Consider the following 56788-nt stretch of genomic DNA (forward strand, 5'->3'; position numbering starts at 1 on the left):
GGGCGGAATCGCTTCAGTGAACATCTGATGCGCTATGTGATGTTTGAACATATGTTGAATCACTTTGCCAAACAGGCAAATCAACGCCGAATGTTTAAGTTCGGTATACAAATGTGTACTGTTGAAGCATGGCCGAACGCGGAGCGCAGCCCAAGGTCCCACGCGGGCGTCGGTTATTCCTGCGAGCGGTGCGGCGATTGTTCAGCCCGCTGCAGCCGGACGACTACCTGGAAATGATCAACCCGCTGTGGACCACGAAGGAACTGCGCGGGAAGGTCGAAGGCATCGAGCAGCAGGGCTCGGAAGCGGCCAGCATCCTGATCCGGCCGGGATACGAGTGGCCGGGCCACAAGCCCGGTCAGTACGTGCGCCTCGGCGTCGTCATCGACGGCGTCTACCACTGGCGCGCGTACTCGTTGACCTCCGACCCGGAGCCCAAAGACGGGCTGATCAGCGTCACGCCTAAGCGGGTCGACGGCGGCGCGGTGTCGCCGTATCTGGTGCACACGATCCAGCCGGGCGATCTGGTGCGGCTGGGCGAGATCGAGGGCGTGTTCACGCTGCCCGAGCCGGTGCCGCCCAAGATGCTGTTCATCAGCGCGGGCAGCGGCATCACACCGATCATCAGCATGCTGCGCAGCCTCGACAGTCGGGACGAGATGGGCGACGTGCTGGTCATCCACTCGGCGCGCACGCGCGAGCAGGTGATGTTCCTCGAGGCCCTCGAAGAGCTCGCAGACCGCCACGACGGCATGCGACTGGACCTGCGACTCACGTCCGAACAGGGACGGCTCAAGCCCGAGGACCTCGACGAGGCCTGCCCGGACTGGCGCGAGCGCGAGGCGTTCTGTTCGGGGCCCGGCGACATGCTCGACGCCCTGATCGAGCACTGGGAAGAACACGGCGACCGCGAACGCCTGCACTTCGAGCGCTTCCAGCCCAAGATCGGCGGCGACGCCAACGCGGGGGAAGGCGGCACCGTCTGCTTCCTCGACAGCGACAAGGAAGTCGAATGCGACGGCGGCACGTCGATTCTCGAGGCGGGGGAGAAGGCCGGCCTGAACCTCGCCTTCGGCTGCCGGATCGGGATCTGCCACACCTGTGTCGGCACGCTGAAGTCGGGCAAGCTGCGCGACCTTCGCTCCGGCGACGTGATCGAGCCCACCGGGCAGGACGTGCGCATCTGCATCAACACCGCCGAAGGCGACGTGGAACTTCAACTTTGAGGCAGAGAAAACTTTTGAGGCAGAGAAAACTTTTGAGGCAAAGAGAACTTGGGATCGAAAGGAGTGGCTCGTGACGACTGCCGTCAAGCGGGGTGTGGAGAGCCCACTGGCCCGACTGGGGGAACAAGAGCTCGAAAAACTGGCGAAGGAATTCGACGCCATTCACGACGACGTGTTCGCCGACCTCGGCGACCGCGACCGGCGCTACATCAAGAACGTCATTGCGGCGCAGCGGCAGATCGTCGTCCTCGGCCGGGTCCTGCTGCTGGCGTCCCGCTCGAAGACGGCGTGGCTGCTGGGCACCGCCTGCCTGTCGATGGCCAAGATCCTGGAGAACATGGAGATCGGCCACAACGTCATGCACGGCCAATGGGATTGGATGAACGACCCCGACATCCACTCGTCGGTGTGGGACTGGGACACCGCGTCGACCGCGGAATCGTGGAAGCACTCGCACAACTACATCCACCACACCTTCACCAACATCCTCGGCAAGGACAAGGATCTCGGCTACGAGATCATGCGCATCGACCCCAACCAGAAGTGGGCGCCCCGATACCTGGGCCAGCCGATCTACAACTTCTTGCTCACGCTGCTGTTCGAGTGGGGGGTGGCGGTCCACGACATGGACATCGATGCCATCCGCAAGCGCGAGAAGCCGTGGTCGGAGGTCCGAAAAGACCTGCGGGGCATCGGGGTGAAGGCGCGCGCCCAGATCTACAAGGACTACCTGGGCTGGCCCGCGATCAGCGCCGGCGCATTCGGACTCACACAGCTGGCGCTGCGCGGCCGGCTCGAACAGCCCAAGCGGTCCCGGCTGGGTAACAGGCTGCGCCGGGTGTCCAACAAGGGCCGCGTCGGCGCTGCAGCTTCCTTCCTCGACAAGGTGGCGCCGGGTGTGGAGAGCACGTACCTGCGCACCCTCGCCGCCGACGCGGTGGCCAACGTCATCCGCAACATCTGGGCCCACGCCATCATCTTCTGCGGCCACTTCCCGGACCAGACCTACACGTTCACGGAGGAAGAGACCGAGAACGAGACCCGGGGCGGCTGGTACGTGCGCCAATTGCTCGGCGCCGCGAACATCGAGGGCAGCCCGCTGTTCCACATCATCAGCGGCAACCTCGGCTACCAGGTCGAGCATCACCTGTACCCGGACATGCCCAGCAGCCGGTACTCGGAGATCGCCCCGCAGGTCAAGGACATCTGCGACCGCTACGAGCTGCCCTACAACTCCGGTCCGTTCGGCAAGCAGTGGTTCATGGTGCACCGCAGCATCTTCCGCTTGGCGTTCCCGGGCGGGAAGCCGCGCCCCAAACCCGGCCCGTACCACAGCAACGTGCACCGGCCCGACCCCGAACGGCCCAGCGAGGGCACCCAATCGCGGGACCGCGTGCCGGCCGAGCATCCGGCCGCCGGGCCCGAGCATGATTCCGGCGGGGTCAACGTGCAGCCACCCCCGCGCGGCAAGGACTGAACCCGGCTCACCGCGCCCGAGCGAGGGCTCACCTTCGGCGTCAACCGCCACGGCTCGGCGCGGAACCGGTTTCTATGAATTTCCCCGGGGTTGGGGGCGGCGACATGCGCGTTCCCGGTACGGCTCAGTACAGTTGACGGCGTGACGAGTCCACGGATGCGCAAGACCGCCGCCTGGTGCGGTGGCGCGGCCGCGCTCGTTTCGCTGGTCGGCCTGCCGTTCGAGGGTGCGACGCCCGCGGCGAAGGCCGCGTCGTCGATCGTCGCGCCCGCGCCGGCCCCTCCCGGGGAACCGGGCGGAGCCCTGCCGGTACACCCCGCCGGTGGCGGTGGCTGCGTCATCGGCCTCAACTGCGGGTGCATCGCGAACATCACCTGTCCCAAGCCGCCTCGCCACCCGCCGGTCGCCGGGGCCAAGCAACCCGATCCCTCGCCCGCCCCGCACACTCCCTAGGTGCGCTTGCCTATCATCTGGTGATGAGCGCCGGCGGCCTGGACACCGTAGGCTCGCCGGCATTCTCCGATGAGGACGTCGCCCGCTTCTACGCCGAGGGTTGGTGGGCCACATCCACGCTGTCGGACGCGGTGCGCCGCAACGCCCGACGGGCACCGGACCGCACCGCCTACGCCGACTGCCCCGGGATGTCGCTGACGTGGTCCGAATTCGATTCGGCGACAGACGGTCTGGCGGCTCAGCTCGCCGGCGCGGGCGTGCTCCGCGGGGACCGGGTGGCGGTGTGGCACCGCGACTCCGCCGCCATCCACGTGTTGCTCGTCGCGATCGAACGGTGCGGCGCCGTCGCCGTCGGGCTGGGCGTCCGCGCCGGCACCCGGGAGGTCGCCGCGATATTGCGCAATGCGCGACCGAGATACCTGATCGCCGACGAACAACGCGGCGCCGCTGCGGCCGTGGCCGCGGCGGAGGTGGCCGACGACTCTCCGCCGATCACCCTGACCCTCGACCACGACGACAAGGGCCTGTCGCTCAACGTGGACACGGCGCCCAGGAAACCGGACCCCAAGGCCCGACTGGGACCGGACGACGTGTTCCTCATCAACTCGACTTCCGGCACGACCGGCCTGCCCAAGTGCGTCGTGCACACCCAGAACCGTTGGCATTACTTCCATCAGAAGGCGGTCGCCAACGGGATGCTGACCGCGGACGACGTCTTCCTGCCGGTGATCCCCACGCCGTTCGGCTTCGGGCTCTGGACGAGCCACACCACGCCGATCCACCTCGGCGCCGCCTCGGTGCTCGTCGAGAAGTTCACCGCGCGGGCGGCCTGCGCGGCCATCGCACTACACCGGGTCACCGTATTGTGTTGTGTGAGCACGCAATTGACCATGATCATGGCCGACCCGGCCTGTCGCGACTACGACCTCAGCTCGCTGCGTGTCGTCTTCACGGGAGGCGAGGCCCTGCCGTACCGGCCCGCCGCCGCCTTCGAGGACCTCACCGGCGCGCGCATCCTGCAGTTCTATGGCTCCAACGAGACCGGGATGCTGAGCGCCACCACGCTCGACGACCCGCGGGAACGACGCCTGCGCACCGGCGGCCGGCTCGTCCCCGAGATGGCGGTCCGGCTCTTCGACGGCGACCGGGACGTGACCGACAGCGGGCGGGGGCAGCCGGCCTGCCGCGGCCCGGCGACCAGCCTCGGATACCTCGGGGGCACCGACCACGACAAGCTGTTCACCCCGGACGGCTGGATGCGCATGGGCGACATCTGCGAGATCGACGGTGACGGATACCTCACCGTCACGGGCCGCACGTCGGACTTCATCCTGCGCGGGGGCAAGAACATCAGCGCGAACCAGGTCGAAGACGCCGTGCTGACGCACCCCGCGGTTGGGGTCGCGGCGGCGGTCGCCATGCCCGATCCGGTGTTCGGGGAGAAGGTGTGCCTCTACGCCGAGCTTGTCGAGGGCCACACGCTCGACCTCCCCGCGCTCGTCAGGGGACAAGATCGCCAAAGGGCGACTCAGGGAGGATATTCGAGCGAGGATGGAGGCTCATGAACGTTCCTGAGGCGCGACGAGGCGGCGTGGAGGCGTGGGCGCCCTCCATCATGCCGCCGATCGGCGTGGAGCTGTCCGAGGAGCAGGCCCTTGCCGTGGCGTTCCGCCACCTGGCCGCGATCGGGTTCTCGGAAAACATGGCCGGCCACATCACCTGGCAGCCCGAAGGGCAGACGGACATGTTCGTCAATCCGTGGGGTCTGTGGTGGCAGGAGATCACCGCGTCGGACATCTGCGTGGTCGACAGCGACGCCCGCGTGGTCCGCGGCCGCTGGGATGTCACCCCCGCCATCCACATTCACACGGAACTGCACCGGGTGCGCGACGACGCCAGGGTCGTGATCCACAACCATCCGTACTACGTCTGCGTGCTCGCGGCGCTGGGCCGGCTACCCGAGCTTGTCCACCAGACCGGCTCGCTGTTCCTCGACGACCTCTGCCTGGTCGAGGAATACGACGGCGAGATCGACGGCCCAGACCGGGCGGCCGAGCTGGCGGCGCGCATCGGGGGGGCGAACCTGACGATCCTCGCCAACCACGGCGTCGTCGCCACCGGCCGCACCCTCGCCCAGGCCGTCTACCGGGCGGCGTCGATCGAGCGGGTGTGCAAGCTCGCCTACGACGTCATGCTCACCGGCAAGGCACCCGTCGCCATGAACTGGTCGGACATGGCGGGCATGCAGCGCTCGCTCATCGAACGGGCCGCCGACGTGTACTGGGCGGGCGCCGCGCGGATGACCATCAAGGCCGACCCGGGAGTGCTCGCGTGAAATCGATCGACGAGCTGGCGGGCAACCTCGGCTTCACCACAGCCAAGACGGGGGAGCAGCGCTCGGTCACCTTCCTGCCCGATCCACCACGGGCGCGGCGGCTGTACACCGTGATCTCCGTCGACGATCACATCGTCGAGCCGCCGGACACCTTCAGCGGGCGCGTCCCGGCTAGATTCGCCGACCGCGCGCCCCGGGTCGTCGAGACCGAAACGGGCGGCCAGACATGGGTTTACGACGGTCAACGCCTGCCCAACGTCGGGTTCAACGCGGTGGTCGGGCGGCCGGTGGCGGAATACGGGTTCGAGCCGGTCCGCTTCGAAGAGATGCGCCGCGGCGCGTGGGACATCCATGCGCGCGTCGAGGACATGAATCTCAACGGGATCTACGCCTCGCTGAACTTTCCCTCCTTCCTGCCCGGCTTCGCGGGTCAGCGGCTGCAACAGGTCACCACCGACCGCGACCTGGCATTGGCCTGCGTGCGCGCCTGGAACGACTGGCACCTCGAGGCCTGGGCGGGCCCGTACCCCGACCGGATCATCCCCTGCCAACTGCCCTGGCTGCTCGATCCCGAACTCGGCGCCGCGATGATCCGCGAGAACGCCGACCGCGGTTTCCGTGCCGTGACCTTCAGCGAGAATCCGGCCATGCTCGGGCTGCCCAGCATCCACTCGGGACACTGGGATCCCATCATGGCCGCCTGCGCGGAGACGGGCACAGTCGTCAACCTGCACATCGGCTCGTCGGGATCGTCGCCGTCCACCACCGACGACGCGCCACCGGACGTCCAGGGCGTCCTCTTCTTCGCCTACGCGATTTCGGCCGCGGTCGACTGGCTGTACTCCGGTCTGCCCTCCAGGTTTCCGGACCTCAAGATCTGCCTGTCGGAGGGCGGGATCGGCTGGGTGGCGGGGCTGCTCGATCGCCTCGACCACATGCTGAGCTATCACGCGATGTACGGGACCTGGCAGTCCCTCGGCGAGACCCTCACTCCCGCAGAGGTTTTCGTTCGCAACTTCTGGTTCTGTGCCGTGGAGGACAAATCGTCGTTCGTGCAGCGGGACCGCATCGGTGTGGACAACATCATGCTCGAGGCCGACTACCCGCACTGCGACTCGACCTGGCCGCACACGCAGCAGACGATTCACGAGCAGATCGGCGACCTGCCCGACGACGTCGTACGCAAGGTCACCTGGGAGAACGCGTCGCGGCTGTATCGCCACCCGGTGCCGGTCGAGGTCCAACGGGACCCGGACGCGTTCTGAGCTGCTGGCGCACGTCTTGCGCGTGCGTTTGATAGGCCCCGGAACGTGGGTAGTCGCCTACGGGCGCTTGCCCGCCTCTGGGCGCACCGAACGCCACGGGTGGTTGAAGAATTGACAGAGCGAATGAACACGACAGTGCTGCTGGGCGGCCGCTACGAGTTGCGCGGCAAGCTCGGCAGGGGCGGCATGGCCGAGGTGTTCGACGGCTGGGACACCCGCCTGGACCGTCCCGTCGCCATCAAGCTCCTGCACCCGGCCCTGAGCGGCGAGCCCGACGTCAGGAACCGTTTCGACGCCGAGGCGCGCGCCTGCGCGTCGCTGAACCACCCGAGCATCGTCGCGGTCTACGACAGCGGCGAGGACAACGGCACCCCGTTCATCGTGATGGAACGGTTGCCGGGGGCCACGCTGGCCGACCAGATCGCCCGCGGTCCGCTGCCACAGGAGCGCGTTCACGCCATGCTCGACAGCGTCCTGGCCGCGCTCACCGCGGCCCACGGCGCCGCCATCCTGCATCGCGACATCAAACCGGGCAACATCCTGCTCGGCGCCGACGGCGAGTCCATGAAGGTCGCGGACTTCGGGATTGCGAAGACCGCCGGCGCCGCCCACACGCTCACCGGGCAGATCGTCGGCACGATCGCCTACCTGAGCCCGCAGCGGCTCGCCGGGGCGCCCGCGAGCGTCGCCGACGACCTCTACGCCGTCGGCGTCGTCGGGTATGAGGCCCTGGCCGGGCACCGCCCGTTCCCGCAGGACAACATGGCCGCCCTCGCCAGCGCGATCTTCCACGGCCGGCCGATCCCGCTCGGCCACCTGCGACCCGACGTCGACCCCGCCCTGGTGGGCGTGATCGAACGGGCGATGGCGCCCGACGCCGGACTCCGGTTCACCGGCGCGGGCGAGATGCTGGCCGCGTTGCGCGGCCGTGGGTTCGCGCACCCGGTAGGGCCGCCCGTCGCAGCGCCGCCGCGACTGGCCACCAAGTTCCTGCCCGAGCCCCTGCCCCCGCCGGCGCCCGCAACCCCGGGCGTGCGCCACCGGCACAAGGTGCTCGCGGTGCTGGCGGTCCTCGCGACGCTGATCCTGGTCCCGCTGGCCCTGGCGCTCGACGCTGCGACCTCGCACGCGCCGAGCGGACCTGGGACCACCAGCACCGCGGTCCCGACGCCGGTGACCAGCTCGGCGCCCATGCCCGCCGTGAGCACCTCCGATCAACCGCCTCCGCCGCAGCAACCACCCGCGGGCCCGGCGCCCCACGGGCCCGGCAAAGGCAAGGGCAAGGGCAGGGGTTAGGCACCCAACCGCCCCCGCGATCTGCGGGTGCTAGAACATGCTGCGCCGCAGGGATTTAACCCTCGCGCATTCGGCCCGATCGGGCCGCTGAGCACAATGCGCACAAGCCTGAAAAAGCGCGTTGCGTGGCTATCGGGCACAAGCGCGCCGGCGCCCATCATCCGCCCGTAGCTTTCTGTTCGACGAGGTGCCGAGACCCACCGGACAGGAGCCAGCCGTGTTCACCCAGCCGAACGCCACCACGGGAGCCATCGCCCACCGCCCGACGGGGCGTCCCTATGTCGAGCGCACCGTCGTCGCCGATGACGGTGCGCGGCTGGCGGTCCGCGACTACGGCTCGGCGGGTCCGCGCGACCACACGGTGGTCCTGCTGCACGGGCTCTGCCTGACGCAGTCGAGTTGGGCGCTGCAGGTGCGTCACCTGGTGCGCCGGTATGGGAGCGGCGTGCGGATCGTCACCTACGACCACCGCGGCCACGGCCGCTCCACCGGCGCGGCGATGCAGACCTACCGAATCGACCGCCTCGCAGCCGATCTCGCCGATGTGCTGACGACGTTGCGGGTGCGCGGGCCGCTGACGCTGGCGGGGCACTCGATGGGCGGCATGACGGCGCTGGCCTACCTCGGGCGCCCCGCCGCGGATCGCCCCGTGGAACCGCAGGGTCTGGTACTCGTCGCCACCGCGGCCGGCCGCCTCCCGGAGCGAGGCCTCGGCCGCCTGCTGGGAACCCCCGCCACGGGAATGGTTTTCGACCTCGTCAACAACCTGCCCCGCCGCCTGACGGAGCAGACCGTCAACGGCGTCGCGCGGCCGGTGTACCAAGGCATCGCCCGGTACTCCGGCGCGCAACGCGCCAGTGCCGCGGCGGTCACCCAGTCGGCCATCCACACCATTTCGCTGTCGACCGCCGCCGGCTTCCTGCCCAGCCTCAAGCAATACGACGAGTACCGGGCGCTCGCGTCGATCTCGGCCAACACCATCGTCATCAGCGGGGGAGCGGACAGGACCACGCCCGTCGACCACGCGCGCGACCTGGCCGCGGCGATCCCGGGTGCCACGCATCTGCACCGGCCCACCGCCGGGCACATGCTGCTGGAAGAGGACGCGGGCTGCGTCAGCGACGCCATCGACCGCGTCATGGCCGCGCGCCACGTGGCCACGGCGGCGAGCTGAGCCCCTCAGCGCCGCGTCAGGGAACCCAGCGCCGCCGTCAGTGCGGCGACGGTGTCGGCGTCCAGCGGTACCTCGGCTTCCACCGCGGCGATCGCTTCGACCGGCACACCCGCCGCGTTGGCCAGTTCCTCGGCGGTGAGTTCGGCGCGGTAACGGGCGGCGTACAGGCGCTGGCCGAGGGTGGCCCCGGGCGCGCGCGCCGCGCGCAGCATCAGGTCCTTGTAACTGCGCCGGACGGCGCTCAGCACCAGGGCGACCTCGGGCGCCCCCTTGGCGCTCCTAGCGGCTCCCGCGGCCACCCCCTCGAGCTTCCGGAGGTCGGCGAGGATGCCGGTGGCTCGCCGGCCGAACTCGGGGTCGGAGGCCTCGGGCAGCGATTCGATCGCGGTCGTGATCGTGGTCAGAGCCACCTCGACGGCCTCGGCGAGCAGCGGCGCGCGCACCGTGTTCGTCATCACCACGGTGTCCTCGTTGCCGGCGTCGGGTTGCTCGCGCCGCAGGCGGGCGATGGTTCCGTGCGGCCATTGCAGCGCGTCCTCGAGCCGCGCCAATGTGGCCTTGCGCGGCCACCGCCGGCCCTTCTCGAAGTCGATCAGGGCGCCCGCGTTGACGATTCCGCTGCGCGCCAGGTAGCGCTGTGTCAGCTTCAACTCCTCGCGGCGGGCCGCCACCGCCGCGCCCGCCCGCGCGATGCCGGCGTCGACGGTGTCGAGCGTGCGTTCGCTGTCGTCGTCGTCGGACGCGCCGGCCGCGGGTTCGGGACGTTCGGGTGCGCCGAACGCGAAAGCCACCGGGATGCCCTGCGGGTTCCCCAGATGGATCGTCGTCCCGTCCCGGATCGGGATCACGGACTGACGAACGCCGTCGAGGTAAATGCCGTTGCGGCTCTGATCGACGGCGACCCAGCCGTTCGGCGTGCAGTCCAGGCGCACGTGCGTGCGCGAGATGCGATCGTCCGCGACGCGCACCTGAGCGGGAAATTCCCGGCCGATGGTGATCGGCGCATCGCTGTCGCGCGCGGTGTAGGTCTGGGCGCCGACGCGAATGGTCAGCGACGGCTGCCGGTAGCCGCCCGTGCTTTCCATCGATCACGCTCCCACGTTGCTCGCCACGCTGCTACGCAACGCTAACATGCGCGGCGCCGGTTTCCGTGGCACCACGCTTCGCCTTCGCGCGCGGGCGGTTCCGCCATCCGACGCCGCTGAGCTGGTGCGACGCGGCATCGCCCGGCTTGGTCTCGCCGCGGGTGGCCACCCTGCGCCACGCCTTTGTACCCGCGTCTGGCGTAGCACCGCGGGACCGACGGGTACGGAATGTTATGTGTTTGCAAACTTCTTCCCCGTTTCGCTGCAGAATCCGGTGCGGCTCGATAGCGTCGATCCGCCAGCAAAATGCTGGCCGTCGCCCCGCGAAGGGCGGACCGAACGGGAGGTTGGTCGTGAGGAAGTTAATTGCCGCTGGGGCCCTTGCGTTTTGCGGGCTCATCACCACCGGGGTGGGCACGAGCTACGCCGACGAAGTTCAGGTCGAGGGCAACTATTCGACCGAGGCCGCGTGCAACGTCGACGGCCCGCACGTCGAGGTGGACCACCCCGGGCACTTCACTCACTACCAGTGCGTCCAGCACTCCGACGGGCTCTGGTACCTCTACCTCAGCAATTAGTCCTCGCGCCGAGCGGTCACAGGTCGGAGGCAAGCCGGCGCAGGATGTCGGCCGCCGGTTCTGCGGTCGCGTGCCGGTAGCCGGTACCCGCCCATAGGTGGACGTAGTCGGGCCTGCCCGCGGCCGCGGCCGCCTTGCGCAGCGGGCTGGTCAGGTAATGGATGGCGGGGTAGCCCAGCGGCGCCTGCGCCTCGTGGGCGTCGATGAAGGCGTTGCGCAGGCCGCGCGCCGGGCGGCCGGTGAAGGCGCGGGTGATGACCGTCTCGGTGTAGGCGGGATCGGTGAGGGCCGCCTGGTGGGTGGCCGACGCCCCGCTTTCGGTGGCGCGCAGCAGCACGGTTCCCACCGCGGCGGCCGCGGCGCCCGCCCGGATCACCTCCGCCACCGCCGCCGGGGTCGCCAGCCCGCCCGCGGCCAGGACGGGGAGCGGCACGGCCGCGACGATCCGTTGAACCAGTTCGGCGATGGGGACCGGGGTCAACGGCGCGCGGGGTGAAAGCGTGCCGGAGTGCCCGCCCGCGGTCGACGCCTGCACCGCGAGCATGTCGACGCCGGCGGCGTGGGCCCGCTCGGCCTCGTCGGGTGTCGTGACCGTTTGCACCACAACGGTTCCGGCCTTCTGCAGGGCGGTGATCACCTCGCGCGGCGGTATGCCGAAGGTGAACGACACCATCGGCACCGGGTCGTCGAGCAACAGCGTGATCTTCTCGTCGAACCGGTCCGTGTCGTCGATCGGCTCGGCGGGCAGCGTCAGCCCGAACTCGTCCGCGTCCCGCTGGACGATCGCGGCGTAGGCGCGGTAGGCGTCGCGGTCGACGGGCAGGGGATTGGGCGCGAAGACGTTGATCCCGAAGGGGATTCCCTCGGCGCGGACGGCCTTGATTTCGGCCTCGACGGCCTCGACGGCCTTGTAGCCGGCGGCGAGCATGCCGAGGGCGCCCGCCCGGGTGGCGGCCGAGACCATCGCGACGGTGGTGGGGCCGCCCGCCATCGGCGCCGCGACCAGAGGCATGGACATCCCGAACTGCTCCAGCATCGTCGCGCCCTTCCGCCCGCTGACATTTGGTGCTGCCCTCGACCATATCGGCGACGGGCCGGGCCGGATCAGTGAGATTCGCGATACCTCCGGCGTTCCCTGCCGGCACCGGACCTGACAGGATGCATCAGCGTGAAGCGGCCCAATTTTCTTGTGATCGTGGCGGACGACCTCGGGTTCTCGGACATCGGCGCGTTCGGCGGCGAGATCAACACCCCGAACCTGGACCGGGTGGCGTATTCCGGTATCCGGCTCACCGACTTCCATTCGGCCCCGGCCTGCTCGCCGACGCGCGCCATGCTGTTGACGGGGACCGACCACCACGTCGCCGGCATCGGCACGATGCTCGAGGTCGCGGCCCCGGGGTTCCGGGGCGCACCCGGCTACGAGGGGTATCTGAACGACCGGGTCGTCGCGCTGCCCGAGCTGTTGCGCGACGCCGGTTACCTGACGCTGATGTCGGGCAAGTGGCACCTGGGCCACACGATCGAAACCTCGCCCTGGGCAAGGGGATTCGAGCGCTCGTTCGCGCTCCTGCCGGCCGGCGCCAGCCATTACGGGGCCGAGGCGGGCGGCGGTTTCTCGCCCGTTCCGACCATGTACACCGAAGACGACCACTTCGTCACGATCGGCGGCGACTTCTATTCGTCGGACTCCTACACCGACACGCTCCTGCGCTACCTGCGTGAACGACCGGACGAGGACGACCGCCCGTTCTTCGCGTACCTGCCCTTCCAGGCGCCGCACTGGCCGCTGCAGGCGCCCCGGGAAACCATCGCCACCTACCGCGGCCGCTACGACGCCGGCCCGGACGCGTTGCGCGAGGAGCGGCTGGCGGCCCTCAAGCGGCTCGGCCTGTGCCCGGACGACGTCGAGCCGCACCCGGTGGTGGCCGACGGCGCGCCGGAGTGGGCCGACATGACGGCCGCCGAGCAGGCATGGTCCGCGCGCGCGATGGAGGTCTACGCCGCCATGGTCGACCGGATGGATCAGAACATCGGCCGGGTGCTCGACTACCTCACCGAAACCGGCGAGCTCGACAACACGGTCGTGATCTTCCTGTCGGACAACGGCGCCGAGGGCGCGATCGTCGAGGCGATGCCGTTGCGCGGCGCCGAGATCGCCGCGCGGATCGAAGAGCAATGCGACAACAGCCTGGACAATCTGGGCGGGCCGACCTCGTTCATCTGGTACGGCCCGCGCTGGGCGCAGGCCGCCACCGCGCCGTCGCGCCTGCACAAGGCGTTCACCACCGAAGGCGGCATCCGGGTGGTGGGTTTTGTGACATGGCCGGGCTTCGCGCGGCAGGGCGAGATCGGCACCGCCTTCACCACCGTCATGGACATCGCGCCGACCGTGCTCGAACTCGCCGGCGCACAGCATCCCGGCGCCGCCTACCGCGGCCGCGCCGTCGAGCCGATGCGTGGCCGCTCGCTGGTTGCCTACCTCTCCGGCGAGACCGAGGCCGTCCACGCCCCGGACTCCGGCACCGGATGGGAGCTGTTCGGGCGCAGGGCGATTCGCCAGGGTGACTGGAAAGCGCTCTACCTGCTCCCGCCCCACGGCCCGGGGACCTGGCAGCTCTACGACCTGTCGAGCGACCCGGGCGAGATCCACGACCTCGCGGCCGCGGAGCCCGACAAGCTGGCCGAACTGCTCGGGTTGTGGGAGAGCTACGTCAAGGAGAACGGCGTGCTCCTCGAACCCGTCTCGGTGTTCGACGCCACCTGATCACCGCGGTAGAGGTGCTAGCGTCGGGTCCGTGTCTGGCCAGCTGCGGATCGGCATCCTGGGCGCCGCCCGCATCGCCCCCCTCGCGGTCGTGCAACCGGCCGCCCACAACGACGAGGTCGTCGTCGCCGCGGTCGCCGCGCGCGATGTGTCGCGGGCGCGGGCCTTCGCCGCCAAGCACGGCGTCGAACGGGTGCACGACAGCTACGAGGCGCTGATCGCCGACCCCGACATCGACGCGGTGTACAACCCGCTGCCCAACGGCCTGCACGGCCGCTGGACCCGGGCCGCCGTCGCGGCGGGCAAGCACGTGCTGTGCGAGAAGCCCTTCACCGCCAACGCCGACGAAGCCCGCGACGTCGCGCAGTTCGTCGCCGAGTCGGATCGGGTCGTCATGGAGGCGTTCCACTACCGCTACCACCCGCTGACGCTGCGCGTCGAGGAGATCATCGCCTCGGGTGAGCTGGGCAGGCTGATGAGAGTCGAAGCGGCCATGTGCTTTCCGCTGCCGAAGTTCTCCGACATCCGCTACAACTTTGCCCTCGCCGGCGGCACGACCATGGACGCCGGCTGCTATGCGGTGCACATGGTCCGGACGTTCGGTGGCGCCACGCCCGAAGTGCTGTGGGCGCAGGCGAAGCTGCGCGACCGACAGATCGATCGGGCGATGACGGCCGAGGTCGTCTTCCCCGCCGGGCACACCGGCCGGATCCGGTGCTCGATGTGGTCGTCGCAGTTGCTGCGGATCAGCGCCCGGGTGGTGGGCGAACACGGTGAGGTTCGCGTCCTCAACCCGGTGCTTCCCTCGGCCGGCCACCGGCTGTCGGTGCACTCCGCCGACGGCCGCCGGGTGGAACGTTTCCCGCGGCGCACCACCTACGCCTATCAGCTCGACGCCTTCGCGGCGGCCGTGCTGCGCGCCGGGCCCGTCAAGACATCGCCCGGCGACGCGATCGAGAACATGACCGTCATCGACGCGATCTACCGCGCCGCCGGCCTTCCCCTCCGCAATCCGTCCTGACCGGCGCGCAAGTTTGGGATCGGGCGGCTCTGGGTAACCGTATTGACGAAAATCAAGGGGTCGCTTCGTCGGCCCTGAACGCACACCTGGGGGCACCGCCTCTGTTGAGCGGAGCCGAAAGGAGTCACAGCGAATGATGCTCAAGAAAATCGCAGGTAGCACCGTTGTCGCGGGCGCGCTGAGCGCCGCGGCCCTCGGACTGGGCGCCGGCATGGCGCAGGCGCATCCGGGCCCGTGGCCTCCCGTTCCGCCGGGCCCGCACGTCATCGACGACGGGCACTGGAACCCGCTGCCGCCCGGACAGGTCAAGCAGTTCTGCCCGTGGCAGTCGCCGCCCGGACACTGGATCGGCGGGCCGCACGGCGTGCCGTGCACCTAAGCTTTACGGCACTACGAACGTAGAGTAATCTGCGGGTCCGAGATCACGGACCCGTATGGACAGACGACGCAAGCCCAACCCCACGGAGCGCCGCCGCGACTTGTGTGACGCGGCTATCCGCCTCTTGGCGGACGACGGGGCCAAGGGCTTGAGTCATCTGAAGGTCGACCGCAGGGCGGGAGTGCCGGACGGGACGACGTCGTTCTATTTCCGCACCCGTTCGGCGCTCCTGCGCGCGGTGGCCGAACGGCTCGCCGAATTGGACCTTGCCGACCTGCAATCCGTGGCCGACAGCGCCCACGGGCGGTCGTCGCCGTCGCGGCTGTCGCAGGTGGTCATCCAGTCGGGCAGCGAGCCGCAGCTGTTTCGCACCAAGGCCCGTTACGAGCTGACCATGCAGGCCACCCGCGACCCGGCGCTGGCGGCGATTCTTCAGCAGGCCACCGACGGTTTCACCAAGCTGCACCGCGAGATCCTGGTGCAGCTGATGCCGCGCGGCGCGGAGCTCGAACCCGCCGTGGTGGATGACCTCAGCAACGTCACGCTGACGTTCATCAACGGCCTCCTGCTCCGCTTCGCCCACGGCGACCGCGTCGTCGATACTCCCGAGCAACTCGACGGAATCCTCACGGCCATGGCCACCGGCATCCTGAAAAATCCCGACCGGGGCCGCCTGACCCGCGAGAGCGGCTCCCGCCCGTCCCCGCGGCGCCGCTCGGCGGCCTCCGGCTGAGGACACATGCGCACCGGGTCTTGTCAGCGCCACCGCCGTATGGTTCTCTACAACAATAGAGTGAGCCGACGTCAACAGCCCCGGCCGCGTACGTGCCGAAGCGATGCAATTAAGTGGAGCGTAGAAATTGCCCGAGCCGAATTGCGCGCCGGCACAAGCGCACCGGGCCCACGGGCGCGTCGGTACCCGAATGCGACGGCCGTAGGAGGCATTTCGTGACGGCGAGCACCGACAGCCACATTCGATTCGACCCGTACGACGTCGACCTCATCGCCGACCCGTACCCCATGTTCAAGCGTCTGCGTGACGAGGCGCCGCTCTACTACAACGCCGAATACGACTTCTACGCGCTGAGCCGCTTCGCCGACGTGAACAAGGGGATCCTCGACAACGGCACTTACAGCTCCGCGCGGGGCGTGATCATGGAACTGATCAAGGCCAACCTCGAGATCCCTTCGGGCATGCTCATCTTCGAAGACCCGCCGATCCACGACGTGCACCGCAAGCTGCTGTCGCGCATGTTCACCCCCCGTAAGATCGCCGCGCTGGAGCCGATGATCCGCGACTTCTGCGCGCAATCGCTGGATCCATTGGTGGGTTCGGGGCGATTCGACTTCGTCACGGACCTGGGCGCGATCATGCCGATGAAGGTGATCAGCGCACTGCTCGGGATTCCGGAGGAAGATCAGGAGTACATCCGCGATCGCGGCAACGCCCAACTACGCACCGAGCCCGGCAAGCCGATGAGCGCCGCCGAGCACGGCTTGTCGGTGGGCGAACAGTTCGAGGCCTACATCGACTGGCGCGCCCAAAATCCCTCGGACGACATCATGACCGAATTGCTCAACGTCGAATTCGTCGACGAGACCGGGACGACACGGCGGCTGAGGCGCGAGGAGATCCTCGTGTACCTCAACGTGGTGGCCGGAGCGGGCAATGAGACCACCACGCGGCTGATCGGTTGGGCCGGCAAAGTTCTTGCGGAGCACCCCGACCAGCGTCGCGAACTCGTCGAGAACCCCGGCCTCATCCCGCAGGCAATCGAGGAGTTGCTCCGCTTCGAGCCGCCGGCGCCGCACATGGCACGCTATGTCACTCGTGACGTCAGCATCTATGACCAGACGGTGCCGGAGGGCAGCGTGATGCTGATGCTGATCGGCGCCGCTTGCCGCGACGAGCGGCAGTTCGGCCCCGACGCGGGCGAATTCAACATCCATCGCCCCTCGCGGCCGCACCTTACGTTCAGCGTGGGCGCCCACTTCTGCCTGGGTTCGGCGCTGGCCCGCCTGGAAGGCCGTGTCGCCCTTGAGGAAATCCTCAAGCGGTTCCCGGAGTGGGAGACCGACATGGCCAACGCCACCCTGAGCCCGACGTCGTCGGTGCGCGGCTGGGAAACTCTGCCCACCCTGGTGCCCAGATGACCGGCCGCGTGGCCGGCAAGGTCGCGTTCATCACCGGCGCCGCGCGCGGTCAGGGCCGCAGCCACGCCGTGCGGCTGGCCGAGGAGGGCGCCGACATCATCGCCGTCGACGTCTGCGGCCCGATCGAGCATCTCGCGTATCCCCACGCGACGCCGGAAGACCTGGCCGAGACGGCCGATCTGGTCAAGGCGTTGGACCGCCGCATCGTCACCGCTCAGGTCGATGTCCGCGACCACGAGGGGCTGAAGTCCGCGGTGGACGGCGGCGTCGAACAGTTGGGGCGGCTGGACATCGTCGTCGCGAATGCGGGTGTCGGCACCGACGGTCGCAAGCTGCACCGGATCAGCGAGGACGTCTGGCAGGACATGATCGACATCAACCTGACCGGCGTGTGGCACACGGTCAAAGCCGGCGTGCCGCACATTCTCTCCGGTGGCCGCGGCGGGTCGATCGTGCTCACCAGCTCGGTGGGCGGACGCAAGGCCTACCCGAACACCGGCCACTACATCGCGGCCAAGCACGGCGTCATCGGCGTCATGCGCGCCTTCGCCGTCGAACTGGGCCCGCACATGATCCGCGTCAATGCGGTGCTGCCCTCCCAGGTCAGCACGACGATGGTGATGAACGACCAGACGTACCGCCTGTTCCGGCCCGACCTGCCCAACCCGGGTCCGGACGACTTCGCACCCATCTCGCAGATGATGCACACGCTGCCGGTGCCGTGGGTGGAGCCCGTCGACATCAGCAACGCGGTCTTGTTCCTCGCCTCCGACGAATCCCGTTTCGTCACAGGCGTTTCGCTGCCCGTCGACGCGGGAGCATTGCTCAAGTGAGAGAAGTGGAGATAGCCCATGCCTGAGTTCGACTACGAGGAAATGAAAAATGAAGCCGAGCCGTTCATCAAGTTCGAGAAGGACAAGAAGAACCGCATCGCCTACATCACCTTCGACCGGCCCGACGCGCAGAACTCCGCCACGCTCGGAATGCGGCAGAACTACGCCGACCTGATCCACAAGTGCAACGTGGACGACGACGTCAAGGTCGTCGTGATCCGCGGGGAGGGTGAGGACTTCGGCAGCGGCGGTGACCTGCCCGAGCAGCGCGGCATGATCGAGAACCCCGGCATGCCGCTGCTGCACGAACTGGCGATCAACGACGACGACGTGACGTACCCGCCGGGCGGTTCGTACCGCTACCTGTCCACCGTCACGGACTTCTACGCCAAGGCCCGCGCCGGCTGCCGTCCGCTGCAGGAACTGCGGAAGGTCAGCATCATCGAGGCCAAGGGGTATTGCTACGGCTGGCACTTCTATCAGGCGGGCGACGCCGACCTGGTGGTGTCCTCCGACGACGCGCTGTTCGGCCACCCGGCCTTCCGCTACGTCGGCTGGGGGCCGCGCCTGTGGTGGTGGGCCGAGACCATGGGCCTGCGCAAGTTCTCCGAAATGCTGTTCACCGGGCGGCCTTTCACCGCGAAAGAGATGTACGAGTGCGGATTCGTCAACAGCGTGGTCCCGCGGGAGAAGCTCGAGGAGGAGACGCTGAAGTACGCGATGGCGTGCTCGCGCTCCCGGCCCACCGACACCGTGGCGGTCCAGAAGACCTTCCTGGAGCTCTACAAGCAGCACAAGGGCGAGTATTTCGGCAGCCTGCTCACCGGGATGGTCGAAGGCATGCTGCCGCTGATCAGCAACGACCGGGACAACGAGGTCGACCTCACCGGGGGAACCTTCGAAAAGGGCCTCAACAACGTGGTCAAGGACAACGACCTCAATTTCCCGCCGGAATGGCGCCTGAGCCGCTCGGGCCGCAACAAGCCGTGATGCCGGCATGTCGGCGCTGACGGGAATCAGGATCGTCGAACTCGCGGAGTCGGTCGCAGGAGAGTACTGCGGGAAGCTGTTGGCCGACTTCGGCGCCGAGGTCATCAAGGTCGAAGCGCCCGGGCGGGGCAGCCCCACCCGGGCGATGGCGCCGGTCCTTGCCGACGGTCCCGACGGCAGCGGGCTGTTCGCCTACCTCAACACCAACAAGCGGTCGGTCGTCGTCGATCCGGCGTCGGACCTCGAGCGTCTGATCGCTTCCGCTGATGCGGTGATTTACGACCGCGCGACGTATCCGATCGAGCGGCACCCCGGCGTTGTCTTCTGCTCGATCACCCCCTACGGCGCGCAGGTGGCGGCGGATTCCGACAACGCGCGCAGCCTCAACGTTTTTCACGCGAGCGGGTGGGGATACCACACCCCGAGCCACTCCGACCCCGACAAGCCGCCGCTGCAGGGCCCGGGGCGATTCCTCAGCGACTACGAGGCCGGGCTGGAGGCCGCGCTGTGCGTGGCATCGTCGTTGTTCGGGAGGCTGCACAACGGTCGGGGTGAGGACATCGACATCTCGCAGCACGCCGTGCTGGTCTCCCGGGCCGACTGTATCGTCGGACGCTTCATCACCGGCGAGGTCGAGGCGACGGGTGCCCGCAATGACTACGACCAGGCCGGCCCGGCGGCGTTCTTCGCCTGCGCCGACGGCTTCGTCTACCTCTACATGACCAGCCGCGCCCACTGGCTCGCCCTGAAACAGCTGATGCAGCAGCCAGATTGGCTGGACGCCTTTGAGGACGACTGGCTGGAGTTCGCCGTCACTCCCGACAAGGTCGCCACCTTTCGGCGCGGATTCGCCGAGTGGGTTCGCGGGCTCGACAAAGACGCCGCGGCGGACCGTGCCCAGCGCCTGGGAGTTCCGCTGGTTCCGGTCAACACGGCGGCCGATCTGCACGACTCCACGCAGTATCGTCACCGCGGCTTCTTCCAGTCGGTGCGCCACCCCGTGCTCGGCGACGCGCAATATCCCACCGTGCCCTACACGCTCAGCGCCTCACCCGCCCGTATCACCTCCGCCGCACCGAGTCTGGGACAGGACACCGACTCGGTGCTCCTTCGCCTCGGCAGCCCGCGGCCCCCGTTGACGGCACGCTCGGCTCAACTCAAGCCGCCCGCGACGCCGCGGGGAGGGCCGCTGCAGGGCGTCCGGGTCGTCGAGCTGACCAAGGTGTGGGCCGGCCCGTACGCCGGCAAGCTGCTGGCGATGCTGGGCGCCGAGGTCATCAAGGTCGAATCCGCCTCCAGCCCCGAGGAGATGCGCGCCTACGGCGGCACAGACATCAACCACGCGCCGTACTTCCTGAGCATCAACCCGGAGATCCTCAGCGTCGACCTCGACATCAAGTCCAGCGACGGCATGGCACGGCTACGCGAGCTCATCGGCCGCAGCGACGTGGTGATCAACAACCTCCGCCCGGGCGCGATGGAGCGTCAGGGCCTCGGCTATGACGCGCTCGCGTCGATCAAGCCCGACATCATCTCCGTGTCGATCAAGATGTGGGGCAACGACGGACCCCTGGGGCACCAAACGGGTTATGCGCCTTGCTTTGCCGCGCTGGCCGGGCTCGCGTCGCTCGTCGGTTACCCCGGCGGCCCGCCGCTCGGGATGAGCATGCGGTACGGGGATTCCACGGTCGGGGCGGCCGCCGCCTATGCCTCCGTGGTCGCCCTGCTGCACCGGGACCTCACCGGCGTCGGGCAATTCGTCGATGTGTCGGCCGTCGAGACGCTCTCGTCGATGATCGGCGACCGCCTGTTCGAATACAGTCTGACCGGGAAGCCCCTCGCCCCTGAGGGGAATCGTCACCCCGACCTGTGCCCCCACGGGTGCTACCCCTGCGCGGACTCCTCCTGGATCGCCATCGCCGTGGCCGGCGATGCCGAGTGGCGACGCCTGTGCGACGTTCTCGGGGCCGCGACGCTGGCCGGTGACCCGCGCTACGCCACCATCGGGGAGCGGCGCCGTCACGCCGAGATGCTCGACGACGACTTGGCGCAGCTGACCCGGGTTCACGACGCCGAGGGCCTCGCGCAGCAGCTGCGGCTGGCCGGCGTGCCCGCGACCAAGAGCGCCACGGCGATCGACGTGATCGGCGACCAATGGTTGTGGGACCGCGGGTTGTACCGCTTCGTCAGCGACCACCGCGAGGGCCAGCGTCCCATCATCGGCCCGTCCTGGCGGGTGGCGCGCGACCCGGCCCGGATCGACCGGGGCGCACCGGATTTGGGTGAGCACACCGACTACGTGCTTGGGAAGATCCTGGAGTCGGTGATTGGGGGCGGGCCGTGACGGCACCATTGGCGGACACCGTGGCGCTCGTCACCGGCGCCAGCAGCGGCATCGGCGCGGCGACGGCGGTGGCGCTCGCTTCTCAAGGGGCCGCGGTGGCCCTGCTCGCCCGCCGCGCCGACCGGCTCGCCGGCGTGCGGGCCGAGATCCAATCATCCGGCGGGACAGCGCTTGCCGTCCCCGCCGACGTAACCGACGCCGAGCAGGTGGCCACCGCCGTGGCGCGGACCGTGGCCGAGCTGGGACGCCTCGACACCCTGGTGAACAACGCCGGCCTCATGCAATCCGGACCCGCCACCGAGGCGCGCCTGCAGGACTGGGACGCCATGGTCGCGGTCAACGTGCAGGGCGTCCTCTACGCCACCCGGGCCGCCCTGCCGCACCTGATCGACGCCGCCTCCGATTCACCGCGCGGGGTTGCGGACCTGGTCACGATCAGTTCGACCGCCGGCTGGGTGGCCCGCCCGGGGACGGCCGTCTACTCGCTGACGAAGTTCGGCATCAATGCCTTCTCCGAAGGCATCCGGCAGGAGGTGCTGGGCAAGCGGGTCCGCGTCGGTGTCGTCGGTCCGGGAACGGTCGACACCGAGATCTTCAGCTTGTTGGCGCCGGAGGCGCGCGAGGCCGTCGAACGACAGACGGCCGGCATGGTCAAGCTGCGCCCCGAGGACATCGCCGACGCGGTGGTGTACATGGTGACCCGCGACCGCCGGGTCGCCGTCAACCACATGCTGGTGCGCGCGGCCGAACAGACGTGGTGACCGGCCGGTGGGCGCGCGGCGACCGGTTCGGTCTGGACATGCCCGCCGACCCCGAGGCGCTGCGCGATTGTGGAACCCGCTTTCTCACCGCCGCGTTCCGTGCGTCGGGCACCCTCGTCGATAGCGGCGCGATCGCGAGCATCACCGCATTCCGCGAGGTCTCGGGGGGAAGCACCGGGCGCAAAGTCGCCCGGTCGGTCGAATACGGGTGTGGCGCAGCCGGTCTGCCCACCGAGCTGTTCGTGAAGTTCTCCCGGGATTTCGACCATCCGATCCGCGACCGCGGCAGGTTCCAGATGGAACCCGAGGTGCGGTTCGCGGAGTTGTCGCGGTCGCCTGAATTTCCCATCACGGTGCCGGTGGCGCTGTTCGGGGACTACGAGCGGCGGACAGGAACGGGGATCCTGATCACCGAGCGAATAGCGTTTGGCGGCAACGGGATCGAACCGCAGTATCACAAGTGTCTCGACTACGAAATGCCGGAGCCGCTGGAGCACTATCGGGCGTTGCTCAGGGCGGTGGCCCGTCTGGGGGGTACCCACCGGGCCGGGCGGCTGCGAGCCGACCTGGCCGCGCCGGCGGTGGAGCGGGCGCCGCTGAGCCGGGAGAAGTTGGAGCGGCGGCTTTCTCAGCTCGCCGCCTTCGCGTCGGAAACCGATTTGCTGCCTGCACATGTCGCGGCTCCGGAATTTCTGGCCCGCTTTCGCCGCGACGCTCACCGGGTCGCCCGTGACACCGACCGGGTCCTGGAGGGGCTCGCGGCCGACAGCGACTATGTGGGGCTGTGCCATTGGAACGCCAACGTCGACAACGCCTGGTTCTGGCGGGATGCCGAGGGCCTGCACTGCGGGTTGATGGACTGGGGATGCGCCGGCCCGATGAACCTCGGGATGGCCGTCTGGGGTGCGATGTCGGGAGCCGAAACCGACCTGTGGGAGCGGCATCTCGACGAGTTGCTCGGTGTGTTCGTCGCGGAATTCCGGCGCTGCGGGGGACCGGATCTTCAACCCGATCGGTTGTTGCGGCACACGGTGCTCTACGCCGCGGCGATGGCGATTGAGTGGTTGCTTGACGTACCGGCCCTGTTTCGGTCGCGATTCGGTGCCGACGTCCCGGTCAGTCGCATGGATCCGCGCATCAAGGAGGACGAGACCCTGCGCGCGCCGCTGCAGATGCTGTGCAACGTCCTGTACTTGTGGGAGCGGCACCGGGTGGGGGAGTTGCTCGATGCCGCCCTGGCGGACGCGCGGGTGTGAACACCTCAAATAACTTCCACCACAGTAGTTTCAGCAGTCACATTCCCGGCTTTCTTGTCGGGGAATCGCTTTATCGTTCGAACATGGGTTCGAGTGACCGGGATGAGATCGACGCCGACTATGCCGCGCTTCGCGCGGCAGTGTCGCGCATCCTCGGGCACTCCTATGACGCGCTCACCTGCCCGGAGCGGCTGGTCTATCTCGAGCGACTCGAACGCGAGACGCGTCGACTGCGCGCACCCCAGCACGCCCTGATCAACCAGCTGGCCGCCCAATCCAGTGACGAGCAACTTGGCGGCACGCTGTGTTCAGCTCTGGCGAATAGGTTGCGCATCACCAAGGCCGAGGCCGGGCGGCGCATCGAGGACGCCGAGCAGCTGGGGGAACGCCGGGCGCTGACGGGGGAGCCGCTCGCGCCGCGGTTGGCCGCGACCGCGGCCGCCCAGCACGAGGGCCTCGTCGGCGACGGGCACGTGAAGGTCATCCGCCAGTTCTTCGCCCACCTCCCCACCGAGGTCGACGAGTGCACCCGGCACGCCGCCGAAGCCGATCTGGCCGCCCGCGCCGCCGAATACCGCCCCGACGAGCTGACCAAGTATGCCCAGCGGGTCATGGACTGGCTGCACCCCGACGGCGAGTACAGCGACGCGGAGCGGGACCGCAAGCGCGGCATCACGCTGGGCAGGCAGGAATTCGACGGGATGTCGCGCATCAGCGGGCTGGTCACCCCGGAACTGCGGGCGGCCATCGAGGCTTTCCTGGCCAAGCTGGCCGCCCCGGGGTCTTGTAACCCTGAGGACGAGACACCGGTGGTCGATGACGCACCCGACGAAGAAGCGGTGCGGCGCGACAACCGATCCCAAGCGCAGCGCAACCACGATGGGTTGCTGGCCGGGCTGCGCGGCCTATTCGCCGCAGGCACCCTCGGCCAGCACCGCGGCCTGCCCGTCTCCATCGTCGTCACCACAACGCTCAAGGACCTCGAGGCCGCCACGGGCAAAGCCGTCACCGCCGGCGGCACCATGGTGCCCATCGCCGATGTGATCCGCTGGGCCGGCCACGCCCACCACTACTCCCCCGCAAGCGGGAGGTGCCCCCAGGCCATCTTCGACGGAAGCAAGCCGCTCGCGCTTCACCACACCAAACGGCTGGCCTCCCCGGCGCAACGAATCATGTTGTACGGCAAACACCGCGGCTGCACCGCGCCGGGCTGTGACGCCCCGGCCTACCACGGCGAAGTCCACCACGTCACCGGCTGGACCAAGACTCACCGCACCGACATCGACGACCTCACCATGGCTTGCGGCCCCCACAACCGCCTCGCCGAGAAGGGCTGGACCACCCGCACCAACGCCCGCGGCGAAACCGAGTGGATACCACCGCCCCACCTTGACCACGGACAACCGAGAACCAACACCTTCCACCATCCGGAGAAGTTCCTATCGGACGAGGACGACGACGAACCCGATTGACGCGCGTGTCACGGGCCCGTTGTGAGCACCTCGGCGCCGCCGTCGGTGATGTGGACGGTGTCGCGGCGAAAGACCGCGCCCACGCCCCCTTCCCACACGTAGGCCGTGACCGCGAGCACCATCCCGGGCTCCAACCGGTTGTCTTCGTCCGCCGCCGAGAGCGATTCGGAGACCACCGGTGGATCGAAGCCGAGTCCAAGTCCGTGCGCGACCGGCATGGGCGGTAGCGGCTCACCGGCGGACTCGTAGGCGGCGAGCAACCCGGCAGAGGAAGCACCCGGACGGCAGGCCGTAATCAGCCTGTCCCACAACGCGTCCGAACGCGCGAAGAGCCCGTGGCCGTCGGCCGCGTCGCCCGCCGGGCGGGTGCGGCCCACTTCGGCGACATAGCCGTTCGCCAGCGCGCCGGCGGCTAAGACCACGAGATCACCGGAAGCCACGTCACCCGTGCCCCCGGCGCGCCGCCAGGGGTGCTGCCGGGACGTCACCCACGCCGCGTCCTGAGTGGCCGGCGTGCTCACGCCGCCCGCGGCCATGGCGCCCATCATCGCGGCCGCCAACGCGCGCTCCGACACACCCGGCCGGAGTTCGGCTGCGGCCGCGGCTATTCCGCGTTCGGCCACGCTAACCGCGAGGCCCATCGCGTCGATCTCGTCCGGCGTCTTGATGCGTCGTGCGGCACGCATCGCCGGCTCGGCGTCCACGATCTCGGCATGGGGAAAGGCCTCGGGCAGCAGCGCGGCGAAGGTCGGCGTGATCGCGTCCGTTCCGACCCTGCGGGCCGTCTCGGCACCGTCGATCTTTTTCAGCACATCGATGAGAGTCATTGGGTTCCAGGCCAGCCCGTAGAGCCGCTCGCGCCCGATCTCGTCGGGGACACCCTCGTCGTCGGTGCTGTTGAGGTAGATATCGCCTGTCGCGCGCACCACGACGCAGACCGGGCCGAACGGCCGCGTCCCGGCGATCCACAGCTGGGGCGCGCCGGTGACGTAACGGACGTTGGCCTGCCGGCCCAGCACCAGGACGTCGAGGTCGTGCGCCTCCATTTGCGCGAGCGCGCGCGCCCGGCGCCCCGTGCGCAGCGGCCGCGGGTCGGGCGTGACCTCAGTCGCCATAGGGGGTGTACGGGTAGTCGGTGATCGGCGTGTAGCCGCCCTCGGTGATGACGACGATCTCCTCGCTCCGGTAGCCGCCCGTTCCGTCCTCCCAGACCACCGGCTCCAGCACCAGCACCGTGCCGTCGGGGAGGACGAAATTGTCGTCGAACTCCTCACCGAGGTCGGTCCCGATCATGGGCGCCTCGGCCGGATACGTGCCGATGCCATGGCCCAGATAAAAGTGGGGCAGCCAGGGTTTGCGCCCGCCGTTCGCGGCGATGGCTGCGCGCGCCAGATCACCCGACGTGGCGCCGGCCTTCGTCACCGCAAGCACCGCATCCAGGATCGCCCGCCACTGCCGGAACTGGTCCTGCTGGCGCGGCGAGGGCCGGTCGCCGACCAGCCAGGTCCGCCCGAAGTCGGAACAATATCCGGCGTAGGTGATGCTGATGTCGGTCCACAGCACGTCGCCGGCGGCAAGCTCACGCCCGGAGGGCAGCAACGGCAGCGCGAGGTCGCCATGGGTCGTCCACACCCCCGCCTCCCGCGAAGCGGGCATGACCTGCCAGATCGCCTCCAGCATGTTGGTGGTCGCCCCCAATTCGAAGGCGCGGCGCACGAGCGTCGCCGACAAATCGGTCTGCCGCACGCCCGGCGCCAGCGCCTTCTGCACGTCGGCCATGGCCGCTTCGGTGATGCGGCAGGCGCGACGCAGGCAGGAGAGCTCGTCGCGCGTCTTGACCAGTTGCGCGGCCGCCACCACGATCGCGGCGTCGGACGGGGCTCCGGACGGGAACAGGGTGGCCGCCGACCGTCGCATGGCCCCGGTCAGTTCGTCGACCGCGACCGATGCGCCGCGCGGGATCAGGTCGGCCAGCTGCCGCGCGAAATCCGCTATGCCACAATCGAATTCGAGATAGACGGGGCCGTGCACGTGGTCAGCGGGCACCGGCGGATCCGCGGCCGCCCCGCTGCGGAACGGCATGAACAGATGGGGGTGTTCATCGTCGGCCAGCACGACCGCCACCGGGCGCTCCACGTGTGACAGGCCGGCGTCCAGCAACGGCCAGCTGGCGCCCGTCGCGTAGCCGACGTAGCCGTTCATCGACAGGATCAGCGCGTCGACGCCGTGCTCGGCCATCGCACCGCGCAGCCGCGCGCCGACCTCGGAACGCATCCGCGCCCAGTCGGGCTCGTCCGGGATGTCGATGAGCGAGCCGCGGGCACTGAGGGAGCCATGGGCCGACATCTTCACCCCCTCACCATGTCACGGGCAGCTCGTACACACCGTAGGCCAACGAATCGTGTTTGAACGGAAGCTCCTCGACCGGCACCGCCAGCCGCAGCGTCGGGATCCGGCGGAACAGAGTGGGCAGGACGATCTGCAGTTCCATCCGGGCCAGCTGCTGACCCACACACTGGTGGCGGCCATACCCGAATCCGACATGCGGTCCGTCGTCGCGCCGCAGGTCCAACCGTTCGGGCTCCGGGAACTGGCGCGCATCCCAATTGGCCGGGGCGACGTCGAGGATGATGCCCTCGCCCGCGCGGATCGTCTCGCCGCCGACCTCGATGTCCTCGACTGCGATGCGGCGCTGGCCGGTCTGGATGATGCTGAGATACCGAATCAGCTCCTCGACCGCGACCGCGACCGCCTTCGGGTCGTCGGCGTCGCGCAGAAAGGCGAGCTGCTCGGGATGGTCGAGCAGCGCCGCGACGCTGAGGCTGATCATGTTCGCGGTCGTCTCGTGGCCGGCGATGAGCACGCCGGTGGCCAACTGGGCCGCCTCCCGGACGCTCAGCTCCTCGGCGTTGACGCGCTCGGCGAGGTCGGACACCAAGTCCTCCGAGGGACCGCCCATCTTGGCCCGCACGAGGTTGGCGAGGTACTTGGCCAGCGAGGCGGCGCCCTGCGCGGTGTCCTCGGCGGTCGCGTATCGCCCCATGCCGCGCTGGGCCTGTTGCTGGAAGAACTCGGCGTCCTCGTACGGCACACCCAGCAGCTCGCTGATCACCAGCGACGGCACGGGCAGCGCCAGCGTGCTGACGATGTCGCCCGGTTTCGGGCCGGCCAGCAGCGCGTCGATGTGGTCGTCGGTGATCTTCTGGACCGCGGGGCGCAGCGCCTCCACCCGCTTGAACGTGAACGGCTTGGACAACATCCGGCGGAAGCGGGTGTGCTCCTCGGCGTCGGAGGTGAACACCGAGCGCGGGCGCGTGTGCACCGTCGCGAGCATTCCCTCGTTCCAGTGCGGGTAGCCGGGCAGCCGGTCGTCGACGCTGGCGCGCGAGTCGGCGAACAACGCGCGGATCGCGTCGTATCCGTGAATCAGCCAGGGCGTGCTGCCGTCCCAGATCCGCACCCTGCTCAACTGACGGGTTTGATTGAGCGCCAACGATTGTGGCGGCGGGGCAAACGGGCATCCCGGCGCCCGCGTCATCGGGAATTCCGGGACGCCGGTCTCATCAGCCGTGAACGTGTCGGTCATCGTCCTCCTTGCTCGAACCCCAACCCGCCGGACCAACGTGCACCGGCGCGCGCCACAGCCCGACGATCGCGTCGATCAGGCCCTCCCCGGCGACCGGCCAGGCCGACCGTGCTTGGGGGCCGTGTTCGGCCAGCGCCGCCTCGTGCTCGGCGCAGGTGTGCATGAGCAGGTTGCGGACCATCACGATGCGCTCGGCACGCACGCGCCGGGGCAGGTCCGGCAGGCAGCGGTTGATGCCGTCGATCGTGCGCACCAGGAGCGGCGAGGTGAGGGCGTCCCTGGTGACCACGTGCCGGTAGGTGGGGTCGGCCATCGCCTGGGCCGCGAACCGTGCATACCAGCTCGGCGTGCCGAGCGCGGCGAGGTGCTCGGTGAGCGGGCGCACCAACGCGCCCACCCAGTCGCGAAGCTCGGCCGAATCGCCGATGCCGTCGAGCATCTGCGTCCGCAGTTCCTCGATGGGCGCCCGGTGCTTGCTCTCGATCGCCCGCAGCAGGTCCGTTCGGGTGCCGAAGTGGTAGCAGGCGGCGGCGTTGTTGCCCTGCCCGGCCGCCTCGCTGATCTGCCGATTGGACACGGCGTACATGCCGCGCTCCGCGAACAACACCTCCGCGGCCGACAGGATCGCCTCTCGCGTGTTCATCGACCTGGGGGAACGCGCCAGCCGCTCGGCGGTCATCGTCTCAGTGAACACGGCCCTCCATGTTAAATCAAGCAGTTTATTTAACTCACATGCCCGCGCGCCCCGTCACCGGCCGTTCACCGGCCCGACGCCCCGGGTCCAGCGGCGCGGCTTAGGGTCTCGCCATGAATCCGCTGCAACGCCTGGCGCGCAACCCGACGGCCTACCGCCTGCTGGTTCTCGACCGGCACCGCATCGCCGAAAGCCTCGAGGAAGTGATCCGGTTCGTCACCACCGGCCGGGCCGGCGTCCTGGACCTGTTCGGCGTGCCGAACGTTCGCATCGTCACCTCGGGCCGCAAGACGGGCCTCGCGCGCACGGCGACGGTGCAATACGTGCCGATGCCCGACGGACTGGTGGTGGTCGCCTCGAACTGGGGCCGCGAGCGTCACCCGTCGTGGTCGGCGAATCTCCTGGCGAGCGAGCGGGTCACGGTGCGCGAGCGCGGCCACCGCTTCGTAGCCAAGGTCCGGTTGCTCAACGGGGCCGAACGAGACCGGGCCTGGGCGACCGTCGTGGCGCAGTGGCCGAACTATCGGGTCGCTCAGGAGCGCGCCGGCACCCGCCGGTTCCGGTTGTTCCTCCTGACGCCGACGCCCGCCCAGGACGCTCCGTCGAGCGGCCTGCCCGCGGGCGCCGCGACGGCGCCCTAACCCCCCGGGTGCGCCTTCTTCAGGTGCTCGATCTCGCCGCCCCAGACGGATTGGGCGCCGGCGTCACCGACCCGGTAGATCTGGACCGTCGAGGCGATGCCGACGGCGAGCGTCAGTATCCCGACCGCGACATTGATTGCGGTGCGCCGGCTTTCGAACCGGCCTTCGGTGAAGCGCAGGACGACCAATCCGATCGCGATCAACAGCAGCGCCCCGGAGAAATAGATCATCGCCTGGCCGCGCTCGGCATGCTCTTGCAGGATGGGGCTGGGCTTGGCCCTCAGGTCGTAGAGCCATTCGCCGGCGTCGATCGTGATCGGCGTCAGAACCATGTTCGCCACGGCCAGGAGCAACGTCAGCCATAGCAGCTGACCGCGCCGGGCGGCGGGCCAGAAGCCGCACACGACCTCCAGCAACGCGGTGAGTGGTACGAGCACCACGATGAAATGCAGAAACAGGGCATGGGCCGGCAGCCCGCCGATGACGGTCATCACACTCCTCGGCTGGTGGTGGTTGAGGCTCGATCCAGGTTGGTCCGGCGACGACGCCGGCCTAGCTACCCAGCCCCTTCTTGATGGCCGCGTCTTGCTTCTGGCCGACGTCGGTGACGAAGTCCGGCGGCGCGAGCATGTCCTTGGGGCCGTCGAACTCCAGCGTGACGAACGCCCTGCCCTCGGTGAAGAGCAGCAGCGTCACACCCTTGGAACCATCCGGTGAATTGCCCAGCAGCGTCGTCCCACCGGCGCCCACGGAGGACGGCTGGGTCGTCGGGTTCTTGATGGCATTGGACTGCCCGCTCTTGGCACTGTTCAGGGCGTTGGTGGCCGCACCGGGGTCCGCGAGCACCTGAATGGTGTCCTTGATGATGCGACTGCCGTCGTCGTTGCTGAACGTGGTCGCGACGCCCGGTTGCCCGTTGGGGTTGGCGGTCGGCGGGGCGCCCGTGAACGGGATCGGTGCATCGATGTCGGACGCCTGGATCAGCAGCCCGGTGTAGTCGTTCGGCTGTGCCGACCCCGGCGCCGACGTCGACGCCGAGGTTGACGCCGACGGCGCTGACGTGCCGCTGCTCGACGATCCTGGCGTCGACGGCGTTCCCGTCTTCTTGCTGTCGCATCCGGCCAGCGAGCCGGTCAGGGCCGCCCCCGCCACCACGCCCGCGACCACGAGCTGAGAAAGTTTCGTCACACCGCGCTCCCGTCCAGGTCCTTGAAGGCGACACGTCCGAATGGCACAGTACATCTCCGCTGTGCCCGAGCGTGCCGGGGAAGGGCCCGGCCGGGAACGGGTGCGCTATTCGAGGCGGTCCCGCAGGCAACGCAGGGTGCTCGCCAGGATGCGCGAGACCTGCATCTGTGACACGCCGATTCGTTCGGCGATCTGGCTCTGCGTCATCGATTCGAAGAATCGCATGCGCAGGACGTCGCGTTCGCGCTGCGGCAGCCCGTCCACCAGCACGCGCACCGCCTCCCGGTTGGTGATGTGCTCGATCTGCGGGTCGACCTCGCCCACCGCGTCGGCGACCAGCCGGGGCGTTCCCGAACTATCGGCCCCCATGGGGGCATCGAGGGAGTCGAGGCGGTACGCGTCGCCGGCGACGAGGCATTCGATGATCTCCTCGCGCGGGACCTCCAGCACCTCGGACAACTCACCCGCGGTGGGTGCGCGCCCCAGCTTCTGAGCCAGCTCCGATGTCGTGCGGCTGATCTGCACGTGAAGCTCCCGCAACCGGCGGGGTACGCGCATGCCCCAGCTGTAGTCGCGGAAGTAACGGCGGACTTCACCCATCATGGTGGGAACGGCGAACCCGATGAAGCTGGGCCCCTTGTCGGGGTCGAACCGGTTGACCGCGTTCATCAGTCCTACGCGCGCCACCTGGGTCAGGTCGTCGTGACCTTCCCCGCGGCGCGCGAAATGGCTGGCCACATGGTCGGCCAGGGGCAGGCACCGGGACACGATTCGCTCCCGTTGTCTGCTGTACTCGTGCGATTCGGCCGGCATTGTGCGCAGCGCCACGAACATCTCGACAACGTCGTCATAGGAATCGTCCGAGTGCGAACTGGCGGGCCGGGCGGTTGCCGGCTTAATCACTACGTCTTTGGTCATTACGTCGGTCATCGGCTCAAGCGCCTCCTTGGGTCCCGACGCGTCACGAAAACATTGGCGCGCAAACAAAATCGCATCACTGCACACATCCATCGAGGTCGTGTGCAGCGACGTAGCGCGGGTATTCGCCGTCGCCACCACTGCACCCGTAACGTGAGGTCGGGTCGGGTTTCAGCCACACACCAACGAGGGGTGACTTCGGGTGATTTGCCGGAGCCATTCCAAGCCCAGCAGCCGTGCGGCTGGCTGGCCGCTTTGAGCTAAACGGCGAAGAGTCCTCATCGGACTTCACTGGTGACTATACGCCTGATCTGGTGATGTCGCGAAGGCTAGGGCGTCACGGACTCTTCCCAGTTCAGCCAAGGAGATTCGGGCAAACATAAGCATTAATACTTAAGAATCTGAAGTGCCTGTTCGAGGTCGATTCCCGCTCCGGGACCGCAGATCCGGAGCGCTCCGGCAAAGGCGACAAGCCCGACGAAGATGCCGGTTTTCATTTAACCGGGCGCTGGGTACTGTCGGCTGATGCCACCGACCCCCGTCGCGCCTTCCCGGGTGAACCCTTCTCGGAAGGCGCTGTCGTACAAGACGTTTGGAGAGATGTGTCGATGAATGGGCTGCTCGCCGGGCGAGGGGCGGTGGTATGCGGCGGCAGCCGGGGGATCGGACGCGCCGTCGCCGAACTGCTGTGCGCCCTCGGGGCGGGCGTGGTCGTCAACGGCCGTGACGAAAAGGCCGTGGAAGACACCGTCGCGGCGATCGCGGCGTCCGGGGGCAGTGTCACCGGACTCGCCGGCGCCGCGAACGACCAGCGCGTCGCCGAGGCCCTCGCCGACGCGTGTGTCGCCGCGTTCGGGGCGCTGGACATCCTCATCAATTGCGCCGGGGTGGCCGAGCCTCCCGGGTCGTCGATTCTGAGCATTTCGCCGCAGGACTTCGACAGTCTGATCGGCGCGCACCTGGGCACGACGTTTCAGACGAGCCGCGTCGCGGCGCGGCTCATGGCCGGGCAGGGGCGCGGGACGATCGTCAACAGCAGTTCCGTGGCGTTTCTCGGCGACTACGGCGGCACCGGCTACCCGGCGGGCAAAGGCGCCGTCAACGCGCTCACGATGGCGATCGCGGCGGAGCTCAAGGCTCATGGGGTGCGCGCCAACGTGGTGTGCCCCGGCGCGCGCACGCGGCTGTCCACCGGCGCTGAGTACGAGGCCCACATCGCCGATCTGCACCGGCGGGGCCTGCTGGACGAGGCGACGATGCGGGCGTCGCTGGACAGCGCGCCCGCGGCCTTCGCGGCGCCGACGTACGCCTACCTGGCGAGCGACCTGGCTCGCGACGTGACCGGGCAGGTGTTTGTCGCCGCCGGCGGCTTCGTCGGCCGGTTCGACCGGCCGACGCCGCGGGTGCTGGCCTACCGCGATCATCACCACGCCGGCCCGTGGTCGGTGGAGGAGTTGCACGAGATGATCGGCGGCCCGGTGGCGGGTCGGCCGTAACGGTCGTGTTCGGCGGTCGCGCGGCCTACGCTATGGCTCGACCGCAGGGGGGACAGAAGGGAACGGTGACCATGCAGCCCAATCCGCTCGACCCCGTCGCCAGCGAACGACTGTCACATGCCGGGAAGGTGTTCACCTCGGACCTCTCCATCAACGAGTTCGCCCTGCTGCACGGGGCCGGCTTCGAGCCGATCGAACTCGTGATGGGCGTGTCCGTCTACCACGTGGGCTACCAATTCACGGGCATCCGGCAGCAATCGGAGCTGCCGGTGCTCACGGAGGCGACGTATCGCGCCCGCTGGAACGCGATGTCGCGGATGCAGGCCGAAGCGGACTCGCTCGGCGCCGACGGGGTGGTCGGTGTGCGCCTGGAATGGCGTCATCAGGGCGAGGGGGAGCACCTCGAGTTCATCGCCGTCGGCACTGCCGTGCGCTACGTGCAGAAGCCCGGGGCGTATCGGCGCCCCAACGGGCAGGCGTTCACCAGCCACCTGTCCGGGCAGGACATGACGACGCTGCTGCGCTCCGGGTTCGCTCCGGTCGCGTTCGTGATGGGCAACTGCGTGTTCCACGTCGCCGTGCAGGGCTTCCTCAAGACACTGAGCCAGGTGGGTCGCAACGCCGAGATGCCGCAGTGGACACAGGGCAACTATCAGGCGCGCGAGCTCGCGATGTCGCGCATGCAGAGCGAAGCCGAGCGCGACGGCGGCAACGGCGTCGTGGGCGTGCATTTCGCCATCTCCAATTACGCGTGGGGACATCACACGGTCGAGTTCTACGTCGCCGGAACCGCGGTGCGCCGCACCGGCGAGGGGCAGACCCTGACGCCGTCGCTCGTCCTGCCGCTCAGCGACTGAGGGGCCGGCGATTGAGGAACGGCCGATGACCGCCTTCGACGAGGAGCGGGTGAGCCGCGTGGTCGGCGCCGCCCTGTCCGGTCCCGGGGGAGTCGCCTTGGCGGTCAACGTCTTCCGCGGTGTTCCGGGAGTGCTGCTCACCCCTGCGCGGCGGAGCTTTCTGCGGTCGCAGCCGGAGCGGATCCAGATCGGCGACTGGCGGTATGAAGTCACCCCCGACGGTCGCCTGAGCGCCGCGCACGTGGTGAACGGCATCGTGCTTGCCGAGCACGTCCTGGCCGCCGCCGCGGTGGGTCCCCACGTCGCACGGGCGCTCGGGCAGGTCGTGAACAGTTACGGCCCGACGGTCGTTCCCCACATCGACGCAGCGCTCGAGGTCCTCGAGACCGCGCCGGGGTTCTGAGCCGCTACCACTCCTCAGGCTTGCGTCTGGTCGATCACCACCACCCAGCGGTGAAAACGCCAGGACCCGTGCTGCTTGACGGCGGTGAACTCGTAGCGGCCGGTCAGGTCGGGCGTGGGCGGGCCGCCGTCCTTGACGGCAAACACCTGGACATAGCAGTGCCCGGTCGCTTCGTCGGCGGTTTGGCCGGCGATCCAGAACGAGTCGAGCGCGTGGCGCCGTTGATTGTTCTCGGCCTTGAACGCGGCCTTCCTGGCGGCGAGCAGGCTCATGACGGTGTCGATGTCGCCGGACAGCGGCGCGCCGTCGTGCAGCAGGACGAGCTCGGGTGATTCGGTGAACAGCGCGCGGAACTCGTCCAGGCGGTTCTCGTCGTACGTGTGGGCGTAGGCACCGAACAGGTTGATGATGGCCAGCCGGTCGGCGACGTCGAAGTCGACGCCGCCCACGTCGCTTCGGATGCCGTCCCGGTCCGGTTCCCTATCCACCGCCACGCGCGCCCCTCGGTCGAGAGCTGAAAGCTTCCGGCCCAATACTTCCACGGGCGGCGAACTCCGGTAGGCGTCAGAGGCGACCGGCGGCGAAATCGGCCGCCTGGTCGACCATTCCCGTCTCGACGTAGCGCCGATGGGCGGTCGGGTCCCCGCCGCCCGTGCAGATCGGATCGCCCGGCACGCACAGTTCGAGTGTCTTGGCGGCATAGAGCGGGCCGACCGTCACGGGCGGCTCGTTGATGATGCTCATGAACTGGCCTGACGGCTTGCCGAACAGCGTCACCGCGGCGACGTGCCCGGCGACGTCGGACGGCATCGGCTGCAGCGCCTGCACCAGGTGCGCGCCGTCGGGAACCGCGCTGTCGGTGACGAACCCGATCACGGCCGCGCCCTGCGAGTAGCCGCCCAGCACCAGCCTGGTCCTCGGGCAGCTCGCCGCCATGTGTTCGATGTGGGTGCCCGCATCGGTGACCCCGTCGACCGCCGTCGGGAAGTCGGTGGTGGCCGGATAGTTGACCGGGTACACGCCGAGCGACTTCCCCCCGACGTGTGAGCGCAGGCTGTCGACGAAGCTCTGACCGACGCGCCCGACACCGGGCGGTTCGTTGGTGCCGCGGGCGAAGACCACCTCGATGTCGGGACACGGCTCGGCGGAAGCGGACGGCGGCGCCGCGACCGCGGCCCAGGCGGGCGCGAAGGCCGAGCACAGCAGGGCGGCGAGACGCGACATCACGTCGGAAATTTTTTCACAGGGCGATGCCGGCCGCTCGTTGAGCGATTCCGGGCCGGACGGGCCCCGCCGCGCGGACGGCGTCATGTCGGGGGGTTCGGATCGGCCGGCCCGTCCGGGCCGCCGACCGCACGCCGCCGGTGGACGAGCGCACTGGCCGACCGCATCATCCCGCGAATCGTGTACGCGGCGGCGACAATTGACAGCACGATCAGCAGGATGAACGTCGGCAGCCAATTACTCCGGCTGTGGTTGACGTCCCACCAGATGACCGTGAACAGCACCACGCACAGCAGCAGCACCACATCGCGCCAGTTCCCCCGGTAGGAGAAAGCGGCCACCCGCAGCGCGCGACCCCTGTCGCTGGCCTCGATCAGGTCGTCGACGCGGTCGTCGATCGTGCGCTGCAGCTCGGCGCGCCGTCGGGAGGCCTCGGGCGGCAGCCGCTCGAGCAGCTCCATGTCCTGCTTGATCAGCTCCCGAAAATTGGGGGCCCTGAACTGGCCGGCCGCGACGGCCAGCATCACACCACCGAAAACCGGGGCGCTGTTCAGCGCGATCTGTCCCACACCCGCCACGTTCGCTCCTACGGTTGTCGTCGACGTCGACCCGTCGAGAATCCCCGAAGTGCGGGGATCGATCAACCACCCATCGATCAACCTGGGGTCAGGACGCCCTCGACGGCCGTCGGCGCGAGCCGCTCGGCTCCGGGGATCGAAGAGATTCCATCGCGCGCATCATCTGCGGGTAGGCGATCGCCGGGCCGATCCAACGGGTGAGATAGCGGCGCAGGCCGTCCCCACCGCGTGGCGGCCGTCCGGGGTCGGCGAGGAACGAGTGCAGCACCCGTAGGCAGAATTCACTCAACTCGTCCAGGCCGGCATCATCGAATCCATAAGTCTCCCAGTCGATGTCGAAACTGTGCAGCATCGAGCGGCTGAAGGCCAGCGCCGTGTCCGACACGATGGGGACCGCGTGGCCGCCATGACGGCGCTGATTGAGCACCAATTCGAGCTGGGTGTCGGTGGCCAGTTGCTCGACGGCGAAGGCCATGCCTTCGGTCACCGCCACCACCGGATCGGTCACTCCCTTCAGGCGGGACGCCAGGCGATCGAGGAACCCGTCGGCCGAGCGCATCGCGGTCGCCACCATGAGCGCCTTGGTGCCGGGGAAGTAGCGGTAGACGGTCTGCCTCGTCACGCCCAAAGCCCGTGCGACGTCGGCGATCCGCATCGCCGCGCCGCGTTCGTCGATGATCCTGTCGGCGGCGTCCAGGATGCGCTCGATCGCCTCCTCGTCGGAGGCCGGCGTGTTCCCCGCCCACCCGTGGCTGCGCATGCCTGGATCATAGCGTTTAAGGGGGCGCTATCGACGGCGCGAAGGGTGCCGTGCGAAAACGACTATGCCGCTGGGTGCTTCACGGTTCCGGCCGCGGCGCGGACGCCCCCAGGACAAGACCGACGGCCTCGTCGAGCTGCCCCGCGATCTCCGGGAACGTGACGAACCGCGCCGTCATCAACGCACCGGCGAACGTCATCTGCAGCGTGGATCTGACCGCCCGGGGCCACCCCGGGCCGAGCGCCGCGGCGATCCGCCGGGACACCTCCTCGCCGATCTGGTCCCGGATCGGTTTCACCGCCGGATCGTCGGCCATCAGGGCCGCACCGCACGCGGCGGTCAACTCGGGTTCGTCGGCCACCACCACGGCCATGTCGCGCATGGTCGCGCTGACCCGGCTGCGGGCGGTGTCGTTGACGTCCGTGTGCATCGGCAGGTCGCGCAGGAAGCGCAGGTACACCGCCGCGACCAGCGCGCTCTTCGACGGGAAGTAGGTGTAAGCGCTCGCGGGTGACACGCCCGCCCGGGTCGCGACCGCCCGCATCGTCAGCTTGGCGTAGGAGGACTGGCGAAGTTCCTCCAGGCCGGCATCGAGGACCTTGCGGATCGTCTGACCCGGCCGGCGATCCGAGCGGCGCGCTGCGCCGGCCGGGGCGGGCGCATCTTTGGACACCCGTCCAGTGTAGAGAACCAGCCAGGGGCCGATCGGTCCTAGAGTGGCCCCATGGCCGAGGACGACCGGCGGCACTGGGACGAGCGGTACGCCGTCGAGGGCCCACCGTCGTCGACTGCCGCCGGCCCACCCGACGTCTTCGCGCCCTATGCGGACGTCTTCCCCTCGGCCGGACGGGCGCTCGAGATCGCCTGCGGGCAGGGGCAGGCCGCGGTGTGGCTGGCGCAGCGGGGGCTGACGGTATGGGGCGTCGACGTCTCGTCGGTGGCCGTCGACCGTGCGCGAGACCTGGCCCGGCGCACCGGTGTCGCCGACCGCTGCCGCTTCGAGGCCGTCGACCTCGACGGCGGCCTGCCCGCCGGTCCCGCGGTCGACGTGCTGATGTGCCACCGGTTCCGGGACCGGCGCCTCGACGGGGCGATCCGCGAGCGCCTGGCGCCGGGCGGCCTGCTGGCGATGGCCGTCCTGAGCGAGGTGGGGGCGGCACCCGGCAGGTTTCGCGCGGCGCCCGGCGAATTGCGCGCCGCATTCGGCGATCTCGACGTTCTGCACTCGGGTGAGGGGCAGGGTCTGGCCTGGCTGCTGGCGCGCCGCTGATACCTCCCGGGGGACGCCGATCACCCGGTAAGGTCACGTGGATGGAACGTCGCGTGCTGGAAGCGGTCATCTACGAACGCGAGCCGCCGATCGCGCGGATCATCCTGAACCGGGTCGAGAAGGCCAACACGAAGGACGCCGTGCTGGTCACCGAAGTCGACACCTGCCTGCGCGAGGCCGACCGCGACAAGGACATCAAAGTCGTCATCCTCAAGGCCAACGGCAAGGGCTTCTGCGGCGGGCACGTCGCCCGCTGGGGACCGGACGAAAACCCTTACCCCGACTTCGGAAACACCTTCGAGGACCTGTACAAGGGCACCGCGGACCTGTTCCTGTGGCCCACCCTGTACCTGTGGGAGTTCCCCAAGCCGACGATCTCGCAGATCCACGGGTACTGCATGGGCGGCGGCATCTATCTGGGCCTGCTGACCGACTTCTGCGTGGCCTCCGAGGACGCGTATTTCCAGATGCCGCTTGCCCAGAGCCTCGGGGAGCCCGGCGGGCACACCATGATCGAGCCGTGGCTGATGATGAACTGGCACCGCACCATGGACTGGCTGCTGCTGGCGCCCACGCTGTCGGCGCAGGAGGCGCTCGACTGGGGACTGCTCAACAAAGTGGTGCCGCGCGACGAGCTCGAGGGCACCGTCGAGGACATGGCGCGCAAGATATCCCAGATCCCGCTGACCACGCTGATGGCGGTGAAGAACAACGTCAAGCGGGCCTGGGAGCTGATGGGCATGCGGGTGCACCTGCAGGTCAGCCACATCCTCACGAACATGGTGGGCGCCGCGTCCGACGTCCAGGCGCGGCGGGCCGAGCTGATGCAATCCGGCATGAAACCAAGGGATTTCGTGGAACGCGACGAGGCCGGCGGGGCACCAGCGTGACGCTGTCGTCACCTTCGGCGCCGAGCGTGACCACAGCGTCACGCTCGCGGGCGGGCTAGCGACTGCGCTCCCCGGCCACACGGCGACCCGCGGCGTGGCGTGCCGCGACGTAACCGAACACCATCGAGCTGGCGATGCTGGCCCCCGCACCCGGATACGTCCGCCCCATGACCGTGGCGGTGCTGTTGCCGGTGGCGTAGAGGCCGTCGATCACCCGGTCGTGTTCGTCGAGCACCTGCGCGTACTCGTTCGTGACCACGCCGCCGCACGTCCCCACGTCCGATGGCAGCACCCTGGTGGCGTAGTACGGCGCGCGGTCGAGCGGTCCGACCGCGGCGTTGGGCCGGTACCCCGGGTCGCCGAGGCAGTCGTTGTACGCCGACTGGCCGCGCCCGAAATCCGGGTCCAAACCCTTCGCGGCGAACTTGTTGAACCGCTCGATGGTCCGCGCCAATTCGCCTGCGGGAAGGTCGATCTGCCGCGCCAGGTCGGCGACGGTGTCTCCCCGCTTGACCGCGCCGGTCTCGATCAGCCCGGGCGGCAGGCCCTGATTGCGCTTCAACGGGTTGGCGCTCGTGACGTAGCGGTGCACGTACCCGTCGTCGAAGATCATCCAGCACGGCACCGCCTTGTTCGCGTACATCGCCTTGCCGACCTCGACGTAGGAGTTCGACTCGTTGCAGAACCGCCGGGCGGTCGAGTCGACGTAGATCGCGCCGGGCCGCTGCCGCCCCGACCCCAGCGACGCCGCCGCGGCGCCCCCGTTCGCGATGAAAACCGAAGGTAGCCACCATGCCTCGTCGAGCAGGTCGGTCTTGGCGCCCAGCCGCATCGCCGCCTGCAGCGCCTCGCCGGTGTCGCCCGCGTTGGCGATGGACCACTGCCCCTCGTTCGGCTGGTCGCCGCTGTACTGGCGGCGCATCTCCTTGTTGTGCGCGAATCCGCCCGAAGCCAGCAGCACACCTTTGCGCGCCTCGACGTTGAGGGTCGCACCGCCCCGCGAGATCCGGGCGCCGACCACGCGGCCGTCGGAGACGATGAGGTCCTCCATCGCCGCGTCGGTCCACAGCGGGGGTTGCCCGTCCCCGAGTTCGATGAGCGCCTTGAGCATCTGCCCGATGAGCGAGGCGCCGTTGGTGAGGATCTGACGCCGGCGGGCCCGCGCGGCGGCGGTCCGCAGGAACACCCGGGTGGCCACCGCGAACGCGCGCGGGGACCGGTTGAAGTACTGCACGGAGCGAAGCTCGTTGGTGAGCACCACGTAGCCGTAGTTCTTGGCGAGCGGGGGCTGCACCTTGTCGCTCCAGTCGCCGAGTTCGGCGGCGTCGAAGGGGATTCCCTCCACCGCGCGCCCGGCCTCGTTGCCGCCCTTGTGGTTCGGGTAGTAGTCGCTCCATCCGGCGCAGCGCATGAGGCGCACGCCCTTGCGCATCAGGAAGTTGAGCATCTCGTAGCCGGCGGTGAGGAACATCTCCCGGCGTGCGGGCGACGAGGCCGGCCCGATGTCGCCGACCACGTCGGCGAGATAGGCCAGTCCGTCCTCGTGCGAGTCGGCGATGCCGTCGGCCCTCATCAACGGGTTGTTGGGCAGCCACACGATGCCACCGGACAGGCCCGTCGAACCGCCGACCAGCGGCTGCTTCTCAAGGATCAGCGGCTCGAGGCCGCAGTCGATGGCGGCCAGGCCGGCGACCATGCCGCCGCCGCCGCTGCCCGCGATCAGCAGGTCGACGGAGCGGTCCCACCCGGTGGTCATCGGGGCACCGTACCGGCGGGGGCGGTGAAGCCCAGATCGGCCATCGGCACGTCGATCGTGGTGTTGGTCTTCTGGATCGCGGGGACCAGGGCGTCGTAGGGGAGCCCGGCGAGGAACCCGTCGACGACCCGCTCGAAGTTGGAGATCAGCCCCTCGATGCGGCTGGACAGTCGCATGTACTCAAACCCCTTGGAGTGCAGGCCTTTCTGCTGCCTGGGCAGGTTGGCGAAGTCCTGGGCGGGGATGGGCGGCCAGCGCGGGTCGTCCGGCGCCATCGGCTCCGGTGGCGTCGGCTTGCCGGTGACCTGGTCGGGTGGGATGCGGGTGAGCGACCAGATCTCGAACAGCGTCTCCTCGGGTCCCAGCGGGCGGATCCGGTACGACGAGGCGCTGCTGTACTGGGGGAGCAGGAAGTAGTGGGGGAACAGGAAATTGATTGCTTCGGTGATGCCGCGCCGCTCCAGCTCGTTGAGGTCGGGCATGTCGCAGCCGCAGGCCAGGTGCCAGGCGACGACAGCGTCGTTCAGCGCGTGCCGCCAGGCGGCCATCGCCGCCGCCGGGTCCGCCGGTAGCTCCATGGCCTGCAGGCCCTCGGCGATGCGGATGTCGTTTTCGTGGGTCATGCCCGCCATGCCCTCGCCGAGGGTGCGCATGAAGTACAGGTTCGTCTGGGCCAGCCCCGGTTTGGACGTCTTCGGCATCGAGGACGGCAGCAGCTGCGGGTGCGTCTGGGGGACGTGGTAGCCCTCCATGAAGGCCGCCGTGGCCAGCTTCCAGTTCACCGGCAGCCGGCACGCCTGCCACCACTCGACCCGCAGCGACTCCACCTTCCACTCGTCGTAGATGGAGGCGAACGGCTCGAAGCAGTCCCGCAGCGGCGGCGCGTCGGTGTCGAGGTTGATCCATGCGCACCCGCCCCAGAGCTCGCAGCGGACCGAAACCAGCCGCAGATCTTCGGAATTCAGGTTGTGCTCGTCGAACTCCTCGGGACGCAGGACGAAGGTGTTGCGGCCGTCGATGCCCCAGCACCAGCCGTGGAAGGGGCATACGAAGGTGCGGCGGTTGCCGCCACCCTCCACCAGCTTGACCCCCCGGTGGCGGCAGGCGTTGTGGTAGGCGCGCACGGTGTCGGCGTCCAGCCGGACGACGATGATCGACTCGTCGAGGATCTCGTACTCGACGTAGTCGCCGGGCTTCGGGATTTCCTCCAGCCGGCAGGCCATCTGCCACACCCGCGGCCAGAGCATCTCGCACTCCGCGGCGTAGAACTCGGGGTCGTAGTAGCGCTGCTTGGGGATGCGGTCCGGGGTCTGGACCGCCCACGGCACCGGCAGCGGTGCCCAGTTCACATCCATGGCTCTTCCTCGTTCAGACGATCCGGGACACGCGCCCCTGCCAATATCGTTCGCGCAGGCGCCGCTTGTACAGCTTTCCGTTCGGGTCCCGGGGCAACTCCGGGGTGAAGTCGACGGTGCGCGGGCACTTGTAGCCGGCCAGGTGAGCCCGGCAGTGCGCGATGAGCTCGGCCTCGAGGTCGGGGCCCGCCGCCACGCCGTCCGCCGGTTGGACGACGGCCTTGACCTCCTCGCCGAACTCGTCGTTGGGGACGCCGAACACCGCGGCGTCGGCCAGCTTGGGGTGCATGACGAGCAGGTTCTCGACCTCCTGCGGGTAGATGTTGACCCCACCCGACACGATCATGAACGTCGAGCGGTCGGTGAGGTAGAGGTAGCCGTCGTCGTCGAGGTAGCCCATGTCGCCCAGCGAGCGCCAGCCGCGATCGTTGGCCACCGACGCGGTCTTGACCGGATCCTTGAAGTACTCGAAGTCGGGTCCACCCTCGAAGAACAACTCGCCAGGCTCGCCCGCGGGAAGCTCGGCCCCGTCCTCGCCCAGGACGTGCACGGCAGTCATCGGCCTGCCGACCGAGCCGGGGTGCGCCAGCCACTCCTCGGGCCCGATCGTCGTCCCCGCGAATCCCTCGGTGCCGCCGTAGTATTCGTGGATGATGGGCCCGAACCAGTCCATCATCCGGTGCTTGACGTCCACCGGGCAGGGCGCGGCGGCGTGGATCACGCAGCGCAGGCTCGACACGTCGTAGCCCTCGCGGACGGCCTTGGGCAGCTTCAGCATCCGCACGAACATCGTGGGGACGAACTGCGCGTGCGTCACGCGGTGCGTTTCGATCAGCCGCAGCACGGTTTCGGCGTCGAACTTGCGCATCAGGATGGAGGCGGCGCCGACGCGGTTGACCGCCATCGTGTAGTTGACCCCCGCCGCGTGATACAGCGGGGCGGGGGAGAGGTACACGCTGTCGGAGCTCATGCCGTACTTGTGGACGAGCGCCATCTCCAGCACCGCCTGGGCCCACGAGCCGTTGCCGTCGACCGGCAGCGGCCGGCGAACGGCCTTGGGCCGCCCCGTGGTTCCCGACGAGTACAGCATCTCCGAGCCGTCCGAGTGCGGCGGCGGATCGCCGGCCGAGGCCAGCGCGTCCTCGTAGGTCCGCCACCCCGGCAGCCCGCCCCCGACCGCGACATGGAGCTTGACCCCCGAGTTGACCCGCAGGATGTGCTCCGCGAGTTCGGGCATCGACGCGTCGACGAAGACCGCGTGGGCGTCGGAGTCGTCGACGACGTAGGCGACCTCGTCCGGCGTGAAGTGGGTGTTGACCGCGGTGTAGTAGAGCCCGGAAAGTTGGCAGCCCCAGGTGATTTCGAAGAATTCGGGCCGGTTGGGCAGCACCAGGGCCACGCCGTCGCCGCGGCGCAGCCCCGCCTCGTGCAGGAGCGCCGCGGCCCGCAGGCTCCGCTCGTGCAGCGCCGAGTACGAGATGGTGTCGCCGTCCGCGATCACGAGAGCCACCGAGTCGGGGGCCGTCGCGGCGTGGTCGGCGATGTTCATTGGCGGACCGGCCTAACTGGTTGCGGCACCGTCGGTCTGGGAAGCCGCGGCCGCCTGGCGCCGCGCCTGCTCGGCCGGCAGCACCTTGTCCTTGAACACCGTCTGGATCAGCTCCTGCACGTCCCTGCTGATGGAGGCGAGCGCGACGAGGTCGTTGGAGCTCTGCCAGTGCACCCGCATGCCCATCAGCTCCCACGCGCGCTTGAGGTTGGCCTTGGTCGCCAGCAGCGTCGTCATCGGCGCCTGGGCGATGTGGCGGGCGATGGTCTCGACCCGGTCGGTCAGCTGTTCGCGCGGGACCACCTCGTTGATCAGGCCGTACTCCAGCGCCTTGTGGGCGTCGACGACCTCGGCGGTGTACAGGTAGTAGGCGGCTCGCCGCCAGTTCATGAAAACCCAGGGCTCGATGGAGCATTCGCCCGACGGCATGCCGAACCCCTGCAGCGGCGGGTAGGAGAAGTAGGCGTCCTCCGACGCGATGACGATGTCGGTGGTCAGCCCGTAATGCGTGCCCCCGCCCACGCAGTAGCCGTGCACCTGCGCGATCGTCGGCTTGGAGAACTCCCACAGGTTGAGCACCGGCTTGACGAACAGGTCGGTCTGCGGCTTCCAGGGCGTGCCCATCACTTTCGCGCCCTCGACGAAGGCCGGGTAGTCGACCGCGTTGTTGCCGATCGCGTGTCCGGAGCAGAAGCCCTTGCCGTTGGCCTTGAGGATCACGACCTTGATGTCGTAGTCGCGGTCGGCGTCGAGCAGCGCCGCGTCGACCTCCTCGGCCAGCTTCTGGTCCTGGGCGTTGGCCTTCTCCGGCCAGTTCAGCGTGACACGCGCGATCGGGCCCTCCTTTTCGTAGATGATCCTCTCGCGGGTCTCGTTGAGGTCCATTCGCTGCCCTTTCTCCGGTTACGTCGCTTGTCGACTTATGAAGTGATGACGCCAATTTCGGCGCCGATGTCGTAGACGGTCCCGACCTGGCCGGTCCACTGCACGGTGCCCGATGCCCCGGCCTCGATCTCCTGCTCCACCTTCTCGGTGGCGATCACGTAGATGGGCGTCCCCTCGTCGACGTGCTCGCCGGCGTCGACGAGGAGCCCGGTCAGCTCGGCCTCGGAGACGGCCACGGAAACCCGCGGGATGCGAATGACGAAGTCAGCCATGGACCTTGGCCCTCTGGAGGGTGCTCAGCGCGGCGGCGACAATGCGCGACGGCGAGGGGTACACCTGCGCCTCGAGCGCAGGTGCGGCGGGGTTGGGAACGAACCGGGCGCCGACGCGTTCGATGGGCGCGGCCAGCTCGCCGAACAACTCGGCCTGCAATATCGCGGCGATTTCGGCCCCGGGACCGGCGAACTGGACGGCGTCGTGCACGACGACGACGCGCCCTGTGCGGCGGGCGGATTCGACGATGGTGTCGACGTCGAGGGGCACGAGGGTGCGCAGGTCGACCACCTCGGCGCTGACCTGTTGCTCCTGGAGGGTGGCCGCCGCCGCCAGCGCGTCGTGCACGCTGCGCCCGTAGGCGATCAGGGTCACGTCGGTGCCGGGCCTCTTGACGTCGGCCTGCCCCAACGGGATCGAGAACCCGGGTTCGAGCGGGACCGGACCCTTTTTGCTCTGCAGGCGGATCGTCTCGACGAACAGGCAGGGGTCCTCGTCGAAGATCGCCGCGGTCAGCAGGCCTTTGGCGTCACGCGGCGTGGCGGGCACGATCACCTTCATGCCGGGGATGTGCATGAACCACGCCTCCAGGCTCTGGGAGTGCGTGGCGCCCGTCGCCAGCCCCCCGTAGACCTGGGTGCGGATGGTGATCGGTGCCGTCGTGCGGCCCGCGGTCATGAACCGTAGCTTGGCGGCGTTGTTGATCAGCTGGTCGGCGGCGATGCCGATGAAGTCCATGATCATGATCTCGGCCACCGGCAGCATGCCGTCGATCGCCGCCCCGATGGCGGCGCCCACGATCGCGGCCTCCGAGATGGGCGTGTCGAGCACCCGTTCGTGGCCGTATTTCGTCGACAGGCCGGCGGTGGGTCCCGACGCGCCGGGGTCGGCGATGTCCTCACCGAGCAGGAACACCCGCTCGTCGGCCGCCAGGGCCTCGTCCAGTGCGAGGTTCAGCGCCTCGCGCATCGTCATTTCTTTTTCGTCCATCACTCACACCGGAAACTTGATCGGAGTGGCATACACGTCGCGGTCGAGTTCGTCGGCGGCCGGGGCATCCGCGGCCATCACCGCGGCCAGGGCGCTTTCCACAGCGGTCAGCGCCTCCGCCTCGATGCGGTCGAGTTCGTCTGCGCCGCAGATCCCCGCCTGGGCGAGGTGGTCACGGAACCGCGGCACCGGGTCGGCCGCCATCGCCTCGGCAAGTTGATCCTTGGGAATGTAGGGCATGCGGTCGCCGAAGTAGTGGCCGCGGAAGCGGAAGGTTTCGCACTCGAGCAACGTCGGGCCGCCCCCGGCCCGCGCCCGCTCCAGCGCGGCTTCCAGCGCGGTCTTGACCGCCAGCGGATCGTTGCCGTCGACGCGGACGCCCGGCATGCCGTATCCCGCCGCCCGCTCGGCCACGTGCTCGAGTTTCATGGTGTCCGTCGTCGGCGTCATCTCCGCGTAGCGGTTGTTCTGGCACACGAAAACCGTTGGGAGGCACCACAAAGCGGCCATGTTGGCCGCCTCGTGGAACGACCCGGTGTTGGTGGCGCCGTCGCCGAAGCTGACCACCGTGACGCGGTCGAGGCCCTTGCGTCGGGCGGCCATGGCCAGTCCGACCGCCACGGGCGGTCCGGCCCCGACGATTCCGGTGGACAGCATGACGCCCTTCGCTGGGTTCGCGATGTGCATGGTGCCGCCCTTGCCGCGGCTCGCGCCGACGGTGCGACCCATCATCTCGCCGTAGATCTCTTCCAGCGGAACACCCTTGCCGATGAGGTCGTGCAGGCCGCGGTACGTGGTGACCAACTGGTCGTCGGGTCGCAGGCACACACCCATCGCGGCGGCGATGGCCTCCTGGCCGCGCGACGGCCAGTAGACGCACATGAACTCGCCGGTCCCGATGCCCTTGGACAGCCGGTCGTCGGCCGCCTTCATGAGCACCATCAGTTCGTACAGGCGGCGCTCGACGCCCCTCCCCGAATCCCGTTCGCTCACAGCGCCGCTCAGCCCCCCGACCACGGCTTCACCTTGAGGAAGCCGCCGGCGTCGACACGCAGCTGCTGGCCGGTGATGTAGCGCGCCGCGTCCGAGGCCAGGAAGAGGACGGCCTCGCTGATGTCCTCGGGTTCGACGTAGGGGATGGGCATCGCCTGCACCACCGGGAAGACCGGCTCGGCGTCCGCGCGCGTCGGCTCCTTCAGGTCGGGCCGGAAGGCCCGGTACATCGGCTCGCTGTGCAGCATGTCGGTGTTGACATTGGTCGGATGGACCGCGTTCATGCGGATGGAGAACGGCGCCAGGGCCAGGGCGAAGTCGTTGACATAGTGCGCGGCAGCGATTTTCGCGAACGCATAGCCGGCGCCGCCCGGACCACCGTCGATGCCGGTGGTGTTCATCGACGACATGAACGCCGCGTTCGACCCGATCACGATGATCGACGCGCCCGCCTGGAGATGCTTCAGGCTCGCGTGCACCAGGTTGAGGACGCCGACCAGGTCCACGTCGACGGCGTCGGCGAACGCCTGCGGCGGCAGTCCGGCGGTGAGCGGGCAGATGCCGGCGTTCGCGACCACGATGTCGAGGTGGCCGAACTCGGCCACGCCCGCCTCGATCGCGGCGCCCAGGGCCACGCGGTCGCGGACGTCGGCGATGGCCGTGTACGCGCGCTGGCCCTCCTTCTCGACCAGCCGCGCCGTCTCGTCGAGGTCTTCCGGCCGGGCGAGCGGGTATCGGTTGGTTTCGATGTCCGCGCACAGATCCACGGCGATGATGTCGGCGCCCTCGGCGGCCAGCATCCTTGCGTGGGAGCGCCCCTGACCGCGGGCCGCCCCGCTGATCACGGCGACCTTACCCGTCACCCTGCCCATGGTCCGTCCTCCGTCATCGTGGCCGAATCTCAATCATGTTGCTGCTCAGGATCATTCGCCACGGCACCGGGCCGCCGCACCGGAGACCGGGCTCGTCCAATGGTCGGCTCCATCGCATCTCTTCCGCGAACACACTGCGCGTGGCTGCGGCCGGGCTATCGATATCCCTTAGAGTAGCTAGAATACTTAAAATAGCAAGAAAGGCCCGAGGGGGTGGCGATGCCCGGTGTCCTGCAGGGTGTCCGTGTTGTCGAACTGGCGTCGTGGACCTACGTCCCGTCGGCCGGCGCCGCGCTGGCGGATTGGGGCGCCGACGTGATCAAGGTGGAAGGGGTCGCCTCGGGCGATCCCGGACGGGCGCTGGTGGTCGGCGGTTTCACGCGCGAGGCGGCCCGGCCGGACGCCGACTTCATCCTCGAGCTCGGCAACCGGGGCAAGCGCAGCATCGCCGTCGACATCAAGTCCGAGGCGGGCCGCGAGTTCTTCGGCAGGCTGCTGGCCAGTGCCGACGTGTTCCTCACGAACTGGCTGCCCGGCGCGCTGGAGCGGGCGAGGCTGACGGTCGAGGACATCCGCTCCTTCAACCCCGACATCATCATCGCCCGCGGCACCGGGCTGGGCGTGCGCGGACCGGACCGGGACCGCGGCGGATTCGACGCGGCCACCTACCTGGCCCGGGGCGGCGTGGCGTACACGCTGACGCCGTTCGGCTCGGAGACGCCGGCCGTCCAGGGGCCGGCTTTCGGCGACCTGCAGGGCGGGGCGACGCTGGCCGGCGGCGTGTGCGCCGCCCTGTTCCACCGGGAACGCACCGGCAAGGCGACGATCGTCGACTCCTCCCTGCTGGCGCAGGCGATGTGGGCCATCGCGCCGTCGATCTGCGCGGCCGACTTCTTCGGCATCGACGGTATCCCGGGGGCGCCGCCCGGGCTGGCGATCAACCCCTTGGTCAACAGGTACAAGACCAAAGACGGCAGATGGATCCAGCTCGTCTTCCTCCAGCCCGACAAGTTCTGGGCCGGCTTCTGCCACCGCATGGGGTTGCCGGAGCTGGCGACCGACGAGCGGTTCGTGCCGTCGAGCAACCTGATCGCCAATGCGGCGGAGGCGACCGCCATCTTCAACGACGCGTTCGCCGCCCACGACCTCGCGCACTGGCAGAAGGTTCTCGAGGACGAGCCGGGGGTCTGGGGTGCGCTGGCGACACCGCGGGAGACGCTCAACGACCCGCAGGTCGAGCCCAACGGGTACGTGGTGACCAACGTCGACGACCACGGCGAGAAGTACCGGCTCGTCGCCGCGCCCGTCCAATTCGACGAGACGCCGCCCGCCCCTGCGCGGGCCCCGGAGCACGGCCAGCACACGGAGGAAGTGCTGCTCGAGCTCGCGGTCGACTGGGACGACATCGCCCGCGCGAAGGATCTCGGGGCGATACTGTAATCCCGACGGGCTAACCTGGCAGATATATACCCAAAGGGGTATATTGGCGACCTGCCGGCTTATACCCCTGGGGGTACCAAGCGGCACACCGAGACGGAGGATCCAGTGATTGGTGACCAAGACAGCATCGCCGCCGTGTTGAACCGGTTGCGCCGCGCCCAGGGTCAACTGGCCGGCGTCATCTCGATGATCGAGCAGGGCCGCGACTGCAAAGAGGTCGTCACGCAACTCGCCGCGGTTTCGCGCGCGCTCGATCGCGCCGGGTTCAAGATCGTCGCGACGGGGTTGAGGGAATGTGTCTCGGGCAGCGCGGCTGACGGCGGCACCCCGCTGAGCGAAGCCGAACTGGAGAAGTTGTTCCTGGCGCTCGCCTGAGGCGGGCGCCGCAGAATCCGAGCACAAAGGAGTAGTCGCCATGGAACTGGGAATCTCGACGTCGCTGCACAGTTCGTTCGAGGAGGCCGTCGCGCGCACCCGTGCGGCGCTCGCGGAGCAGGGTTTCGGCGTGCTGACCGAGATCGACGTCAAGGCCACGCTGAAGGCCAAGCTCGGCCACGACATGGAGGACTACCTGATCCTCGGCGCCTGCAATCCGCCGCTGGCGCACCGCGCGATCGACGCGAACCGCCAGATCGGGCTCCTGCTGCCGTGCAACGTGGTGGTGCGCAGCGACCCCGACCACGCCGGCACGGTGCTGGTCGAGGCGATGAACCCCGCGATGCTCGTGGAGGTGACGGGCGAGCCGGCACTGCGCCCGATCTCCGAGGAGGTCACCGGCAAGCTGCGGGCGGCCATCGACTCGCTCGGCCGCAGCGCCGCGGTGGCGGGCGCGTAGGACGGCAGCGAGGCGCCGATGTCCTAGGCCAGGGCCGGCCGCGCCGCGTTCAGTAGGGTGACGACGTGCATGTGACCGCGATCACCGCGCTACCCGGCGAGCTGGCCACCATGCGCGAGGTCGTCGAGACGCTGGCGCCGATCGAGCGCGCCGCGGGGGAGCCGGGCGAACGGCGGGCGGCCGAGTGGATCGTCGAGCGCCTGAACGCGGCCGGCGCCCGGAACGCGCGCATAGAGGTCGAAGAGTTCTATGGCGGCTACCCGCGACTGCACGCCAGACTGTCGGCGGTCGGGGCGGTGGCGGGCATCGCCGCCCTGGTCACCCGCCGCCTGCGCGCGCCGGCCGCCCTGGCCGGGCTGGGGGCCGGCCTGGCCATCGCCGACGACTGCTCGAACGGCGTCCGGTTCGCGCGCCGGGCCATCGAAAAGCCTTCCACCACATGGAACGTCGTCGCCGAGGCCGGTGACCCGGACGGCGAGCGGACGGTCGTCGTGTGTGCGCACCACGACGCCGCGCACAGCGGGAAGTTCTTCGAGCCGGGCTACCAACGGTTCTTCGTCGAACGCTTCCCCGGGATCGTCGAGCGAATCGACACCTCGCTGCCCAACTGGTGGCCCTCGATATTCGCGCCGGCGCTGGCCGGCATCGGCGCGCTGCGCGGCAACCGGAAGATGATGCTGGCGGGTGCGGCGGCGAGCGCGGTGGGCGTTGCCGTGTTCGCCGACATCGCCAGGAGCCCGATCGTCCCCGGGGCCAACGACAATCTGTCCGCGGTCGCGCTGCTCGTCGCGCTCGCCGAGCGCCTGCGGGAGCGACCGGTCCGGGGCGTGCGGGTGTTGCTGGTCTCGCTCGGCGCCGAGGAGCAGTTGCAGGGCGGCATCTACGGTTTCATGGCGCGCCACAAGGACCGGCTCGACCGCGACCGCACGTCGTTTCTGAACTTCGACACCGTCGGCTCGCCCGAGCTGATCATGCTCGAGGGCGAGGGCACCACCGTCATGGAGGACTACTACCACCGGCCGTTCCGCGATCTCGTCGTCCGGGCCGCCGAGCGCGCCGAGGCGCCCCTGCGGCGAGGCATGCGGTCGCGCAACAGCACCGACGCGGTGTTGATGAGCCGGGCGGGATATCCGACCGCGTGCTTCTCCTCGATCGACCGCCACAAGGCGCTGTCGAACTACCACCAGATGACCGACACCCCGGACAACGTCGTCTACGAAACGATCACGCACGCCATCACCGTCGCCGAGGCGGTGGTGCGCGAGCTGGCCCGCTGAGCCGTACGGGCCGGTCCGCACAGTCGACGAACGGCACCACTGGTGAGGACCAAAGTCTGCTGACCCCGCGCGCGAGCCGCCGTAGGTTCTGTGCAAAAGGGAGCAGACCATGACGTCATTCATGCGCGCGAGCGACGCCTTCACCTGGGCGATGGAGACCGACCCACGGCTGCGGTCGACCGTGGTGAGCGTGGTGCTCCTGGACCGCTCGCCGGACTGGGACGAGGTGCGCGAACGCTTCGACCTGATCAGCCGCAAGCTCCCCATGTTCCGGCAACGGGTCGTCGAGTCACCACCGCCGACCCCGCCGCGCTGGGAGTACTACCGGGACTTCGACCTCGACTACCACCTGCGACGGATCGCCCTCCCCGCGCCGGGCACGCTCGACGACGTGCTCGAGCTGGCCCGGGTGGCCGAGATGCAGGACTTCGACCGGGCCCGCGCGCTGTGGGAGACCACCTTGATCGACGGCCTCGAAGACGGCGGCGCGGCGATGATGTGCAAGTTCCACCACGCTCTCACCGACGGCGTCGGCGGCGTCCAGATCGCCATGCACCTGTTCAACCTGTCCGAGGCGCTCTACGAGCACGAACCCCTGCCGCCAGAACCCGAGGTGTCGAACCCCGGGCCGCTGAGCGGATACCGCGACACGTGGCGATACGACGTCGGTCTGCTCGGCAGCGCGGTCGCGGGGGCGGTCAGGGGCGCGCCGCGGATGGTGGTCGACACGGCCCGGCGGCCCGTCGCCACGGTGCGATCCGCCGCGTCCACCGCCGCATCGGTGTACCGCACCGTCCGGCCGATCGGCCGGCCCGGTTCGCCACTGGTGACCCGGCGCGGTTTGACCCGGCGCCTCGGCGTGCACGAGGTGCCGATGCCGCTCCTGCGGGAGGCGGCGCACCGGTGTGGCGGGGCGCTCAACGACGCCTTCGTCGCCGGCGTGGCCGGGGGCCTGCGCCGCTATCACGAGAAGCACGGGGTCTCCGTCGGCGACCTGCACCTCACGATGCCGGTCAGCCTGCGCACCAAGGCCGACGACATGGGCGGTAACCGGATCACCCTGATGCGCTTCGACGTACCCGTCGGCGAGGCCGACCCAGCCGCCCGGATCAAGGCCGTCCACGAGCGCACGTCCACGGTGCGCGGGGAAGGCTCGCTGCCCTACACGCAGCTGATCGCCGCCGCGCTGAACCTGATGCCGCGCTGGTACATCGGTTCGGTGCTGCGCCACGTCGACTTCCTGGCCAGCGACGTGCCGGGCGTGCCCGTGCCCGTCTTCCTCGGCGGGGCCCCGGTGCGCGCCCAGTACGCCTTCGGTCCCACGATCGGCGCGTCGGTCAACGTCACGCTGCTCACCTACGTCGACACCTGCGCCCTCGGAATCAACGTCGACACCGCCGCGATCCCGGATTTCGACGTCTTCCATGACGCGCTTGTCGCGGGCTTCGACGAAATACTGGCGCTGGCACGCTGATTCGCGGGTCCCGGAACGGTCACGGGCTCGTATCGATATGGCCCCATGGGGTGGCACAGCCCGCCGATTGCACAAATCATGGCACAGGGCGCCCTTGAGGACCGAGTAGCCGCGACGATGCGCAGCGCATGGTTTCCTCCCGCCGTCGGGTGGCGGATATCGCTGGGGCGCAACAGGAGGTACCACAGCATGATGGCGAACTGGGTTCCAGCCCAGACTTCGTGCGGCCCGAACTCCGGCCGCATTCTCGACACCGCCCGGGGCATCCTGATCGGGCTGCGCCGGTGCCCGTCGGACGCAGCGTTCGACGAATTGCACACCGCCGCACTACGTCACAAGGTGCCGGTGTTCGCGATGGCGTGGGCGCTGGTGCACCTGGCCGGCGATGGCGAGGAGACGCCCAGTTTCGAAGAGGCACAGTCGGCGGCACGGCACGAGTGGGGTGCCCTGTTCGGCCGGACCGCGGCGATGACCCACTGAGCCGAGCTCGAGCGGCCGGGTTCTCGAGGGGTAACGCGGACGGCGGGCTAACTGGCGTGACGGCGTGACTCAGCGCGCCCACACGGGCGAGCCGGCGGCCTTGCGGAGCGCCTGGGTGATGCGCCGCTCCTTGTGCCGGAACCGCTCGGAGGGCGCCGGGACGGAGATGGCGACCACCCCGTGGGCGGCGGTGCGTCGCGCGATGGCCGCCGCGGAGATGCCCGGCGTGTGCTCGTCGCGGTCGAAAGCAAGGCCATTGCAACGGATCTCGTCGATCTCGTCGCGCAGCCGGTCGGCGGTTTCGGGGTCCAGGCGCGACAGGACGACCCGCGCTTCTGCGTCGTCGAGTGCCGCCAGGGCCGCCTTCCCGTTGGCCGTCGACTCCAACGGGAAGCGGACACCGACGGCCGACACCGCCCGCAGCCGGTGTGTGGACTCGATCTGGTCGATGAACCGCATCCGCCGCCCCCGCAGCACCGACAGGTCGACGGTCTCGCCCCCGGTGGCCTGCGCCACGCCCTCGATGGTCGGACGGAAGATCGCCGCAATGCGGGCGCCGTCGGCCCGCCCCATGCCCAGTAGCCGCTCGCCGACGGAGAACCGGCCCCGGGAGTCGACGCTGGCCAACCCGACCTCGACCAGGCCGACGAGCAGGCGGCGAGTCGTCGATTTGGCCAGCCCGAGCCGCTCACCGAGGTCCACCAGGCGCAGTTGACCGGGCTCGGCGGCGATCTCGTCCAGCGCGGCGGCGGCCCTGCGTAACACCTGGATGCCCTCGTCGCGTCCAGTTGGCGAACTGTCCCCCGTATTCGACACACGTCCACTATAGTGATCCGCACAGCGAATCAGCAAAGACCGAAATGCGGTTCAAAGGAGAGGCAGTATGGGCGCGCTTCCGGCCGGGCGGCATTACTTCCGTGGCGACGAGGGTTACGAGGACGCCCGCCGCGCCACCGTCTGGCACCAGGGCGTGCCCGAGCGCTACCCCGAGGTGATCGTCCAGGCCGTGGACGCCGACGACATCGTCGCCGGCCTGCGTTACGCGAAGGCCCACGGACACACGGTCAGCATCGTCTCGGGCGGACACAGCTTCGCGGCCAGCCACCTTCGTGACGGCGCCGTGCTGCTCGACGTCAGCCGCCTGGACCACGCCACCATCGACGCCGAGAACAAGACCGCGGTCGTGGGCCCCGGCAAGGGCGGCAGCCTGCTCATGGCCGACCTCGAGGCGCAGGGCCTGTTCTTCCCCGGCGGCCACTGCAAGGGCGTCTGCCTCGGCGGTTATCTGCTGCAGGGCGGGTACGGCTGGAACAGCCGCGTCTACGGGCCGGCGTGCGAGAGCGTCGTCGGACTGGACGTCATCACCGCCGACGGCGAACGGATCTACTGCGACGCCGACCATCACCCCGACCTGTTCTTCGCCGCACGCGGCGCCGGCCCCGGGTTCTTCGGCGTGGTGACCTCGTTCCACCTCAAGCTGTACCCGCGCCCGGCGGTGTGCGGCACCAGCGTCTACGTCTATCCCTGGGACGTCGCCGACGAGATCTACACCTGGGCCCGAAGCATCAGCGCCGAGGTCGATCGCCGCGTCGAGATGCAGGCCATCGCCACCCGCAGCCTGCCCGAGATGGGCATCGACACCCGCGCCATCGCCTTCGCGTCGCCGGCGTTCGCCGACTCCGAGGAGGAGGCAGAGCAGGCGCTGGCCATCTTCAGCACCTGCCCGGTGGTGGACAAGGCGCTGGTGAAAGTTCCCTACATGCCCAGCGACCTGCCCACCTGGTACACCGCGGTCATGACCCACTACCTCGACGACCACCGCTACGCGGCGGACAACATGTGGACCTCGGCGCCTGCGGAGCAGCTGCTCCCCGGCATCCGGACGATCCTCGACACGATGCCGCCCTCCCCGTCGCACTTCCTCTGGCTGAACTGGGGGCCGTCCCCCCAGCGCCAGGAGATGGCCTACAGCGTGGAAGACGAGATCTACCTGGCGCTCTACGGCTCGTGGAAGGATCCCGCCGACGACGCCAAATACGGCGACTGGGCGGGATCGAACATGGCCGCCATGTCGCACCTCGCGACCGGCATCCAGCTGGCCGACGAGAACCTGGGCCGCCGGCCCGCCCGCTTCGCCTCCAACGAGGCGATGGCCCGCCTCGATAAGGCGCGCGCCACCTACGACCCCGATGGTTTGTTCAACAGCTGGATGGGACGGCTCTAGATGACCGGCGACCTCTATCTCGGCTATCGCCACGACGATGCCGACACGCCTTTCGGCAAGTTCTTCAAGCCCGAGATGGCCCCGCTGCCCAGGCACGTCGCCGAGGCGCTGGAGCACGGTCCGCAGGGGGGCATGGCCCTGCTGGCCTTCGAGGATGCCGCAAGCGTCGCCGCCCCGGGTTACCAGCAGACCGAGAACGGCTACGGCGTGCTCGACGACGGGAGCCTGCAGGTGTCGGTCCGCACCGACATGCCCGGTGTCACGCCGCCGATGTGGGCGTGGTGGTTCGGCTGGCACGGGTGCGACACGCGCCGGTACAAGCTGTGGCACCCGCGTGCTCACCTCTCCGCCGCCTGGAGGGACGGCAGTGCGGATGAAAGGGACGCGGGCCGGCGGGGTGACCGGCGATACGTCGGGCGCTGCTCGCTGATCAGCGAGTACATCGGCTCGAGCTTGCTGCGCGCCGCAATCCAATTCGTCGCGCCGTCGGCGATGGGCCTGCCCGCGGACGGCGGCGACGCCGTGGCCATCTGCGCGAGGCTGGGGTCGGGGGACGCGCCGGTCGACATCGGGTGGTTCGTCCACCACGTCCGGTCCACCCCGTCGGGCGCCGAAATGCGGTCGCGGTTCTGGATGGGCGGCCCGCACATTGCCGTCCGCAACGGCCCCGGCGTGGCGTCGCGGGCCATTCGACCCATCGCCTCGCGGATCATCGGGTCGCCGGAGGTCATGGCCCGAAACCTGCTGGTGCACTGCGCGCAGGAGATGAACCACCTGGCCGGATTTCTGCCCGAGCTCTACGAGGTGTTCGGCGAGGAGTAGCGCTGGGGACCGGAAGCGGTTGCGCCCGTTACCCGGACGGCTGGGGCAGACCGATGACCACGAACGCCTCGACGGCCGTGGCGTGCCCGAAACCCTCGACCTCCACGCGCCACTCGTAGATCCCCGGATCCAGGGGAATGCCGGCGGGGATGTTGAGGGTCAGCGGCATGCGCACGGACGTCCCGTGGATCG

The 56788-nt window shown here is 69.1% G+C and carries 57 protein-coding genes and 1 pseudogene (1 of these 58 only partly in view); 34 read left to right on the forward strand and 24 right to left on the reverse strand.

Annotated elements, in window-relative coordinates:
- Positions 1-128 precede the first annotated feature (128 nt).
- From GPY60_RS06995 to GPY60_RS07030, 8 genes and pseudogenes are all read left to right on the forward strand, one after another.
- Positions 129-1226, forward strand: coding sequence for a ferredoxin reductase (locus GPY60_RS06995; RefSeq protein WP_156686914.1), 1098 nt, complete (start codon positions 129-131; stop codon positions 1224-1226).
- Between the two features lie 70 nt (positions 1227-1296).
- On the forward strand, positions 1297-2703 hold the full coding sequence (locus GPY60_RS07000; protein ID WP_156686915.1) for a fatty acid desaturase family protein: 1407 nt from the start codon (positions 1297-1299) through the stop codon (positions 2701-2703).
- Between the two features lie 141 nt (positions 2704-2844).
- The gene (locus tag GPY60_RS07005) at positions 2845-3156 is read left to right on the forward strand and encodes a hypothetical protein (RefSeq protein WP_156686916.1); all 312 of its coding nucleotides are present in this window, start codon (positions 2845-2847) and stop codon (positions 3154-3156) included.
- Positions 3157-3179: 23 nt separating this feature from the next.
- Positions 3180-4731: pseudogene (locus tag GPY60_RS07010) on the forward strand (class I adenylate-forming enzyme family protein).
- A complete protein-coding gene (locus GPY60_RS07015; protein ID WP_197283573.1) occupies positions 4718-5491 on the forward strand; it encodes a class II aldolase/adducin family protein in 774 nt (257 codons plus the stop codon). Before GPY60_RS07010 ends, GPY60_RS07015 begins: the two are co-directional and overlap by 14 nt.
- Positions 5488-6756 carry an amidohydrolase family protein gene (locus tag GPY60_RS07020; RefSeq protein ID WP_156686917.1) on the forward strand — a complete coding sequence of 423 codons (1269 nt, stop codon included), beginning with the start codon at positions 5488-5490 and terminating at the stop codon, positions 6754-6756. The genes GPY60_RS07015 and GPY60_RS07020 overlap by 4 nt, the downstream gene beginning before the upstream one ends.
- A gap of 123 nt (positions 6757-6879) precedes the next feature.
- Complete coding sequence (locus tag GPY60_RS07025; protein ID WP_156686918.1) at positions 6880-8052, forward strand: serine/threonine-protein kinase; 1173 nt, start codon at positions 6880-6882, stop codon at positions 8050-8052.
- A 217-nt stretch (positions 8053-8269) separates the two neighbouring features.
- Positions 8270-9226 (forward strand): alpha/beta fold hydrolase, encoded by a 957-nt coding sequence (locus tag GPY60_RS07030; RefSeq protein WP_156686919.1) that lies wholly within the window; start codon positions 8270-8272, stop codon positions 9224-9226.
- Between the two features lie 5 nt (positions 9227-9231).
- Here GPY60_RS07030 and GPY60_RS07035 read toward each other — a convergent pair whose 3' ends face one another.
- Positions 9232-10311: an FHA domain-containing protein gene (locus tag GPY60_RS07035; RefSeq protein WP_156686920.1), complete on the reverse strand. Its 1080-nt coding sequence runs from the start codon at positions 10309-10311 to the stop codon at positions 9232-9234.
- Positions 10312-10664: 353 nt separating this feature from the next.
- Between GPY60_RS07035 and GPY60_RS07040 the strand changes: the two genes are divergently transcribed.
- Entirely contained in the window at positions 10665-10889 is a 225-nt protein-coding gene (locus tag GPY60_RS07040; protein ID WP_156686921.1) for a hypothetical protein, read from the forward strand.
- A 16-nt stretch (positions 10890-10905) separates the two neighbouring features.
- Here GPY60_RS07040 and GPY60_RS07045 read toward each other — a convergent pair whose 3' ends face one another.
- A complete protein-coding gene (locus tag GPY60_RS07045; protein ID WP_156686922.1) occupies positions 10906-11925 on the reverse strand; it encodes an NAD(P)H-dependent flavin oxidoreductase in 1020 nt (339 codons plus the stop codon).
- Positions 11926-12057: 132 nt separating this feature from the next.
- Between GPY60_RS07045 and GPY60_RS07050 the strand changes: the two genes are divergently transcribed.
- The 11 genes from GPY60_RS07050 to GPY60_RS07100 all read left to right on the forward strand — a co-directional run bounded on the left by GPY60_RS07050 (position 12058) and on the right by GPY60_RS07100 (position 24866).
- Positions 12058-13656 carry an arylsulfatase gene (locus tag GPY60_RS07050; protein ID WP_156686923.1) on the forward strand — a complete coding sequence of 533 codons (1599 nt, stop codon included), beginning with the start codon at positions 12058-12060 and terminating at the stop codon, positions 13654-13656.
- Positions 13657-13687: 31 nt separating this feature from the next.
- Positions 13688-14677: a Gfo/Idh/MocA family protein gene (locus tag GPY60_RS07055; RefSeq protein WP_156686924.1), complete on the forward strand. Its 990-nt coding sequence runs from the start codon at positions 13688-13690 to the stop codon at positions 14675-14677.
- A 133-nt stretch (positions 14678-14810) separates the two neighbouring features.
- Positions 14811-15056 carry a hypothetical protein gene (locus GPY60_RS07060; protein ID WP_156686925.1) on the forward strand — a complete coding sequence of 82 codons (246 nt, stop codon included), beginning with the start codon at positions 14811-14813 and terminating at the stop codon, positions 15054-15056.
- Between the two features lie 55 nt (positions 15057-15111).
- The gene (locus tag GPY60_RS07065; protein WP_156686926.1) at positions 15112-15789 is read left to right on the forward strand and encodes a TetR/AcrR family transcriptional regulator; all 678 of its coding nucleotides are present in this window, start codon (positions 15112-15114) and stop codon (positions 15787-15789) included.
- Between the two features lie 215 nt (positions 15790-16004).
- The gene (locus GPY60_RS07070) at positions 16005-17210 is read left to right on the forward strand and encodes a cytochrome P450 (protein ID WP_156686927.1); all 1206 of its coding nucleotides are present in this window, start codon (positions 16005-16007) and stop codon (positions 17208-17210) included.
- Positions 17207-18043, forward strand: a complete 837-nt coding sequence (locus tag GPY60_RS07075; protein WP_156686928.1) for a mycofactocin-coupled SDR family oxidoreductase — start codon at positions 17207-17209, stop codon at positions 18041-18043. Before GPY60_RS07070 ends, GPY60_RS07075 begins: the two co-directional genes overlap by 4 nt.
- 18 nt (positions 18044-18061) lie before the next feature.
- On the forward strand, positions 18062-19033 hold the full coding sequence (locus tag GPY60_RS07080; RefSeq protein ID WP_156686929.1) for an enoyl-CoA hydratase/isomerase family protein: 972 nt from the start codon (positions 18062-18064) through the stop codon (positions 19031-19033).
- Positions 19034-19040: 7 nt separating this feature from the next.
- On the forward strand, positions 19041-21377 hold the full coding sequence (locus GPY60_RS07085) for a CaiB/BaiF CoA transferase family protein (RefSeq protein ID WP_156686930.1): 2337 nt from the start codon (positions 19041-19043) through the stop codon (positions 21375-21377).
- Positions 21374-22138, forward strand: a complete 765-nt coding sequence (locus tag GPY60_RS07090) for an SDR family NAD(P)-dependent oxidoreductase (protein WP_156686931.1) — start codon at positions 21374-21376, stop codon at positions 22136-22138. Before GPY60_RS07085 ends, GPY60_RS07090 begins: the two co-directional genes overlap by 4 nt.
- A 38-nt stretch (positions 22139-22176) precedes the next feature.
- The gene (locus tag GPY60_RS07095; protein ID WP_156686991.1) at positions 22177-23394 is read left to right on the forward strand and encodes a hypothetical protein; all 1218 of its coding nucleotides are present in this window, start codon (positions 22177-22179) and stop codon (positions 23392-23394) included.
- A gap of 83 nt (positions 23395-23477) precedes the next feature.
- A complete protein-coding gene (locus GPY60_RS07100) occupies positions 23478-24866 on the forward strand; it encodes an HNH endonuclease signature motif containing protein (protein ID WP_156686932.1) in 1389 nt (462 codons plus the stop codon).
- 8 nt (positions 24867-24874) lie between these two features.
- On the opposite strand, the gene GPY60_RS07105 is transcribed toward GPY60_RS07100, so the two are convergent.
- From GPY60_RS07105 to GPY60_RS07120, 4 genes are read right to left on the reverse strand one after another with little or no spacing between them, the layout of a single operon-like run.
- A complete protein-coding gene (locus tag GPY60_RS07105; RefSeq protein ID WP_156686933.1) occupies positions 24875-25981 on the reverse strand; it encodes a M24 family metallopeptidase in 1107 nt (368 codons plus the stop codon).
- Entirely contained in the window at positions 25971-27212 is a 1242-nt protein-coding gene (locus GPY60_RS07110; protein WP_156686934.1) for a M24 family metallopeptidase, read from the reverse strand. The genes GPY60_RS07105 and GPY60_RS07110 overlap by 11 nt, the downstream gene beginning before the upstream one ends.
- A 10-nt stretch (positions 27213-27222) precedes the next feature.
- On the reverse strand, positions 27223-28452 hold the full coding sequence (locus GPY60_RS07115; RefSeq protein WP_156686935.1) for a cytochrome P450: 1230 nt from the start codon (positions 28450-28452) through the stop codon (positions 27223-27225).
- On the reverse strand, positions 28430-29146 hold the full coding sequence (locus GPY60_RS07120; protein WP_156686936.1) for a TetR/AcrR family transcriptional regulator: 717 nt from the start codon (positions 29144-29146) through the stop codon (positions 28430-28432). The genes GPY60_RS07115 and GPY60_RS07120 overlap by 23 nt, the downstream gene beginning before the upstream one ends.
- Positions 29147-29259: 113 nt before the next feature.
- Here GPY60_RS07120 and GPY60_RS07125 point away from each other — a divergent pair, with 113 nt between their 5' ends.
- Positions 29260-29787 carry a nitroreductase family deazaflavin-dependent oxidoreductase gene (locus GPY60_RS07125; RefSeq protein WP_156686937.1) on the forward strand — a complete coding sequence of 176 codons (528 nt, stop codon included), beginning with the start codon at positions 29260-29262 and terminating at the stop codon, positions 29785-29787.
- Here the strand turns inward: GPY60_RS07125 and GPY60_RS07130 are convergent.
- The 3 genes from GPY60_RS07130 to GPY60_RS07140 all read right to left on the reverse strand — a co-directional run bounded on the left by GPY60_RS07130 (position 29784) and on the right by GPY60_RS07140 (position 31893).
- Positions 29784-30278, reverse strand: coding sequence for a DUF2231 domain-containing protein (locus GPY60_RS07130; protein WP_156686938.1), 495 nt, complete (start codon positions 30276-30278; stop codon positions 29784-29786). The genes GPY60_RS07125 and GPY60_RS07130 overlap by 4 nt on opposite strands.
- 61 nt (positions 30279-30339) lie before the next feature.
- Positions 30340-30954 carry a hypothetical protein gene (locus GPY60_RS07135; protein WP_156686992.1) on the reverse strand — a complete coding sequence of 205 codons (615 nt, stop codon included), beginning with the start codon at positions 30952-30954 and terminating at the stop codon, positions 30340-30342.
- A 126-nt stretch (positions 30955-31080) separates the two neighbouring features.
- Positions 31081-31893, reverse strand: coding sequence for a SigB/SigF/SigG family RNA polymerase sigma factor (locus GPY60_RS07140; protein WP_156686993.1), 813 nt, complete (start codon positions 31891-31893; stop codon positions 31081-31083).
- Between the two features lie 608 nt (positions 31894-32501).
- Between GPY60_RS07140 and GPY60_RS07145 the strand changes: the two genes are divergently transcribed.
- From GPY60_RS07145 to GPY60_RS07155, 3 genes are all read left to right on the forward strand, one after another.
- On the forward strand, positions 32502-33389 hold the full coding sequence (locus GPY60_RS07145) for an SDR family NAD(P)-dependent oxidoreductase (RefSeq protein ID WP_156686939.1): 888 nt from the start codon (positions 32502-32504) through the stop codon (positions 33387-33389).
- Between the two features lie 71 nt (positions 33390-33460).
- Positions 33461-34246, forward strand: coding sequence for a heavy metal-binding domain-containing protein (locus GPY60_RS07150; RefSeq protein ID WP_156686994.1), 786 nt, complete (start codon positions 33461-33463; stop codon positions 34244-34246).
- A 25-nt stretch (positions 34247-34271) separates the two neighbouring features.
- Positions 34272-34649 carry a DUF5073 family protein gene (locus tag GPY60_RS07155; protein WP_156686940.1) on the forward strand — a complete coding sequence of 126 codons (378 nt, stop codon included), beginning with the start codon at positions 34272-34274 and terminating at the stop codon, positions 34647-34649.
- A 14-nt stretch (positions 34650-34663) separates the two neighbouring features.
- Here GPY60_RS07155 and GPY60_RS07160 read toward each other — a convergent pair whose 3' ends face one another.
- The 5 genes from GPY60_RS07160 to GPY60_RS07180 form a co-directional block, all read right to left on the reverse strand.
- Positions 34664-35143, reverse strand: coding sequence for a nuclear transport factor 2 family protein (locus GPY60_RS07160; protein ID WP_231639419.1), 480 nt, complete (start codon positions 35141-35143; stop codon positions 34664-34666).
- 70 nt (positions 35144-35213) lie between these two features.
- Positions 35214-35873 carry a cutinase family protein gene (locus GPY60_RS07165; RefSeq protein WP_156686995.1) on the reverse strand — a complete coding sequence of 220 codons (660 nt, stop codon included), beginning with the start codon at positions 35871-35873 and terminating at the stop codon, positions 35214-35216.
- Between the two features lie 83 nt (positions 35874-35956).
- Complete coding sequence (locus GPY60_RS07170; protein WP_197283578.1) at positions 35957-36397, reverse strand: hypothetical protein; 441 nt, start codon at positions 36395-36397, stop codon at positions 35957-35959.
- A gap of 142 nt (positions 36398-36539) precedes the next feature.
- Positions 36540-37211: a TetR/AcrR family transcriptional regulator gene (locus GPY60_RS07175; protein ID WP_156686943.1), complete on the reverse strand. Its 672-nt coding sequence runs from the start codon at positions 37209-37211 to the stop codon at positions 36540-36542.
- A 79-nt stretch (positions 37212-37290) separates the two neighbouring features.
- Complete coding sequence (locus GPY60_RS07180) at positions 37291-37884, reverse strand: TetR/AcrR family transcriptional regulator (RefSeq protein ID WP_231639421.1); 594 nt, start codon at positions 37882-37884, stop codon at positions 37291-37293.
- Between the two features lie 51 nt (positions 37885-37935).
- On the opposite strand from GPY60_RS07180, the gene GPY60_RS07185 reads away from it, so the two are divergent.
- Positions 37936-38481 carry a class I SAM-dependent methyltransferase gene (locus GPY60_RS07185; RefSeq protein WP_156686944.1) on the forward strand — a complete coding sequence of 182 codons (546 nt, stop codon included), beginning with the start codon at positions 37936-37938 and terminating at the stop codon, positions 38479-38481.
- A 41-nt stretch (positions 38482-38522) separates the two neighbouring features.
- Positions 38523-39371 (forward strand): enoyl-CoA hydratase-related protein, encoded by an 849-nt coding sequence (locus tag GPY60_RS07190; RefSeq protein WP_156686945.1) that lies wholly within the window; start codon positions 38523-38525, stop codon positions 39369-39371.
- A gap of 55 nt (positions 39372-39426) precedes the next feature.
- Here the strand turns inward: GPY60_RS07190 and GPY60_RS07195 are convergent, their stop codons facing one another.
- The 8 genes from GPY60_RS07195 to GPY60_RS07230 are packed head-to-tail and all read right to left on the reverse strand — an operon-like array spanning position 39427 to position 48044.
- Positions 39427-41127, reverse strand: a complete 1701-nt coding sequence (locus tag GPY60_RS07195; RefSeq protein WP_156686946.1) for an FAD-binding protein — start codon at positions 41125-41127, stop codon at positions 39427-39429.
- Positions 41124-42482 (reverse strand): aromatic ring-hydroxylating oxygenase subunit alpha, encoded by a 1359-nt coding sequence (locus tag GPY60_RS07200; protein WP_156686947.1) that lies wholly within the window; start codon positions 42480-42482, stop codon positions 41124-41126. The genes GPY60_RS07195 and GPY60_RS07200 overlap by 4 nt, the downstream gene beginning before the upstream one ends.
- 13 nt (positions 42483-42495) lie before the next feature.
- Positions 42496-44031: an acyl-CoA synthetase gene (locus tag GPY60_RS07205; RefSeq protein WP_156686948.1), complete on the reverse strand. Its 1536-nt coding sequence runs from the start codon at positions 44029-44031 to the stop codon at positions 42496-42498.
- A 12-nt stretch (positions 44032-44043) separates the two neighbouring features.
- A complete protein-coding gene (locus tag GPY60_RS07210; RefSeq protein WP_156686949.1) occupies positions 44044-44916 on the reverse strand; it encodes an enoyl-CoA hydratase/isomerase family protein in 873 nt (290 codons plus the stop codon).
- Positions 44917-44951: 35 nt separating this feature from the next.
- On the reverse strand, positions 44952-45188 hold the full coding sequence (locus GPY60_RS07215; RefSeq protein ID WP_156686950.1) for a biotin/lipoyl-containing protein: 237 nt from the start codon (positions 45186-45188) through the stop codon (positions 44952-44954).
- Positions 45181-46179: an alpha-ketoacid dehydrogenase subunit beta gene (locus tag GPY60_RS07220; RefSeq protein WP_156686951.1), complete on the reverse strand. Its 999-nt coding sequence runs from the start codon at positions 46177-46179 to the stop codon at positions 45181-45183. Before GPY60_RS07220 ends, GPY60_RS07215 begins: the two co-directional genes overlap by 8 nt.
- Before the next feature lie 3 nt (positions 46180-46182).
- A complete protein-coding gene (locus GPY60_RS07225) occupies positions 46183-47121 on the reverse strand; it encodes a thiamine pyrophosphate-dependent dehydrogenase E1 component subunit alpha (protein WP_156686997.1) in 939 nt (312 codons plus the stop codon).
- Positions 47122-47180: 59 nt separating this feature from the next.
- On the reverse strand, positions 47181-48044 hold the full coding sequence (locus tag GPY60_RS07230) for a mycofactocin-coupled SDR family oxidoreductase (RefSeq protein ID WP_156686952.1): 864 nt from the start codon (positions 48042-48044) through the stop codon (positions 47181-47183).
- A 219-nt stretch (positions 48045-48263) separates the two neighbouring features.
- Between GPY60_RS07230 and GPY60_RS07235 the strand changes: the two genes are divergently transcribed.
- The 6 genes from GPY60_RS07235 to GPY60_RS07260 all read left to right on the forward strand — a co-directional run bounded on the left by GPY60_RS07235 (position 48264) and on the right by GPY60_RS07260 (position 53550).
- The gene (locus GPY60_RS07235) at positions 48264-49484 is read left to right on the forward strand and encodes a CaiB/BaiF CoA transferase family protein (protein ID WP_156686953.1); all 1221 of its coding nucleotides are present in this window, start codon (positions 48264-48266) and stop codon (positions 49482-49484) included.
- A 105-nt stretch (positions 49485-49589) separates the two neighbouring features.
- Positions 49590-49859 carry a metal-sensitive transcriptional regulator gene (locus tag GPY60_RS07240; RefSeq protein ID WP_156686954.1) on the forward strand — a complete coding sequence of 90 codons (270 nt, stop codon included), beginning with the start codon at positions 49590-49592 and terminating at the stop codon, positions 49857-49859.
- Between the two features lie 40 nt (positions 49860-49899).
- Complete coding sequence (locus tag GPY60_RS07245; protein ID WP_156686955.1) at positions 49900-50319, forward strand: DUF302 domain-containing protein; 420 nt, start codon at positions 49900-49902, stop codon at positions 50317-50319.
- Between the two features lie 71 nt (positions 50320-50390).
- Entirely contained in the window at positions 50391-51596 is a 1206-nt protein-coding gene (locus GPY60_RS07250; RefSeq protein WP_197283579.1) for a M28 family metallopeptidase, read from the forward strand.
- A 109-nt stretch (positions 51597-51705) separates the two neighbouring features.
- A complete protein-coding gene (locus GPY60_RS07255; RefSeq protein WP_156686956.1) occupies positions 51706-53070 on the forward strand; it encodes a wax ester/triacylglycerol synthase domain-containing protein in 1365 nt (454 codons plus the stop codon).
- 189 nt (positions 53071-53259) lie between these two features.
- Complete coding sequence (locus GPY60_RS07260; protein ID WP_156686957.1) at positions 53260-53550, forward strand: ANTAR domain-containing protein; 291 nt, start codon at positions 53260-53262, stop codon at positions 53548-53550.
- Between the two features lie 69 nt (positions 53551-53619).
- On the opposite strand, the gene GPY60_RS07265 is transcribed toward GPY60_RS07260, so the two are convergent.
- Entirely contained in the window at positions 53620-54366 is a 747-nt protein-coding gene (locus tag GPY60_RS07265) for an IclR family transcriptional regulator (RefSeq protein ID WP_156686958.1), read from the reverse strand.
- 67 nt (positions 54367-54433) lie between these two features.
- Here GPY60_RS07265 and GPY60_RS07270 point away from each other — a divergent pair, with 67 nt between their 5' ends.
- Complete coding sequence (locus tag GPY60_RS07270; protein WP_156686959.1) at positions 54434-55774, forward strand: FAD-binding oxidoreductase; 1341 nt, start codon at positions 54434-54436, stop codon at positions 55772-55774.
- Positions 55775-56596, forward strand: a complete 822-nt coding sequence (locus GPY60_RS07275) for a DAPG hydrolase family protein (protein WP_156686960.1) — start codon at positions 55775-55777, stop codon at positions 56594-56596.
- 28 nt (positions 56597-56624) lie between these two features.
- Here the strand turns inward: GPY60_RS07275 and GPY60_RS07280 are convergent, their stop codons facing one another.
- Positions 56625-56788: the final stretch of a DUF6941 family protein gene (locus GPY60_RS07280; protein WP_156686961.1), read on the reverse strand. 277 nt of this gene lie beyond the right edge of the window; 164 of the gene's 441 nt are visible here — the last part of the coding sequence; the start codon falls outside the window, past its right edge — the gene reads right to left on this strand; it ends in the stop codon at positions 56625-56627.

Source organism: Mycobacterium sp. Marseille-P9652 (assembly GCF_902652685.1).
GTDB lineage: Bacteria > Actinomycetota > Actinomycetes > Mycobacteriales > Mycobacteriaceae > Mycobacterium.

Coding starts and splice junctions, on each gene's coding strand:
- GPY60_RS06995 (WP_156686914.1), top strand. CDS start 129: ATGGCCGAACGCGGAGCGCAGCCCAAGGTCCCACGCGGGCGTCGGTTA.
- GPY60_RS07015 (WP_197283573.1), top strand. CDS start 4,718: ATGAACGTTCCTGAGGCGCGACGAGGCGGCGTGGAGGCGTGGGCGCCC.
- GPY60_RS07025 (WP_156686918.1), top strand. CDS start 6,880: ATGAACACGACAGTGCTGCTGGGCGGCCGCTACGAGTTGCGCGGCAAG.
- GPY60_RS07035 (WP_156686920.1), bottom strand. CDS start 10,311: ATGGAAAGCACGGGCGGCTACCGGCAGCCGTCGCTGACCATTCGCGTC.
- GPY60_RS07045 (WP_156686922.1), bottom strand. CDS start 11,925: ATGCTGGAGCAGTTCGGGATGTCCATGCCTCTGGTCGCGGCGCCGATG.
- GPY60_RS07060 (WP_156686925.1), top strand. CDS start 14,811: ATGATGCTCAAGAAAATCGCAGGTAGCACCGTTGTCGCGGGCGCGCTG.
- GPY60_RS07065 (WP_156686926.1), top strand. CDS start 15,112: ATGGACAGACGACGCAAGCCCAACCCCACGGAGCGCCGCCGCGACTTG.
- GPY60_RS07075 (WP_156686928.1), top strand. CDS start 17,207: ATGACCGGCCGCGTGGCCGGCAAGGTCGCGTTCATCACCGGCGCCGCG.
- GPY60_RS07080 (WP_156686929.1), top strand. CDS start 18,062: ATGCCTGAGTTCGACTACGAGGAAATGAAAAATGAAGCCGAGCCGTTC.
- GPY60_RS07085 (WP_156686930.1), top strand. CDS start 19,041: ATGTCGGCGCTGACGGGAATCAGGATCGTCGAACTCGCGGAGTCGGTC.
- GPY60_RS07095 (WP_156686991.1), top strand. CDS start 22,177: ATGCCCGCCGACCCCGAGGCGCTGCGCGATTGTGGAACCCGCTTTCTC.
- GPY60_RS07100 (WP_156686932.1), top strand. CDS start 23,478: ATGGGTTCGAGTGACCGGGATGAGATCGACGCCGACTATGCCGCGCTT.
- GPY60_RS07105 (WP_156686933.1), bottom strand. CDS start 25,981: ATGGCGACTGAGGTCACGCCCGACCCGCGGCCGCTGCGCACGGGGCGC.
- GPY60_RS07110 (WP_156686934.1), bottom strand. CDS start 27,212: ATGTCGGCCCATGGCTCCCTCAGTGCCCGCGGCTCGCTCATCGACATC.
- GPY60_RS07115 (WP_156686935.1), bottom strand. CDS start 28,452: ATGACCGACACGTTCACGGCTGATGAGACCGGCGTCCCGGAATTCCCG.
- GPY60_RS07125 (WP_156686937.1), top strand. CDS start 29,260: ATGAATCCGCTGCAACGCCTGGCGCGCAACCCGACGGCCTACCGCCTG.
- GPY60_RS07130 (WP_156686938.1), bottom strand. CDS start 30,278: ATGACCGTCATCGGCGGGCTGCCGGCCCATGCCCTGTTTCTGCATTTC.
- GPY60_RS07140 (WP_156686993.1), bottom strand. CDS start 31,893: ATGACCAAAGACGTAGTGATTAAGCCGGCAACCGCCCGGCCCGCCAGT.
- GPY60_RS07145 (WP_156686939.1), top strand. CDS start 32,502: ATGAATGGGCTGCTCGCCGGGCGAGGGGCGGTGGTATGCGGCGGCAGC.
- GPY60_RS07150 (WP_156686994.1), top strand. CDS start 33,461: ATGCAGCCCAATCCGCTCGACCCCGTCGCCAGCGAACGACTGTCACAT.
- GPY60_RS07155 (WP_156686940.1), top strand. CDS start 34,272: ATGACCGCCTTCGACGAGGAGCGGGTGAGCCGCGTGGTCGGCGCCGCC.
- GPY60_RS07165 (WP_156686995.1), bottom strand. CDS start 35,873: ATGTCGCGTCTCGCCGCCCTGCTGTGCTCGGCCTTCGCGCCCGCCTGG.
- GPY60_RS07170 (WP_197283578.1), bottom strand. CDS start 36,397: ATGCTGGCCGTCGCGGCCGGCCAGTTCAGGGCCCCCAATTTTCGGGAG.
- GPY60_RS07175 (WP_156686943.1), bottom strand. CDS start 37,211: ATGCGCAGCCACGGGTGGGCGGGGAACACGCCGGCCTCCGACGAGGAG.
- GPY60_RS07185 (WP_156686944.1), top strand. CDS start 37,936: ATGGCCGAGGACGACCGGCGGCACTGGGACGAGCGGTACGCCGTCGAG.
- GPY60_RS07190 (WP_156686945.1), top strand. CDS start 38,523: ATGGAACGTCGCGTGCTGGAAGCGGTCATCTACGAACGCGAGCCGCCG.
- GPY60_RS07195 (WP_156686946.1), bottom strand. CDS start 41,127: ATGACCACCGGGTGGGACCGCTCCGTCGACCTGCTGATCGCGGGCAGC.
- GPY60_RS07200 (WP_156686947.1), bottom strand. CDS start 42,482: ATGGATGTGAACTGGGCACCGCTGCCGGTGCCGTGGGCGGTCCAGACC.
- GPY60_RS07205 (WP_156686948.1), bottom strand. CDS start 44,031: ATGAACATCGCCGACCACGCCGCGACGGCCCCCGACTCGGTGGCTCTC.
- GPY60_RS07210 (WP_156686949.1), bottom strand. CDS start 44,916: ATGGACCTCAACGAGACCCGCGAGAGGATCATCTACGAAAAGGAGGGC.
- GPY60_RS07215 (WP_156686950.1), bottom strand. CDS start 45,188: ATGGCTGACTTCGTCATTCGCATCCCGCGGGTTTCCGTGGCCGTCTCC.
- GPY60_RS07220 (WP_156686951.1), bottom strand. CDS start 46,179: ATGGACGAAAAAGAAATGACGATGCGCGAGGCGCTGAACCTCGCACTG.
- GPY60_RS07225 (WP_156686997.1), bottom strand. CDS start 47,121: ATGGTGCTCATGAAGGCGGCCGACGACCGGCTGTCCAAGGGCATCGGG.
- GPY60_RS07230 (WP_156686952.1), bottom strand. CDS start 48,044: ATGGGCAGGGTGACGGGTAAGGTCGCCGTGATCAGCGGGGCGGCCCGC.
- GPY60_RS07235 (WP_156686953.1), top strand. CDS start 48,264: ATGCCCGGTGTCCTGCAGGGTGTCCGTGTTGTCGAACTGGCGTCGTGG.
- GPY60_RS07245 (WP_156686955.1), top strand. CDS start 49,900: ATGGAACTGGGAATCTCGACGTCGCTGCACAGTTCGTTCGAGGAGGCC.
- GPY60_RS07255 (WP_156686956.1), top strand. CDS start 51,706: ATGACGTCATTCATGCGCGCGAGCGACGCCTTCACCTGGGCGATGGAG.
- GPY60_RS07260 (WP_156686957.1), top strand. CDS start 53,260: ATGATGGCGAACTGGGTTCCAGCCCAGACTTCGTGCGGCCCGAACTCC.
- GPY60_RS07270 (WP_156686959.1), top strand. CDS start 54,434: ATGGGCGCGCTTCCGGCCGGGCGGCATTACTTCCGTGGCGACGAGGGT.
- GPY60_RS07275 (WP_156686960.1), top strand. CDS start 55,775: ATGACCGGCGACCTCTATCTCGGCTATCGCCACGACGATGCCGACACG.